General features: G+C 71.1%; 48 protein-coding genes (1 of these 48 running past the window's edge). 30 read left to right on the forward strand and 18 right to left on the reverse strand.

From position 1 onward, the window contains the following. Positions 1 to 83: 83 nt before the first annotated feature. Together ACFXMF_RS18085 and cofC are read right to left on the reverse strand one after the other, a co-directional pair. Positions 84 to 296, reverse strand: a complete 213-nt coding sequence (locus tag ACFXMF_RS18085; protein ID WP_360310697.1) for a hypothetical protein — start codon at positions 294 to 296, stop codon at positions 84 to 86. A gap of 47 nt (positions 297 to 343) precedes the next feature. Beyond that, the gene (gene cofC, locus ACFXMF_RS18090; RefSeq protein ID WP_360310695.1) at positions 344 to 1,063 is read right to left on the reverse strand and encodes a 2-phospho-L-lactate guanylyltransferase; all 720 of its coding nucleotides are present in this window, start codon (positions 1,061 to 1,063) and stop codon (positions 344 to 346) included. A 253-nt stretch (positions 1,064 to 1,316) separates the two neighbouring features. Here cofC and ACFXMF_RS18095 point away from each other — a divergent pair, with 253 nt between their 5' ends. The 3 genes from ACFXMF_RS18095 (at position 1,317) to ACFXMF_RS18105 (ending at position 4,642) form a co-directional block, all read left to right on the forward strand. Continuing rightward, entirely contained in the window at positions 1,317 to 2,237 is a 921-nt protein-coding gene (locus ACFXMF_RS18095) for a lysophospholipid acyltransferase family protein (protein WP_360310693.1), read from the forward strand. Further along, positions 2,234 to 3,229, forward strand: coding sequence for an NAD(P)H-dependent glycerol-3-phosphate dehydrogenase (locus ACFXMF_RS18100; RefSeq protein WP_360310691.1), 996 nt, complete (start codon positions 2,234 to 2,236; stop codon positions 3,227 to 3,229). Before ACFXMF_RS18095 ends, ACFXMF_RS18100 begins: the two co-directional genes overlap by 4 nt. 270 nt (positions 3,230 to 3,499) lie before the next feature. Then, positions 3,500 to 4,642 (forward strand): D-alanine--D-alanine ligase family protein, encoded by a 1,143-nt coding sequence (locus ACFXMF_RS18105; RefSeq protein ID WP_360310689.1) that lies wholly within the window; start codon positions 3,500 to 3,502, stop codon positions 4,640 to 4,642. A 497-nt stretch (positions 4,643 to 5,139) separates the two neighbouring features. On the opposite strand, the gene ACFXMF_RS18110 is transcribed toward ACFXMF_RS18105, so the two are convergent. After that, positions 5,140 to 5,649 (reverse strand): DUF3515 family protein, encoded by a 510-nt coding sequence (locus ACFXMF_RS18110; protein WP_360310687.1) that lies wholly within the window; start codon positions 5,647 to 5,649, stop codon positions 5,140 to 5,142. A 44-nt stretch (positions 5,650 to 5,693) separates the two neighbouring features. Then, positions 5,694 to 5,930: an Lrp/AsnC ligand binding domain-containing protein gene (locus ACFXMF_RS18115; RefSeq protein ID WP_360310685.1), complete on the reverse strand. Its 237-nt coding sequence runs from the start codon at positions 5,928 to 5,930 to the stop codon at positions 5,694 to 5,696. 180 nt (positions 5,931 to 6,110) lie between these two features. Between ACFXMF_RS18115 and ACFXMF_RS18120 the strand changes: the two genes are divergently transcribed. Both ACFXMF_RS18120 and thiD read left to right on the forward strand, forming a co-directional pair. Then, positions 6,111 to 7,061, forward strand: coding sequence for a thiamine-phosphate kinase (locus ACFXMF_RS18120; protein WP_360310683.1), 951 nt, complete (start codon positions 6,111 to 6,113; stop codon positions 7,059 to 7,061). A gap of 46 nt (positions 7,062 to 7,107) precedes the next feature. Further along, complete coding sequence (gene thiD / locus ACFXMF_RS18125) at positions 7,108 to 7,908, forward strand: bifunctional hydroxymethylpyrimidine kinase/phosphomethylpyrimidine kinase (RefSeq protein WP_360310681.1); 801 nt, start codon at positions 7,108 to 7,110, stop codon at positions 7,906 to 7,908. 124 nt (positions 7,909 to 8,032) lie between these two features. On the opposite strand, the gene rpmB is transcribed toward thiD, so the two are convergent. Beyond that, entirely contained in the window at positions 8,033 to 8,218 is a 186-nt protein-coding gene (gene rpmB / locus ACFXMF_RS18130; RefSeq protein ID WP_079026714.1) for a 50S ribosomal protein L28, read from the reverse strand. Between the two features lie 245 nt (positions 8,219 to 8,463). On the opposite strand from rpmB, the gene ACFXMF_RS18135 reads away from it, so the two are divergent. The 12 genes from ACFXMF_RS18135 (at position 8,464) to ACFXMF_RS18190 (ending at position 19,440) form a co-directional block, all read left to right on the forward strand. Continuing rightward, complete coding sequence (locus ACFXMF_RS18135) at positions 8,464 to 10,128, forward strand: DAK2 domain-containing protein (protein WP_379989189.1); 1,665 nt, start codon at positions 8,464 to 8,466, stop codon at positions 10,126 to 10,128. Between the two features lie 58 nt (positions 10,129 to 10,186). Further along, positions 10,187 to 12,448 (forward strand): ATP-dependent DNA helicase RecG, encoded by a 2,262-nt coding sequence (gene recG / locus ACFXMF_RS18140; RefSeq protein WP_379989190.1) that lies wholly within the window; start codon positions 10,187 to 10,189, stop codon positions 12,446 to 12,448. Positions 12,449 to 12,533: 85 nt separating this feature from the next. Further along, complete coding sequence (locus ACFXMF_RS18145) at positions 12,534 to 13,085, forward strand: RNA polymerase sigma factor (protein ID WP_360310675.1); 552 nt, start codon at positions 12,534 to 12,536, stop codon at positions 13,083 to 13,085. Then, positions 13,082 to 13,663 carry a hypothetical protein gene (locus ACFXMF_RS18150; protein ID WP_360310673.1) on the forward strand — a complete coding sequence of 194 codons (582 nt, stop codon included), beginning with the start codon at positions 13,082 to 13,084 and terminating at the stop codon, positions 13,661 to 13,663. Before ACFXMF_RS18145 ends, ACFXMF_RS18150 begins: the two co-directional genes overlap by 4 nt. Before the next feature lie 224 nt (positions 13,664 to 13,887). Next, positions 13,888 to 14,457 (forward strand): 16S rRNA (guanine(966)-N(2))-methyltransferase RsmD, encoded by a 570-nt coding sequence (rsmD, locus tag ACFXMF_RS18155; RefSeq protein ID WP_360310671.1) that lies wholly within the window; start codon positions 13,888 to 13,890, stop codon positions 14,455 to 14,457. A gap of 60 nt (positions 14,458 to 14,517) precedes the next feature. Then, positions 14,518 to 15,000, forward strand: coding sequence for a pantetheine-phosphate adenylyltransferase (gene coaD / locus ACFXMF_RS18160; RefSeq protein ID WP_360310669.1), 483 nt, complete (start codon positions 14,518 to 14,520; stop codon positions 14,998 to 15,000). Positions 15,001 to 15,108: 108 nt separating this feature from the next. Then, the gene (locus ACFXMF_RS18165; protein ID WP_360310668.1) at positions 15,109 to 16,038 is read left to right on the forward strand and encodes a cell division initiation protein; all 930 of its coding nucleotides are present in this window, start codon (positions 15,109 to 15,111) and stop codon (positions 16,036 to 16,038) included. Between the two features lie 264 nt (positions 16,039 to 16,302). Further along, complete coding sequence (locus tag ACFXMF_RS18170; protein ID WP_360310666.1) at positions 16,303 to 16,818, forward strand: YceD family protein; 516 nt, start codon at positions 16,303 to 16,305, stop codon at positions 16,816 to 16,818. 2 nt (positions 16,819 to 16,820) lie between these two features. Next, the gene (gene rpmF, locus ACFXMF_RS18175) at positions 16,821 to 16,994 is read left to right on the forward strand and encodes a 50S ribosomal protein L32 (RefSeq protein ID WP_026218805.1); all 174 of its coding nucleotides are present in this window, start codon (positions 16,821 to 16,823) and stop codon (positions 16,992 to 16,994) included. A gap of 8 nt (positions 16,995 to 17,002) precedes the next feature. Continuing rightward, positions 17,003 to 17,743, forward strand: a complete 741-nt coding sequence (gene rnc / locus ACFXMF_RS18180) for a ribonuclease III (RefSeq protein ID WP_379989192.1) — start codon at positions 17,003 to 17,005, stop codon at positions 17,741 to 17,743. A 192-nt stretch (positions 17,744 to 17,935) separates the two neighbouring features. Next, a complete protein-coding gene (gene mutM / locus ACFXMF_RS18185; protein ID WP_360310663.1) occupies positions 17,936 to 18,814 on the forward strand; it encodes a bifunctional DNA-formamidopyrimidine glycosylase/DNA-(apurinic or apyrimidinic site) lyase in 879 nt (292 codons plus the stop codon). Positions 18,815 to 18,840: 26 nt separating this feature from the next. Then, positions 18,841 to 19,440: a hypothetical protein gene (locus tag ACFXMF_RS18190; protein WP_360310661.1), complete on the forward strand. Its 600-nt coding sequence runs from the start codon at positions 18,841 to 18,843 to the stop codon at positions 19,438 to 19,440. Between the two features lie 37 nt (positions 19,441 to 19,477). Here ACFXMF_RS18190 and ACFXMF_RS18195 read toward each other — a convergent pair whose 3' ends face one another. Further along, positions 19,478 to 20,299 (reverse strand): CAP domain-containing protein, encoded by an 822-nt coding sequence (locus ACFXMF_RS18195; protein WP_360310659.1) that lies wholly within the window; start codon positions 20,297 to 20,299, stop codon positions 19,478 to 19,480. A 352-nt stretch (positions 20,300 to 20,651) separates the two neighbouring features. On the opposite strand from ACFXMF_RS18195, the gene ACFXMF_RS18200 reads away from it, so the two are divergent. Then, positions 20,652 to 20,858: a hypothetical protein gene (locus ACFXMF_RS18200; RefSeq protein ID WP_078975259.1), complete on the forward strand. Its 207-nt coding sequence runs from the start codon at positions 20,652 to 20,654 to the stop codon at positions 20,856 to 20,858. Between the two features lie 366 nt (positions 20,859 to 21,224). Further along, complete coding sequence (smc, locus tag ACFXMF_RS18205) at positions 21,225 to 24,896, forward strand: chromosome segregation protein SMC (RefSeq protein WP_379989193.1); 3,672 nt, start codon at positions 21,225 to 21,227, stop codon at positions 24,894 to 24,896. A gap of 82 nt (positions 24,897 to 24,978) precedes the next feature. Here the strand turns inward: smc and ACFXMF_RS18210 are convergent, their stop codons facing one another. Then, positions 24,979 to 25,974: an LLM class flavin-dependent oxidoreductase gene (locus ACFXMF_RS18210; protein WP_360310655.1), complete on the reverse strand. Its 996-nt coding sequence runs from the start codon at positions 25,972 to 25,974 to the stop codon at positions 24,979 to 24,981. Positions 25,975 to 26,175: 201 nt separating this feature from the next. Here ACFXMF_RS18210 and ftsY point away from each other — a divergent pair, with 201 nt between their 5' ends. Beyond that, positions 26,176 to 27,360, forward strand: a complete 1,185-nt coding sequence (gene ftsY / locus ACFXMF_RS18215; RefSeq protein WP_360310653.1) for a signal recognition particle-docking protein FtsY — start codon at positions 26,176 to 26,178, stop codon at positions 27,358 to 27,360. Positions 27,361 to 27,453: 93 nt separating this feature from the next. Here ftsY and ACFXMF_RS18220 read toward each other — a convergent pair whose 3' ends face one another. Continuing rightward, positions 27,454 to 28,146, reverse strand: coding sequence for a bifunctional DNA primase/polymerase (locus tag ACFXMF_RS18220; protein ID WP_379989195.1), 693 nt, complete (start codon positions 28,144 to 28,146; stop codon positions 27,454 to 27,456). 287 nt (positions 28,147 to 28,433) lie between these two features. On the opposite strand from ACFXMF_RS18220, the gene ACFXMF_RS18225 reads away from it, so the two are divergent. Beyond that, positions 28,434 to 29,951, forward strand: coding sequence for a hypothetical protein (locus ACFXMF_RS18225; protein ID WP_379989196.1), 1,518 nt, complete (start codon positions 28,434 to 28,436; stop codon positions 29,949 to 29,951). Between the two features lie 58 nt (positions 29,952 to 30,009). Here ACFXMF_RS18225 and ACFXMF_RS18230 read toward each other — a convergent pair whose 3' ends face one another. The 9 genes from ACFXMF_RS18230 to ACFXMF_RS18270 all read right to left on the reverse strand — a co-directional run bounded on the left by ACFXMF_RS18230 (position 30,010) and on the right by ACFXMF_RS18270 (position 43,609). Beyond that, entirely contained in the window at positions 30,010 to 31,554 is a 1,545-nt protein-coding gene (locus tag ACFXMF_RS18230; RefSeq protein ID WP_379989197.1) for an ABC transporter substrate-binding protein, read from the reverse strand. Positions 31,555 to 31,903: 349 nt separating this feature from the next. Next, positions 31,904 to 33,490: an ABC transporter substrate-binding protein gene (locus ACFXMF_RS18235; protein WP_379989198.1), complete on the reverse strand. Its 1,587-nt coding sequence runs from the start codon at positions 33,488 to 33,490 to the stop codon at positions 31,904 to 31,906. A gap of 148 nt (positions 33,491 to 33,638) precedes the next feature. Further along, positions 33,639 to 35,249, reverse strand: coding sequence for an ABC transporter substrate-binding protein (locus tag ACFXMF_RS18240; RefSeq protein ID WP_360310643.1), 1,611 nt, complete (start codon positions 35,247 to 35,249; stop codon positions 33,639 to 33,641). A 208-nt stretch (positions 35,250 to 35,457) separates the two neighbouring features. Beyond that, entirely contained in the window at positions 35,458 to 37,080 is a 1,623-nt protein-coding gene (locus ACFXMF_RS18245) for an ABC transporter substrate-binding protein (protein ID WP_360310641.1), read from the reverse strand. Positions 37,081 to 37,410: 330 nt separating this feature from the next. Further along, positions 37,411 to 39,012 carry an ABC transporter substrate-binding protein gene (locus ACFXMF_RS18250; protein ID WP_379989201.1) on the reverse strand — a complete coding sequence of 534 codons (1,602 nt, stop codon included), beginning with the start codon at positions 39,010 to 39,012 and terminating at the stop codon, positions 37,411 to 37,413. A gap of 210 nt (positions 39,013 to 39,222) precedes the next feature. Then, positions 39,223 to 40,539, reverse strand: coding sequence for an oligopeptide/dipeptide ABC transporter ATP-binding protein (locus ACFXMF_RS18255; RefSeq protein WP_379990722.1), 1,317 nt, complete (start codon positions 40,537 to 40,539; stop codon positions 39,223 to 39,225). After that, entirely contained in the window at positions 40,536 to 41,603 is a 1,068-nt protein-coding gene (locus ACFXMF_RS18260; protein WP_360310635.1) for an ABC transporter ATP-binding protein, read from the reverse strand. Before ACFXMF_RS18260 ends, ACFXMF_RS18255 begins: the two co-directional genes overlap by 4 nt. A gap of 132 nt (positions 41,604 to 41,735) precedes the next feature. Further along, positions 41,736 to 42,662, reverse strand: coding sequence for an ABC transporter permease (locus ACFXMF_RS18265; protein WP_360310633.1), 927 nt, complete (start codon positions 42,660 to 42,662; stop codon positions 41,736 to 41,738). Beyond that, positions 42,659 to 43,609, reverse strand: coding sequence for an ABC transporter permease (locus ACFXMF_RS18270; RefSeq protein WP_360310631.1), 951 nt, complete (start codon positions 43,607 to 43,609; stop codon positions 42,659 to 42,661). Before ACFXMF_RS18270 ends, ACFXMF_RS18265 begins: the two co-directional genes overlap by 4 nt. A gap of 595 nt (positions 43,610 to 44,204) precedes the next feature. Between ACFXMF_RS18270 and ACFXMF_RS18275 the strand changes: the two genes are divergently transcribed. From ACFXMF_RS18275 to ACFXMF_RS18305, 7 genes are all read left to right on the forward strand, one after another. Continuing rightward, a complete protein-coding gene (locus ACFXMF_RS18275) occupies positions 44,205 to 45,518 on the forward strand; it encodes an ammonium transporter (RefSeq protein WP_360310629.1) in 1,314 nt (437 codons plus the stop codon). Then, positions 45,515 to 45,853 (forward strand): P-II family nitrogen regulator, encoded by a 339-nt coding sequence (locus tag ACFXMF_RS18280; protein WP_360310627.1) that lies wholly within the window; start codon positions 45,515 to 45,517, stop codon positions 45,851 to 45,853. Before ACFXMF_RS18275 ends, ACFXMF_RS18280 begins: the two co-directional genes overlap by 4 nt. A gap of 130 nt (positions 45,854 to 45,983) precedes the next feature. After that, positions 45,984 to 48,314: a [protein-PII] uridylyltransferase gene (locus ACFXMF_RS18285; protein WP_379990724.1), complete on the forward strand. Its 2,331-nt coding sequence runs from the start codon at positions 45,984 to 45,986 to the stop codon at positions 48,312 to 48,314. A 163-nt stretch (positions 48,315 to 48,477) separates the two neighbouring features. Beyond that, a complete protein-coding gene (gene ffh, locus ACFXMF_RS18290) occupies positions 48,478 to 50,043 on the forward strand; it encodes a signal recognition particle protein (RefSeq protein ID WP_360310623.1) in 1,566 nt (521 codons plus the stop codon). Positions 50,044 to 50,122: 79 nt separating this feature from the next. Continuing rightward, positions 50,123 to 50,686, forward strand: a complete 564-nt coding sequence (locus ACFXMF_RS18295) for a GNAT family protein (RefSeq protein ID WP_360310621.1) — start codon at positions 50,123 to 50,125, stop codon at positions 50,684 to 50,686. Between the two features lie 26 nt (positions 50,687 to 50,712). Further along, positions 50,713 to 52,431 carry an alkyl sulfatase dimerization domain-containing protein gene (locus ACFXMF_RS18300; RefSeq protein ID WP_379990725.1) on the forward strand — a complete coding sequence of 573 codons (1,719 nt, stop codon included), beginning with the start codon at positions 50,713 to 50,715 and terminating at the stop codon, positions 52,429 to 52,431. Positions 52,432 to 52,637: 206 nt separating this feature from the next. Next, on the forward strand, positions 52,638 to 54,845 hold the full coding sequence (locus ACFXMF_RS18305) for a substrate-binding domain-containing protein (RefSeq protein WP_379990726.1): 2,208 nt from the start codon (positions 52,638 to 52,640) through the stop codon (positions 54,843 to 54,845). A 178-nt stretch (positions 54,846 to 55,023) separates the two neighbouring features. On the opposite strand, the gene ACFXMF_RS18310 is transcribed toward ACFXMF_RS18305, so the two are convergent. Further along, a complete protein-coding gene (locus ACFXMF_RS18310) occupies positions 55,024 to 56,730 on the reverse strand; it encodes a proline--tRNA ligase (protein WP_360310615.1) in 1,707 nt (568 codons plus the stop codon). 256 nt (positions 56,731 to 56,986) lie between these two features. Between ACFXMF_RS18310 and rpsP the strand changes: the two genes are divergently transcribed. Continuing rightward, positions 56,987 to 57,454 (forward strand): 30S ribosomal protein S16, encoded by a 468-nt coding sequence (gene rpsP, locus ACFXMF_RS18315; protein WP_360310613.1) that lies wholly within the window; start codon positions 56,987 to 56,989, stop codon positions 57,452 to 57,454. 2 nt (positions 57,455 to 57,456) lie between these two features. After that, a protein-coding gene (locus ACFXMF_RS18320; RefSeq protein WP_020553237.1) for an RNA-binding protein crosses the window boundary here: on the forward strand, positions 57,457 to 57,671 show its 5' portion. Its footprint extends 25 nt past the window's final position; the window shows 215 of its 240 coding nt (coding positions 1–215); the start codon lies at positions 57,457 to 57,459; its stop codon lies beyond the right edge, outside the window.

Here is a 57,671-nt window from a genome sequence, read left to right on the forward strand (position 1 = left end):
GCCGGAACCCACACGCGTGGGTTCCGGCCCGTCGCCGTGTCCCGATCACGGGTCGGTGCGGTCGCCGGGCGCCGGCGTCGAACTCAGCGCAGCGGATCAGGCAACGTGTACAGCGTCACCAGCACCACTCGATCACCCGTCGCGTCCATGGTCATCCGCACCCGTTGGCCGGGCCGCAGGAAGCGCATTCCGCCGGCGTCGAACGCCGCCGCGTCGAAGGGCACGGGAGAGCCGTCGTCGAGCAGCACGACGCCCTCTCGCGAATCGGTCTCGAAGGTATACACGGTGCCCTGCATGCCCTCATTGTGACGGCTGCCGCGCCGCCCGCCGATCCGACGCGGCGTCAGGAAGCGGCGGCCCGAGGCGAAAACGGCACGGACGGGAGCACCGCGGCGGTGGCCGTGCCGACGCCGAGCGCGATCGCGGCCCGCAGATCCTCGCCGGTATCCACGTCCCGGCGCACCGAATCCACGTCGTAGGGCGTGAGTTCGACCGCTCCCGAGGCCAGGTGCCGAGCCCGAGAGCGACCCTCGAAGCCGGGCGCCAACGACACTCCCGGCGCGGCGGTCAGCAACGTGGTGCCCACCCCCGCCGCGTCCGCCAGGAAGGCCCGCCGCGCGAACGTCGCGGCGGCCAACACCCGATCCAACTCCTCGGCCCGCAAAGCCGGAAGGTCGGCGGACAGCGCGGCCACCCCGGTCCGCGGTCGTGCCGCGCCGGCCGACCGGGCCCCGTGCGCGAGCGCGGCGTTCAGGCCGCCGCCGACGTCGGCCAGTACGTCCGCGCCGAGCGCCCGGATCGCGCCGGCGACCCGGACGTCGTCGGTGACCACGAGCACACCGTGCACGCGCGGGCAGGTCAGCGCCGCCCGCACGGTGTCGAGCGCGAAGGCGAGGGCGAGTTCGGGGCGATGGCCGGGACCGATCGTGCCGGCGAGGCGGCTCTTGGCGATCGACAACGGCTTCACCGGCACCACGAGCCGCCACGCGCGCGTGCCGGAGGGTGCGGTGCGACCGTTTCCGGCGGGCCGGCGCCGATCGGTGGAATCCGTGGCGGGGGACATCGGCAAGATCCTCGCATCCGTACCGTAAGCCCATATCCTCGTCGGTCGACGAGGACGTTTCTCGACAATGCGGAAGGCCCGGGGGAAACTATGGGGTCCGCGTGTACAGAATCGATGTTCCGTCAGAATCGATGTTCCGCGCTTCTCGCGGGGAACGTCGATTGTGTGAGGAGCGACACGGCAGCGGAACTCCACAGCGGGACTTCCGCGTCGACACGCACAGATCTGAAACACATGAACGGGAGGAACGCCGGTGGCCCGCCGAAGGATCGGTTTCTGGTACCGCCTGGCGGTCGTGGTGATCAAGCCCCTGTTGTTGCTGTTCACCAAGCGTGACTGGCGGGGCACCGAGAACATCCCGACGTCGGGCGGGTTCGTCACGGCGGTGAACCACATCTCCTATGTCGACCCGCTGACCTACGCGCACTATCAGTACGACAGCGGCCGGGTGCCGCGCTTCCTGGCGAAATCCGGCCTGTTCAAGATTCCCTTCGTCGGCCGGGTGCTGGCCGGCGCCGGCCAGATCCCGGTCTATCGGGACTCCGCCGATGCCGCGCTCGCGTTCCGCGCGGCGGTGGAGGCGGTCGAGAAGGGCGAGTGCGTCGCGGTCTACCCGGAGGGCACCATCACCCGGGACAAGGACCTGTGGCCGATGCCGGGCAAGACCGGCGCGGCCCGGATCGCGCTGAGCACCGGCGCCCCGGTCATCCCGATCGCCCAGTGGGGCGCACACGAGCTGTTGCCGCCGTACGGCAAGCGCCCGCGCCTGCTGCCGCGCAAGACCATGCACATACTGGCCGGCCCGCCGGTGGACCTGGACGAGTTCCGCGGCCGTGAACTGACCTCCGACGTGTTGCGCGGGGCGACCGATCGCATCATGGAGGCGGTGACCGAATTGTTGGCCGAGCTGCGCGACGAGCCCGCCCCGCCGGACGCCGGCGTGCGTCGGGTGTCCGGCCGCCGGTCGGAGGCCGGGATCGAGCCGGTCGAGCCGGACCCGGTCGAGCACGACCTGATCAAGACGGGCTCGGTCGAGAAGAGCCTGGTCGAGCAGGTCGCCCGGCCGGAGCCGAGCCACGCCGAGCCCGCGCGCAAGGACACCGCGAAGGTCGAGACCGAGCACCCGGTGGGCGAGCGCGCCGGGACCGAGCACACCGAGGATGGCCGCGCATGACGCGCTGCGCGGTATTCGGCATGGGTTCCTGGGGCACCGCCTTCTCGATCGTGCTCGCCGAGGCGGGTTGCGACGTGGTGATGTGGGGCCGGCGCCAGGAGATGGCCGACGCGATCAACGTGCGGCACGAGAACGACGAGTACCTGCCCGGGATCGCGCTGCCGGTCGGGATCCAGGCCACCACGGACGCGGCGAAGGCGGCCGAGGGCGCGGAGTTCGTGGTGCTCTCGGTGCCGTCGCAGACGTTGCGCGGCAACCTCACCACGTGGGCGCCGTTGCTCTCCGACGAGGCGATCCTGGTCAGCCTGATGAAGGGCGTCGAACTGGGCACCGCCAACCGGATGAGCGAGGTGATCCGCGAGGTCACCGGCGTGCCCGAGGGCCGGATCGCGGTGGTCAGCGGGCCCAACCTGGCGCCCGAGATCGCCCAGCGCCAGCCCGCCGCGAGCGTGGTGGCGTGCGTCGACGAAGAGGTCGCCCGGCGACTCCAGGCGGCCTGCCACACGTCCTACTTCCGCCCGTACACCAACACCGACGTGGTCGGCGCCGAACTCGGCGGGGCGGTCAAGAACGTGATCGCGCTCGCCGTCGGGATGGCCGACGGCATGGGCATGGGCGACAACACCAAGGCCACGCTGATCACCCGAGGGCTGGCCGAGACCGCCCGACTGGGCGCGGCGATGGGTGCCGACGCGCACACCTTCGCGGGCCTGGCCGGCCTCGGCGACCTGGTGGCCACGTGCACCTCGCCGCTGTCGCGCAACCGCACGTTCGGCGAGAAGATCGGCCGCGGCATGCCGATCGAGGAGGCCGTACGGGACAGCCGACAGATCGCCGAGGGCTTCAAGTCCTGCGAATCCGTGCAACTGCTCGCGCGGCGGTACGGGGTGGAGATGCCGATCACCGACGTGGTCGTCTCGATCATGCACGGCGGGAAGCCGCCGTCGGTCGGCATGGCGCTGCTTTCCCGCTCGGCGAAGCCGGAGCGTTAGGGCGCTGCGCGCGGTGGTGGCCGTGCCGCCGGTGGCCTCCGGCCGTTCTCCTCGCGGGTTCGTCGATCATCGGTCGACGATCGAGTCCGCGGGCGCCGACGCGCCGGGGGAGCGGCCGGGGGCGTCGCGGTGTCCGGCTCGGTCGGTGGTTCGTTCGGTCGCGGCGCGGTCGGATCGGGGCCGAGTGCCGTGTGGGTTCGGTGACTTCGATGCCTGTGCCGGGCGGGCCTCGGCGCATTCGAACAGCAGGAGGGATAGGGTCGTCCGACCATGAACGACGTTTCCGCCACCCCCCACCCCAGTTCGCGCCCCCGCGTCGCGGTCGTCTTCGGCGGCCGCAGCTCCGAGCACGCGATCTCCTGCGTCACCGCAGGGAGCGTGTTGGCCGCGATCGACCGCTCCAAGTACGACGTGCTGCCGATCGGCATCGGCACCGACGGGCGTTGGCTGCTCGTCGGTGACGATCCCGAACGGCTGGCGATCCGCGGCGACCGGCTGCCCGCGGTGGCCGATGTCGCGGACTCGTCCGCGGCCGTCATGCTTGCCGCCGACCCCACGTCGCGCGAGATCACCGTGCTCGAACCCGGCGCCTTGCCCAAGCTGCTCGGCGAGATCGACGTGGTCTTCCCGCTCCTGCACGGCCCCTACGGCGAGGACGGTACGTTCCAGGGCTTCCTGGAACTTGCCCAGGTCCCGTACGTCGGGTCCGGCGTGCTCGCCAGCGCGGCGAGCATGGACAAGGAGTACATGAAGGCCCTGTTCAGCGGGTTCGGCCTGCCGTCGGGCCCGTACGCCACGGTGCGCCCGCGGGAATGGGAGCGCGACCCGGCCGCCGTGCGCGAGGCGGTCTCCTCGCTCGGCTTCCCGGTGTTCGTCAAACCGGCCCGCGCCGGCTCCAGCATGGGCATCACCAAGGTGCACCGGATCGAGGACCTGGACGCGGCGATCGAGGAGGCCCGCCGACACGATCCCAAGGTGATCGTCGAAGGCATGCTGGTCGGGCGAGAGATCGAGTGCGGCGTCCTGGAGTTCGAGGACGGGCCGCGCGCGAGCCTGCCGGCCGAGGTCCGGGTCGGCGGGGAGCACGAGTTCTACGACTTCGCCGCGAAGTACCTGCCGGACAACGGCACCCAGTTGGACGTGCCGGCGTCGCTGACCAAGGAGGAGACCGCCGAGGTGCAGCGGCTCGCGGTCGCCGCCTTCGAGGCGCTGTCCTGCGAGGGGCTGGCCCGGGTCGACTTCTTCCTGCTGGAGAACGGCCACTTCGTGATCAACGAGGTCAACACGATGCCGGGCTTCACCCCGGTATCGATGTTCCCGAGCATGTGGCAGGCGACGGGCGTGGACTATGCCGAGCTGGTTGACCGCCTGATTCAGGCAGCGTTGCGACGGCCCAACGCTTTGCTGCGTTAGTTGGGCGGGTTGGTTGGTAGGTAGGTAGGGGTGGGTCGGGGTTTGGTGAGGCCGGCCCACCTGGGGTTTGAGTGGCTGGGTCGTTGGGCGGGGGCGGTGTTCGGAGCTGGGTCGTGAGTGGAGCGAGGTGGGAAGCCCACGACGCGGGCTCAACTCCCTGACCGGGCCGGGGTCGTGAGCGGAGCGGGCGGGGTGGGCGGCTTTCGGCGATGCGGCGTTGCTCTTTATTGGGCGCCTTCGGCGCCGGCTCGCGAGGCACCACTTTTTGCTCCCCCGCTGACGCTCCTCCGCAAAAAGTGGCCCCTCGCTCGTGACTTCGTGTCCCTGCGCTTCGCTCCGGGCCACGAAGTCTTTGTTTTGCGGCTCCGCCGCTCTCCGCGCTGCGCGCGTCGATCGCGCGGCTTGCCTGTCTCGGGGGCGCTGACGCGCCCGGGGTGTGGTGGGTGGGCGGGGCCTACGAGGTCTTGGCTGGGGTGGGGGCGCTGACGTGGTGGGGGTCAGTCGGGTTCGGTCAGGTTCAGGGTGGTGGGGACGGCGTGGGTTACCGCTTCGGCGATGTCGGTGAGGGGGGCGGCCGGTTCGGCGAATTTTTTGGGGACGGTCATTTCGACGTTGGCTTCGCGGTAGACCGTGGTGAAGCGGACGCCGTCGGCGTACTTCGCGAAGTTCCAGATCACGCCGTTGACGGTGACCGAGTCGCGGGGTTCGGAGCCGACCTTGTCGGGGTCCACCACGCGCAGCGAGGCGGGCAGACCCACGCCGCAGCGGAGCACGATCGCCGGGTTTCCCCAGGCGGCGGTCAGGGTGGACTTCGGCGAGGTCTTGCGGGCCTCGGCGTCCATCACCTTCGCGGGGAGTGCGTCGTGCAGGGCGCGACACGCGTCGGTCGCGGCGCCCGGTGGCGGAGTCGGCGCCGCGACCTCGATGTTGCCCGAACCGCTGTCGCACGCCACGGCCAGCGACAGTGTGACCGGGAGTAGTCCGGCGAGGATTCGAGAGGAACGCACGGGCTCGATCCTAGATGTCCCGTGCGTCGGACCACGTTCGCGGGTCAGCCCAGGTTGACCACCGGACAGGTCAGGGTGCGGGTGATGCCGTCGATGCGTTGCACCTCGGCGACCACCATGCGACCCAACTGGTCGACATCGGGGGCTTCGGCCCGCACGATCACGTCGTAGGGGCCGGTGACGTCGTCCGCTCTGGTCACCCCCGGCAACTCGGCGATCGCTCTGGCCACCGCAGCCGAACGGCCGACCTCGGTCTGGATCAGGATGTATGCCTGTACCACCACGGCCTCCCGGCGCGCAGGATGATGGGATCTTGACGTGATCCCCGCTGCTGCGACCATTGTCGGCCCGGTGGGGCTTCGGCGACCACAGCGGAAGTCGATGGATCACGGGTGACGGATCACAGCTCAACACGGGCGACGAGGCGGATCAAGGCTGATGGGCATGGCAGGAGAGCGGCGATGAGCGGGACGCTGGGCGATCTCGGCGAATTCGGCCTGATCGGGGCACTGGTCGCCCGCGTGCCGACGGGGCCGCACGTGTCCCTGGGGCCGGGCGACGACGCCGCCGTGATCGCCGCCGCCGACGGGCGGGTGGTGGCCACCATGGACCTGCTCGTCGAGGGGCGACACTTCCGGCGGGACTGGTCCACCGCGTACGACGTCGGCCGCAAGGCCGCCGCACAGAATCTGGCCGACGTGGCGGCGATGGGCGCCGTGCCCACCGCGCTGCTGATCGGTCTGTGCGGCCCGCGCGACCTGCCCACCGGGTGGGCGCTGGAGCTGTACGACGGCCTGCGCGACGAATGCGCGGTGGTCGGCGCGGGCGTCGCCGGCGGCGACGTCGTGGGCAGCGACACCGTCACCGTCGCGGTGACCGCGCTGGGCGACCTCCAGGGCCGGGCGCCGGTGGTCCGCTCCGGGGCCCGTCCCGGCGACGTGCTCGCGGTCGCGGGCTGGTTGGGCTGGTCGGCGGCGGGGCTGGCGATCCTGGGCCACGGGCACCGCGCGCCGCGCGCGTTCGTGGAGGCACACCGCCGGCCCGAGCCGCCCTACGACGCCGGTCCCGGTGCGGCGATGCTCGGCGCGACCTCGATGATCGACATCAGCGACGGCCTGCTCGCCGACATGGGCCACGTCTCGCGCGCCTCCGACGTGCGGATCGACATCCTCACCGCCCGGCTGGACGTGCCCGCCCAGATGCGCGATGTGGCCCGGGCGCTGGGCGCCGACCCGCTGAACTGGGTGCTCACCGGCGGCGAGGACCACGCCCTGGTCGCCACCTTCCCGGCGGGCACCGCGTTGCCCGCGCGCTGGCGGGTGATCGGCCGCGTACACGCCGGCACCGGCGTCACCGTGGACGGTCGGGACCCGGGCCTGGCGGGCGGATGGGACCACTTCGACCGGGGCTGAGGGGCGCGCACGCCGAGGGTGCGGGCGGCGTGGATAGGCTGCCGGGATGGTGCAGACTCCTCCGCGCGTGCTCACGGTGGCCGGCTCCGACTCCGGCGGTGGCGCCGGGATCCAGGCCGACCTCAAGACGATGCTGGCCCACGGCGTACACGGGATGAGCGTGATCGCGGCGGTGACCGCGCAGAACTCGCTCGGTGTGCAGGGCTACTGGGAACTGCCCGCGGAGGCGGTGCGGGCGCAGTTCCGCAGTGTCGTGGACGACATCGGTGTACAGGCGATCAAGACCGGGATGCTGGCCTCGCCGAACCTGGTGGCGGTGGTCGCCGCGCTGCTGGCCGAGGTGTCCGCGCCCGTGGTGGTCGATCCGGTGGCCTCCTCCAAGCACGGCGACACGTTGCTGGCGAACGACGCGCTGGAGACCCTGCGCAGCAGGCTGCTCCCGGTCGCCACGATCGTCACGCCCAACCTGTACGAGGTCGAGCTGCTGACCGGGCACAAGGTGCGCGAGCGGGCCGACATGCGCGGCGCGGCCGAGGCGGTGCGGGCGTTCGGTGCGCGCTGGGTCCTGGTCAAGGGTGGTCATCTCGAAGGAGAGGCCGCCGACCTGCTGTTCGACGGGACGCGTGAGTACTGGTTCACCAGCCCGCGCTATGACAACCGGCACACCCACGGCACCGGCTGCACGTTGGCGAGCGCGATCGCCTCGCGGCTGGCCCTGGGCGACACGGTGCCGGACGCGGTCGCCGCGGCCAAGGAATACGTCACCGGCGCGATCCGGGCCGGCTTCCCGCTGGGCGAGGGGATCGGGCCGGTCGATCACGCGTGGCGGTGGCGGGAAGGGTTCTGACCCGGAGGGGGCCGGGACTCGTCGCCTCGGGCGACGGGTCCCGGTTCACTCGACGGGCGGGCACGCCGGACAAGCCGAAGGGCCGGTCCACCGTGAGGTGGACCGGCCCTTCGAAGTCGAGCAACTAGCGGGAAACCTTGCCCGCCTTGATGCAAGAGGTGCAGACATTGAGGCGCTTCGGCGTGGCACCGACCATCGCGCGCACCGTCTGGATGTTGGGGTTCCAGCGACGGGGCGTCCGGCGGTGAGAGTGCGAAATGCTGTTGCCGAAGCCCGGCCCCTTGCCGCAGACGTCGCAGTTGGCAGCCACGGGAACACTCCAAAGACGAATGGGAATTGCGTACGAACACGTGCCGGCCGAATGCCGGACAACCGCAGAAGAGTAACCGACGAACCATGCGATGCGCGAACCCGGGATGATCCGGGCATACGCAATCAGCCGATCTCGTCATGCTTCCCGCCAAGCCTAACCCATCCGGGTGGGCCGCTTCACCGCTCCCCGTCTCGATAACGTGACCGGCGGACGGGACGCGCAGAGACGGATTCGTACAGGAGGTGGGCGTGCAGGGCCTGCTGGGAGAGCTGGACGGTCCGGCGGTACGCCGCTGGGGTCGCGTCGCCTTGGAACTGATGGGGCGAGCGCGCGAGGAAATCGACGCCCTCAACGTGTATCCCGTCCCCGACGGCGACACCGGCACCAACCTGTTCCTGACCCTGGAGTCGGGAACGGCCGAGGTCGACGCGCTGTTCGTTCGCGACCTGCCCGAGCCCGACCTGCCGACCGCCTTCCGGGCGCTGGCGCACGGCGCGTTGATGGGCGCGCGCGGCAACTCCGGGGTGATCCTCAGCCAACTCCTGCGCGGCATGGCGGAGCGCCTGGAGGCCGAACAGGTCGCCGCGCTCGAAAGCGGCCGCGCGGTGCCCGCCGGGCTCGCCCTGGCGCACGCGCTGTGCACCGCCGCCGACGCCGCCTACGCCGCGGTGGCCCGGCCGGTCGAGGGCACCATGCTCACCGTGGCCCGGGCCGCCGCCGACGCCGCGGCCGGCGCGGGCGAGGAGCTTCGGCCGGTGGTCCGGGCCGCGGCGACCGCGGCGCGCGGCGCCCTGGCCCGCACCCCCGAGCAACTGGACGTGCTGCGCCGGGCGGGCGTGGTGGACGCGGGCGGGCGTGGCCTGACCGTGCTCCTGGACGCGCTGCTCGCGGTGGTGACCGGCGAGCGCTCGGCGTACCGGATCCACCCGCACCAGGTGCAGACCCCGGTGCCGGTCCCGTTCGCCGCACCGGACGGGCCGGACACCTCGACCGAGGGCCCGGGCTTCGAGGTGATCTACCTGCTGGACGCGCCCGACCACGCGCTGCCGGCACTGCGCGAGCGGCTCGGCGCGCTCGGCGACTCGCTCGTGGTGGTCGGCGGCGAGGGATTGTGGAACGTGCACGTGCACGTGGACGACGCGGGCGCGGCGGTCGAGGCGGGCATCGAGGCGGGCCGGCCGTACCGGATCCGGATCACCCACCTGGAGCGCACCCTCGCCGGCCTCACCGCGCCCGAGCCCACCCCCACGCGCGGGATCGTCGCGGTCGCCCAGGGCGGCGGCCTGGCCACGCTGTTCGCCGAGAACGGCGCGCACGTCGTACAGGCCGGACCCGGCCGGCGGCCCTCCACCGGGGTCCTGGTCGACGCGATCCGGCGCACCGAGGCGCGCGAGGTGGTGCTGCTGCCCAACGACGCCGACTGCCACGCGGTGGCCGGGGTGGCCGCCCAGCAGGCCCAGGCGCACGGCATCCGGGTCCAGGTGATCCCGACCAAGGCGGCCGTACAGGGCTTGGCCGCGCTCGCCGTGCACGAACCCGGCCGGCGCTTCGACCAGGACATCGTCGGGATGACCTCGGCCGCCGGCGCCACCCGCTACGGCGCGCTCACCGTCGCCGTGCGCGAGTCCTGGACGATGGCCGGCGTCTGCCAGGCGGGCGACGTGCTCGGCGTGATCGAGGGCGACATCGCGGTGATCGGCCACGACCAACGCGAGACCGGCACCGTGCTGGTGGACCGCATGCTCGCGGGCGGCGGCGAACTGGTCACCCTGGTCACCGGCAGCGCCTGCCCGCCGGGCCTGGCCGCCGCGATCGAGCGCCACCTGCGGGCCACCCGGCTCGGCGTGGACGTGATGGTCTACGAGGGCGGCCAGGAGGTGTATCCGCTGCTCATCGGGGTCGAGTAGCGGCGACTCGGCGCTTGGGCGGCCTCGATGACAGCGTCGACCAGTACCGTTGGGCGGCATGTCGCGCCTTGACGAACCGCTGAAGAAACTCGTCGGCGACCGCACGGCGACGGTGCTGGCCAAATCCCTCAAGCTGGACACCGTCGGAGATCTGCTGCGCCACTACCCCCGGCGCTACGCGGAGCGCGGGCGCCTGACCGACCTCTCCCGCCTGGAGCCCGAGGAACACGTCACCGTGATGGCGGAGATCGCCAAGGTGACCAAGCGGCAGTTCCGCAATCGGCGCGGCAACCTGCTCGAGGTCGAGGTCACCGACGGGCGCGGCAAGCTCACCCTGATCTTCTTCAACCAGGCGTGGCGCGAGGAGGAACTGCGCCCGGGCCGGCGCGGCCTGTTCGCGGGCAAGGTGGGCCGGTTCAACAACGTGATCCAGCTCAGCCAGCCCGACTATCAACTGGTCGGCGAGGACGATCAGGACGGTGTGGCGAACCTGTTCGCCGGCGCGCTGATCCCGGTCTATCCGGCCGCCGCCAACATGCCGTCCTGGAAGATCGCGCAGTGTGTGGGCATGGCGCTGGACACGCTGGGCGCGGTCGGCGACCCGCTGCCCGCCGAGATGCGCGAGCGGCGCGGCATGCCGGGACTGGCCGAGGCGCTCGTCCAGGTGCACCGGCCGGCCTCGTGGGACGACGTCACCGCGGCCAAGGACCGGCTCAAGTGGGACGAGGCGTTCGTCCTGCAGATCGCCCTGGCCCGCCGCCGTCGGGACGCGCGGGCGCTGTCCGCGGTCGCCCGCCCGCGCCGCGCGAACGGCATCCTGGACGCCTTCGACGCCCGCCTCCCGTTCGAACTCACCGACGGGCAAAAGGAGGTCTGCGCCGAGATCGAGGCCGACCTGGCCACCGAACATCCGATGCACCGCCTGCTCCAGGGGGAGGTCGGGGCCGGCAAGACGCTCGTCGCGCTGCGGGGCATGTTGACCGTGGTCGACGCCGGCGGACAGACCGCGTTGTTGGCGCCGACCGAGGTGCTCGCGCAGCAGCACTATCGGTCGATCGTGGAGATGCTCGGACCGCTGGCCGAGGGCGCCGGGATGCTCGGCGGGTCGGAGATCGGCACCAAGGTCACCCTGCTCACCGGCTCGATGGGGGTGCCCGCGCGCCGTGCCGCGCTGCTGGACCTGGTCACCGGTGAGGCCGGGATCGCGATCGGCACGCATGCGCTGATCGAGGACAAGGTGGGGTTCCACGACCTGGGCTTGGTCGTGGTCGACGAGCAGCACCGCTTCGGCGTCGAACAGCGCGACGCGCTGCGCGGCAAGGGCAAACGTCCGCCGCACCTGCTGGTGATGACCGCCACGCCGATCCCGCGCACGGTGGCGATGACCGTGTTCGGCGACCTGGAGACCTCGATCCTGGCCCAGCTCCCGTCCGGCCGATCGCCGATCGCCACGCACGTGGTCCCGGCCAAGGAGAAGCCGCACTTCCTCGACCGCGCGTGGCAGCGGGTGCGCGAGGAGGTGGAGAACGGCCACCAGGCCTACGTGGTGTGCCCGCGGATCGGCGACGAGGAGGACGACCCGAAGGCGAAGAAGAAGGCCAAGAAGAAGGCCAAGGCCGCGAAACCGGCCGAGGACCTGCCCGCCGAGGCGTACCTGGACGACCCCGAGGACATCGGCGCGGACGCCGCGGACGGCGAGGAGCGGCGACCGCCGCTGGCCGTACTCGATGTCGCCGCGGCGCTGACCGCCGGTCCGCTGGCCGGGCTGCGGATCGCGGTGCTGCACGGCCGGATGGCGCCGGACGACAAGGACGACGTGATGCGCCGCTTCACCGCCGGCGAACTGGACGTGCTGGTGGCCACCACGGTGATCGAGGTCGGCGTCAACGTGCCCAACGCGACCGCGATGGTGATCATGGACGCCGACCGGTTCGGCGTCTCCCAACTGCACCAGCTCCGCGGCCGAGTCGGCCGCGGCAGCGCTCCCGGCCTGACCCTGCTGGTCAGCGAGATGCCCGGCGGCACCTCCGCGCGCGAACGCCTGGACGCGGTCGCGGCGACCCTGGACGGATTCGAGCTGTCCCGGATCGACCTCGAACAACGCCGCGAGGGCGATGTGCTCGGCGACGCGCAGTCCGGCTCGCGCTCGTCGCTGCGCATGCTCGAGGTCGTCCGGGACGAGGAACTGATCGTGGCCGCTCGCGAGGAGGCGAGCACGATCGTGGCGAACGATCCGGACCTGGTCGAGCACCACGACCTGCGCAGCGCGCTGGCCAGCATCCTGGACGACGAGCGCGCGGAGTACCTCGACAAGGGCTGACCGCCCTCGTTCCGCTCCCGCGCGCCCCCACGGCTCACCCGTTCGGAGCACGCGGAACAGCTCGTCGGTTGGTTACCAATGGGCCATGGACGCACGTACGGGGGACCAGGGCTTCGACGCGCTCTTTTGCGGGTTGCTCCCTCGGTTGTATCGACGGGCCGTGTTGCTCGCCGGCGAGGGCAGCGCCGAGGACGCGGTGCACGAGACGTACCTCAAGCTGGCCCGCAGACCCGACCGGCTGCTCGGCCATCCCGAGCCCTACGCCTACGCCTTCCGGGCCCTGGTCAGCGTCACCCGCGACATGTGGCGCGTCCGCAGCCGCCAGGTGTTGCTGCCCGAACCGCCCGAGCCCGCGGAGCGGGCCCGGTCCGGCGCCGGCGACGACGCGATCGCCCGGCGCGAGGCCGAGTGGGAGGCGGTACGGATGCTCGGCTCGCTGCCCGCCAAACAGGCCGCCGCGGTGCTCCTGGTCGACCTGGACGGATACACGATCGATCAGGCCGCCGAGATCCTCGGCGTGCACCGGGGGACGGTGTCCCGCTCACGCGAGCGTGCCCTGACCCGGCTGCGGGTCGGTCTGGGCGGCCCCACCGGACGGTTCCGCCGCCGGGATCGACACGAAGGAGTCTCCCGGTGAACCCGTTGCCCCCCGATGTCGACGACCCCGACGTCGCGGTCGCCGAACTGCGAACCCGGCTGCGCGACGCGGACGCCGCGTGTGTCGAACCGCCCGGCCTGGCGCTGCGGGTGCTGCGCCGGCCCGCACCGCGCCCGGTGTGGCGCGGCGCGTTCGCGGTGGTGCTCGCCGCGGTGCTGGTGGTCGCCGTGGTCGGCCTGGGTGCCTTCCTGGCCGGCCGGCACGACCCGGTCGACCGGCCGACCCCCAGGCCGCCCGCCGCGCGTGCGGTCAGCGTGCAGAGCGAGGTCTTCAACTCCGAGGTGCCGTGCCGCGAGCTGCGCACGATCGAGTGTTCGCTCGGCGTCTTCAAGGAGGCGAGGTTGTCGTCGCGGACGGCCGATCTGGCCGATCGGGTCTGGCACGGCGACCGGCTGCTCCTGGTCTGCCTGCGCGCGGACGGTCCGCGGGTGACCGACGAGACCGGCGTCGGGTCCAAGCACTGGTATCGGGTGGTGGTCCTGGGCACCGGTGCCGAGGGCTGGCTGCCCGGCGTGCGCACCCGCAACGAGGCCGAGGTACCGGACTGTTCCTTCTGAACGCGGCGGGCGAACGCAAGTCGCCCGTGCCGTTGCCGTCGACGTGACGGTTCGCTGCGGGCGACCTGCCGGTGTCTTTGGGTGAACGAGGCGTCGCGCACCGTACCTCGGCCCGGATTTCGTCGGCCGCGACCAGTCGATAGCGTTGACCCCATGCCGGATACGTACGCCGGGCCCGCCCGCAGCGCCGCCCACGAGCCCGCCCACCGCCCGCGAGCACGCGCATGACCCGGGTGATCGCCGGGGCGGCGGGCGGCCGACGCCTGACCACCCCGCCCGGCGAGAACACCCGGCCGACCTCGGACCGGGCCCGCGAGGGACTGTTCTCCACCCTTCGCTCGTTGCGCGGCAACCTGCACGGCGCCCGAGTGCTCGACCTGTTCGCGGGCTCCGGCGCGGTCGGCCTGGAGGCGCTGTCCCGCGGCGCGACGCGGGCGCTGCTGGTCGAGTCCGACCCCCGGGCGGCGAACACGATCCGCACGAACATCCGCCTCGTCGCATTGCCCGGCGCGGAGCTGCGGTCGGCCCGCGCGGAGAAGACGGCCGCGATCCCCTGCGTCGAGGAGCCGTACGACGTCGTCTTCCTCGATCCGCCGTACGCGGTCACCGACGGTGACGTGCGCGCGCTGCTCGAAGCACTGGCCGAACACGGCTGGTTGGCGCCCGAGGCGCTGATCGTGGTCGAACGGGCCACTCGTGGTGGGCCATTCGCGTGGCCCGCCGATTTCGCCGAGATCAGATCCCGTCGCTACGGCGAGGGAACGCTCTGGTACGGTCGCGCCGCGCAAGCCTGACCAGGCGGGCGGGCCATCGGGCCCGGACCCGTCGGCACCCGATTTCGAGGGGAACCTCCGTTGCGTCGAGTCGTCTGCCCCGGTTCGTTCGACCCGGTCACCAACGGCCATCTGGACATCATCGGACGGGCGTCGAGCCTGTACGACGAGGTCTACGTGGCGATCGGTTTCAATCGTGCCAAGCGCTCGGGTCTGTTCACCATCGAGGAACGCATCGAGATGCTCCACGAGGTGGTCGAGCAGTACCGGAACGTCAAGGTCGAGGCCTTCGAGGGGTTGCTGGTCAACTTCTGCAGGGAACGCGGGATCCCGGCCATCATCAAGGGTCTGCGGGCCGTCACCGACTTCGACTACGAGTTGCAGATGGCGCAGATGAACTACGGTCTTACCGAAGTGGAGACGTTGTTCGTCGCGACGAACCCCCTCTACAGCTTTCTGTCGTCGAGTCTCATCAAAGAGGTCGCGACGTACGGAGGCGACGTGTCCGGCCTGGTGCCGGAGACGGTGCTACGTCGGCTCACCGAGCGGCTCGCGCAGGGCTGACGCGGCACGTGCCTCGTTGTCGGGCCGACCGCCCGCGGCGAGTCGGTCCGTCACGCGATGCCGGCGAACACGACGGCTACCGTCGGTTTGAGGAGAGAGAGCAAGCCCGTGGACGTGCAGCCCAAGCTCGATGAACTGATCGCTCTGGTCGAGAACGCGCGCTCGATGCCGATGTCGGCGTCGTGCGTGGTCAACCGTGCGGACGTGGTGGCCCGGCTCGAGGAACTCAAGAACCTGCTGCCCGCCGAGTTCGACCACGCCCGCCGAGTGCTCGGCGACCGCGAGTCGGTCATCGAGGAGGGGCGCCGCGAGGCCGAGCGGGTGCTGGCCAACGCGCGCGAGGAGCGCGGCTCGCTGATCGCCGACACCGAGGTGGCCCGCGAGGCGTACGGCGAGGCCGACCGGATCCTGTCCGAGGCCCGGCGCGAGGCCCAGCGCATCCGCGAGGAAGCCGACGACTACGTCGACCAGAAGCTGGCCAACTTCGAGGTCGTGCTGACCAAGACGCTCGGCGCGATCGGCCGGGGCCGGGACAAGATGCGCGGTCGCCGCCCGTCCGACGAGCTCGGCGAGTACATGCAGGCGCAGGAGCTGGCCGACGCCCAGGCCAAGGGCCGTCCGGGCAGCCTCCAGGCCCAGCTCGACGGCCACGAGGAGACCTTCGCCGCGCCGCCCGCCCCGGAGTACCCGGCCGCGCCGCCCACCGCGCCGACCGTGCCCGCGCAGGCCGGCCCGTACGGCCAGGACACCTATGCGCAGCCCGGCTACGGACAGCCCGCCTACGCGCAGGGCACCGGCCCGGACAACGGCTACGCCGGTGGCTACGAGGGTCAGTACGACATGCAGCAGTACGATCAGCACGGGCAGCCGCAGTACCCGGCGCAGCACAACCCGGCCCAGCACACTCCGGCGAGCACCGGGCAGCAGCCCGCCTACGACCCGCAGGCCCAGTACGCGCAGTCGCTGGACGAGACCAGCTTCTTCGACACGAGTCTGATCGACGTCCGCCAGTTCCAGCAGGACGGCGGTCGGCAGTAGCCCGCTCGCGCGAGCGGGCCCGGCGATCGAAACGTGCCGCTCGAATGGCCCCGTTTGGGGCCTGGCGCGCCGGCTGCGATACTCTTACGGACCGACCCTGCCCGAGGCGTGTTTTCCGCGTGCCCCGAGGGTCGGCACCCTGACCATCGAAGCCCCCCGCGACCCGGGGGGTGGCACTGCATGAGGTAGGACATCCTGGACCGCTTGGATCACCGCAAGCCGCTCGTCGTCGATACACGCGAGCTGGGGCGTCGGCCTGGATCCATGCTGAAGGTGTCCCGCTCCGTGCCGGCCCCGGTGGACATGGGCGTGGCAGACGTGATCGGCGCTCCCGAAGGTGCCCCCATCCAGCTCGGTGTCCGACTGGAAGCGGTCATGGAGGGTGTGCTGGTCACCGGCGTCGCACAGGTGCCGCTGACCGGTGAGTGCGTCCGGTGCCTGGAACCGCTCGAGCGCGAGCTCACGGTGCGTTTCCAGGAGCTGTACGTCTACCCGGACGCGGACGCCGACGAGGACGCCTTCCGGCTCACGGACGACTTGTTCGACCTGGAGCCGGTGCTGCGGGACGCGACGGTGCTCGCACTGCCGCTCTCGCCGCTGTGCCGGGAGGACTGCCCGGGTCTGTGCTCCGAATGCGGAGCACTGCTCGCGGAGGACCCCGACCACAGTCACGAGCTCGCCGATCCCCGGTGGGCGAAGTTGACCAACATCTTCGACGGACCTTCCGCCGAAGCCGACGTTGACGGCGCGTCCAGCGCCGACGAGAACCAGGAGAAGTAGCCGTGGCTGTTCCGAAGCGGAAGATGTCGCGCAGCAACACCCGGCACCGCCGGAGCCAGTGGAAGGCCACTGCCGCCAACCTGGTGACCTGCGAGCGCTGCCGTGAGCCGAAGCTGTCGCACATCGCGTGCCCGAGCTGCGGCACCTACAACCGCCGCCAGGTCCTCGACGTCTGATCAGGCCGGTGGTCGTTCCGGTGACGGAATCACTCGCGCAATACGCGGATCTGGAAGGGCGGCTGGGCTGGTCGCTCGATGCCGCCCTTCTGGAACGCGCCCTCACCCATCGCTCGTACGCGTACGAGCACGGCGGGCTCCCGACCAACGAGCGCCTGGAATTCCTGGGCGACTCGGTGCTCGGTCTCGTCGTCACCGACACGCTGTACCGCAGGCACCCCGACCTGCCCGAGGGTCAGCTCGCGAAACTGCGGGCCGCCGTCGTCAACTCGCGCGCCCTGGCGGGCGTCAGTCGGCGACTCGACCTGGGCGCCTTCATCCGGCTCGGCCGAGGTGAAGTGGGCACGGGTGGGCGAGACAAGTCCTCGATCCTCGCGGACACCCTCGAAGCCATCCTCGGTGCGGTGTACCTGGACCAGGGTCTCGACGCGGCGACCGAACTGATCCACCGGTTGTTCGATCCACTGATCGAGCAGTCGGCGAATCTCGGCGCGGGCCTGGACTGGAAGACCAGTCTCCAGGAGCAGACCGCCGCGGCGGGAATCGGAGTGCCCGAATACGTGGTCTCCGAGACCGGTCCCGACCACGAGAAGACCTTCACCGCCCTCGCCCGGGTCGCGGGTGTCGATTACGGCACCGGTGTCGGGCGGAGCAAGAAGGAGGCGGAGCAGCAGGCCGCCGAAAGCGCTTGGCACTCGATCCGGGCCAAGTACGGAGACGGTTCCGGCACGCAGCCGGCCACCGCGTAGTCTCCGAGCCAATGCCTGCCGATAGGTAAGTTCGAACCGGTCACCGACCTCACGGTCGCCCGGCACGACCTCACCTACCGGCAGGCATTTTCGCATTCCCGGTACCGGCCCGCCGACGTTTCTCGCGTCGCGGGTCGAGGCCGTCTCCCGTCGTGTCGTCTCCGGTTGTGCCGTCCCCAGGGGGAGTGCAAGGTGCCCGAACTGCCCGAGGTCGAGGTCGTCCGTCGCGGACTGGAGAAGTGGGTGGTGGGTCGCACCATCGCGCACGTCGAGGTCACCCACGAGCGTGCCGTGCGGCGCCATTCGGCGGGCCTGGTGGACTTCGCCGACGTGCTGGTCGGCGCCCGGGTGCACGCCGCCCGACGGCGCGGGAAGTATCTGTGGTTGCCGCTGGTGGCGCCCGAGGCCGAGGACCCCGAGGACGCGCTGCTCGCGCACCTGGGCATGAGCGGCCAACTGCTGGTGCAACCGCCCGAGGCGCCCCGGGAGAAGCACCTGCACGTGCGGTTCACCTTCACCGACGGCGGGCGCGAGCTGCGCTTCGTCGACCAACGCACGTTCGGCGGGCTCGCGGTCGAGCGCGGCGGCGCCGAACTGCCGCCCTCGATGGCGCACATCGCCCGCGATCCGTTGGACCCGCTGTTCGACGACGCGCTCTTCCACGCGGCGCTGCGCCGGCGCAACACCGAGATCAAACGGGCCCTGTTGGACCAGTCCCTGGTCAGCGGGATCGGCAACATCTACGCCGACGAGGCGCTGTGGCGGGCCCGGCTGCACGGTGCCCGGCAGACCGGCAACCTCACCCTCGCGCAGACCACGTTGCTGCTCGCGTCCGCGCGGGACGTGATGACCGACGCGCTGGCCGCGGGCGGCACCTCCTTCGACAGCCTGTACGTCAACGTGAACGGCGAGAGCGGCTACTTCTCCCGCGCCCTGGACGCCTACGGCCGCGAGGGTGAGCCGTGCAACCGGTGCGCGACGCCGATCCGACGGATCTCGTTCATGAATCGCAGCAGTTACTTCTGTCCGGTCTGTCAGCGCACGCCACGCAAGCCGACGGCCGGGGCGTAGGCACCGCAATCCAGGGAGCGCGTGTCATGGGATTCAACGGGGACATCGTCGTCGTGCGCGGGGCGCGGCCGTTGTCCGAATACGCGCCGCACGTGGACACGGCGGCGCACCCGGCCCGGACGATGTGGGAGTCGCCGGACGGCTGGACCACGACGCATGTGCGGCACGGGGACGACCCGTTCGCGTTCGAGCGGCCGTGGCTGGAGGCGCTGGCCGCGAAGGCGGACTCGCCGGTGCTGGTGTGCTGGGTCTTCGAGACGCACGTCGCGCACGTCCAGGGGGTGAGCGAGGAGGGCGCCTGGGAGGCGTGGCTCAATCCCGGGGAGGCGGCGGCGCACCTGGCGATGGGCCGGCTCGAACTGGAGGCGGCGCGCACCGGGACGGAGGTCTTCGACGGCGGCGAGCTGCGGCGACCGGAACGCTACGCCCAACTGCGCGACGAGGTGGGCGAGGTGCTGGACCGGGCCCGGCCGAAGGTGGTCGACGCGGCGGTGCGCTGGGCACGGGCGGCGGGTCGCACGGCGGCGGCGGAGGCGGTCGACCTGGTGCTGGCCCGCAACCAGGGCGAATCCGGGCTGTACGTGTTCGGTCTGCTGGCGGATCGGCTCGGCGTCGGGCCGCGCTGAGGAACGGGCCCGCGCCGTCTGCCGGAAACGCCCGGGGTCAGCGGCCGAACTCCTGGGTCCACCAAGGGCCGTTGCCGCCCTCCTTGATGCCGACGCCGATCTTGGTCAGGCTGCAGTCGAGGATGTTGCGGCGGTGGCCGGGGCTGTTCATCCAGGCCCGCATCACCGCGTCGGCGGTCTTTTGGCCGCGGGCGATGTTCTCCGCGCCCAGGTAGGTCACGCCGGCCTTCTCGGCGCGGTCCCACGGGGTCAGGCCCTCGGGGGTGTTGTGGTCGAAGTAGTCGCGGGCGGCCATGTCCGCGCTGTGTGCGCGGGCCAGGGCGACCAGCTTGGCGTCGTTCTTGACCGGGCCGCAGCCGGCGGTCGCGCGCTCCTCGTTGACCACCGCGAGCACCCTGTCCTCGGGGCCGCTCGGCGGGTTCGACGCGCTCGTGCTCGGGGTGCCGGCGGGCTTGCTCGGCGTCGCGGTCCGGCTCGGGACGCCGGTCGCGCCGGTGGTCGGCGCACCGGGCGTCGTGCTCGTGGTGGGCGCGGTGCTCCCCGTGGGCAGCGCGGTCCGGCCGCTGGTCGCCGCGCCCGGGAGCAGACTGCGGGACGCCTCGTCGCCGGTGCGGTCGGCGCCGACGGCGCCCGGTGCGGCGGAACCGTCGAGGGCATGCCCCGGAAGGGGTCCTTCGGCGCCCGCCACCCGATTGGCGGAGGACTCGCCCGCCCGGTTCGAGACGACCAGGCCGGCCACTGTGCCACCGACCGCGAGCAGGGCCAACAGGGCGATCAACGGAGCCAGACGGCGGCGGCGCGACTTCGCGCGTCGTCGATGCGGGTGGGCCGAGGCCGAGGTACGACTGTGCCGAGCCATGGAGGGTTGCGTCACCTTCCGGCAGGGGATATTCACTCACCCGAACGGGTGACATGCCGGAGTGACTCTAGGGCACAGCCGACCAGAGTTGACGGACAACCGGAATCTTCTTGACTGGGGAGGTCGAAAGATGATCTCGTACACCCAGCACGACAGCCGTCACCCCAGTCCGCGGTCGAACCGCGTTTGATCGGGTGAAGGTCTCGTTATCGTGCCGTTATGATATTGACCTCCTGCGATTTTGGTGCGACGCTGGAAGCCCGCGCACCCTATCAGGAGCCTTGCGGCCGGGTGCCACATTTAGACCCGCGAATCTGCGTGGTCATTCATTTTCAGCGTGGAGGACCCTCTCATGGCGAAGGCGCTTCTCGGTTACGTCGGCGGCCCCGATCCCCGACTGCTCGCCGAGAATCGACGGCTCCAGCAGCGTGTTCGTGACCTGGAAACGGAACTTGTCCGTGCCCAGGAGCGTAACGACGCGCTCAACGCCGCCGCTTCGGACGAGCTGCTTGCCGGCTTCGACGTCTCCGCGGCAGAACCCGCGCTTTCGCGAGCGTAGGTCCGCGCAAGCGATAACCAGGGACGCCTTCAGGCGTCCCTTTGTCGTTTCCGGCCACGGTCGTGTTCCGCCCGTTACCCGGGATGTCATCCGGTTGGTGGCCGGGTGTTGCTCCCGGCTGGTCTCCGGCTCCTGCGTCCGGCTCCGTGGTTGCGACCCGTGGTCCCGATCCCGCGCGACCCGTGTGGCGCGCGCCGTGATCCGCGCACCCGGTACTTCGATTCCCCTGCTGCCGTCCCCGCCCTGCCCCCTTGTGCCCACCCGCTCGCTTCCAGCGGTTGATACCCCCATCCGTGGCGCTCGACACGCCCTCGGACGGACCGAGCGGGCGAATCGTCCGGGTCGTGCCGACTACCCTTTCGTCGCGTGCACCTGAAGAGTCTGACCCTGCGTGGCTTCAAGTCCTTCGCGTCGGCGACGACGCTGCGCTTCGAGCCGGGAATCACCTGTGTGGTCGGACCCAACGGCTCCGGCAAGTCGAACGTGGTCGACGCGCTGTCGTGGGTGATGGGCGAGCAGGGTGCCAAGACACTGCGCGGCGGCAAGATGGAGGACGTCATCTTCGCCGGCACCTCGGGCCGACCGCCGCTCGGGCGCGCCGAGGTCAGCCTGACCATCGACAACACCGACGGCGCGCTGCCCATCGACTACTCCGAAGTCACCATCGCCCGGCGGATGTTCCGCAACGGCGGCTCCGAGTACGAGATCAACGGCAGCACCTGCCGGCTGCTGGACATCCAGGAACTGCTCTCCGACTCCGGCATCGGTCGGGAGATGCACGTGATCGTCGGCCAGGGGCGACTCGACTCGGTGTTGCAGGCCGATCCCGCCGGTCGACGCGCGTTCATCGAGGAGGCCGCGGGTGTCCTCAAGCACCGCAAGCGCAAGGAGAAGGCGCTGCGGAAGCTGGACGCGATGCAGGCCAACGTGACCCGGGTGCAGGACCTGACCAACGAATTGCGCCGGCAGCTCAAGCCGCTCGGGCGTCAGGCCCAGGTGGCCCGCCGGGCGGCGGCGATCCAGGCCGACCTGCGGGACGCGCGGCTGCGGTTGCTCGCCGACGACCTGGTACGGCTGCGGTGCGCGCTGGCCGAGGAGGTCGCGGACGAGGCCGCGCTGCGCGAGCGGCGCACCGCGGTGGAGCGCGAACTCGCGGTGGTCCAGGCGCGGGAGGCGCAACTGGAGGCCCAGGTGCGGGCGATGGCGCCGCGGCTGGCCCGGGCGCAGGAGACCTGGTACGCGCTGTCCGCGCAGGCCGAACGGGTGCGCGGCACGGCGGGGCTGGCCCGGCAGCGGGTCCGGCACGCGAGCTCGCCGCCCGCCGACGAGCGGCGCGGACGCGACCCGCAGGAGATGGAGCGCGAGGCGGAGCGGATCCGCGAGCAGGAGGCCGAACTCGCCGCCGCACTCGAATCGGCGCAGGTCGAACTGGCCGAGACGGTGGAGCGGCGGGCCGAACTCGAAGGTGCCCTGGTCGAGGAGGAACGCCGGCTCAGGGAGGTCGCCCGGGCGTTGGCGGATCGCCGCGAGGGATTGGCCCGGCTGGTCGGCGGGGTCGGCGCCGCGCGCAGTCGGGTGGCCGCGGCGGAGGCCGAGATCGGTCGCCTGGTCGGCGCGCGGGACGAGGCGGTGCAACGGGCGGTCGCCGCGCAGGAGGAGTACGAGCAGCTTCGGCTGGGTGTCGAGGGCGGGCCGCCCGAGGACGGCACGGCCCCGGACGGCGGCGGGGGACTCGCCGCGATCGAGGCCCGGTTGGCCGCGGCCCGGGAGGTGCTGGCCGAGGCCGAGGAGGCGCTCGTGCTCGCCCGCGACGCGGAGCAGGAGGCCGAGCGGGAGCGGTCGGCGGTGCTCGCGCGCAAGGAGGCGCTGGAGCCGGCGCTCCGGCGCAAGGACGGCACCGGCGCGCTGCTGGCCGCGGGGGATCGGCTGTCCGGCGTGCTGGGCACGGTGGCCGCGCTGCTCACCGTCGAGCACGGGGCCGAGCAGGCGATCGCGGCGGCGCTGGGCGCGGCCTCGGACGCGGTCGCGGTGACCGGTGTGCGGCCGGCCGTGGACGCGTTGCGGCTGTTGCGCGAGGACGACGCGGGTCGCGCCGCGCTGCTGCTCGGCGGGGTCGAGGCGGACGGGCCGACGGCCGGTGGGCCGGCGGCGTGGCCGGAGTTGCCGGCGGGCGCGGTCTACGCGACGCGCCTGGTGTCCGTACCGCCCCGGTTGCGCGGCGCGGTGGATCCGCTGCTCGATCGGGTCGCGGTGGTCGAGGATCTGGCCGCCGCCGCCGAGTTGGTCCAGGCGTTGCCCGGGGTGCGCGCGGTCACCCGGGACGGCGATCTGGTCGGCGAGGGCTTCGCGCACGGCGGGTCGGCGAGTGCGCCGAGTCTGCTGGAGGTGCAGGCGGCGGTGGACGAGGCGACCGAGCGGGCGAAGGTTTTGGGCGAGCGGTGCGCGCGGTCGGCCGAGGCGCTGGCCGGTGCGCTGGCGACCCGGCGGGAGGCGGCGGCCGAGGTCGAGCGGATCACCGCGCGGCGGCGCGAGGCGGAGCACCAGGCGGCCGCGGCGGCTCGGCAGTTGGGCCGGCTCGGCGGGCAGGCCCGGGCGGCGGCGGGCGAGGCCGAGCGGTTGGCGGGCGCGGTGGCCGCGGCCGAGGCGGCGCGCGCTCAGGAGGAGCTCAAGGCCGAGGAACTCGACGCCCGGTTGGCGGCGGCGCGGGAGTACAACGCGGCCGAGGGCGACGAGGAGCCGGACACCGCCGAGCGGGACCGGCTCGCGGGCGCCGCGAGTGCCGCCCGGCAGGCCGAGATGGAGGCGCGCCTGGCGGTGCGTACGCACGAGGAGCGGGTCCGGTCGCTGGTCGGTCGGGCCGACGCGCTCGACCGGGGTGCGCGGGTCGAGCGCGAGGCGCGGGCGAGCGCGGCCCGGCGACGCGAGCGGATGGCGGTGGAGGCGCGGATCGCGGGCGCGGTGCTCGCGGGCACCGAGGTGCTGCTGCGCTTCGTCGAGGCGTCGTCGGTCCGGGCCGGGGCCGAACGCGATGCGGCGGAGGGAGCCCGGGCCGCACACGAGGCCGAACTGGCCCGTGAGCGCGGCCGGTCCCGCGGCTTCGCCGCGGAGTTGGAGAAGTTGACCGACTCGGTGCACCGGGACGAGATGTTGCGCGCGGAAAAGCGACTGCGGGTCGAGCAGTTGGAGGCCAAGTCCCTGGAGGAACACGGGATCGAGGCCGAGGGCCTGCTGGCCGAGTACGGCCCGGACCAACTTGTCCCGCCGTCGCCGCCGGCCGAGGGCGAGGAGCGTGCCCCGGATGCGCCCGAGGCGCTGCCGCGGCCCTACGTCCGGGCCGAGCAGGAGAAGCGGCTGCGCGCGGCGGAGAAGGCGCACGTGCAACTGGGCAAGGTGAATCCGCTGGCGTTGGAGGAGTTCGCCGCCTTGGAGGAGCGGCACAACTTCCTCACCGAGCAGTTGGAGGACCTGAAGAACACCCGCCGGGATCTGATGACCGTGGTCAAGGAGGTGGACGCGCGGGTCGAACAGGTCTTCACGGCGGCCTTCCACGACACCGCGCGCGAGTTCGTGGGCGTGTTCGCACGGCTGTTCCCGGGCGGCGAGGGTCGGCTGATCCTGACCGACCCGGACGACATGCTCACCACCGGCATCGAGGTGGAGGCCCGGCCGCCGGGCAAGAAGGTCAAGCGGCTGTCGCTGCTCTCCGGCGGCGAGCGCTCGCTGACCGCGGTGGCCCTGCTGGTGGCGATCTTCAAGGCCCGACCCAGTCCGTTCTACGTGATGGACGAGGTCGAGGCGGCGCTGGACGACATGAACCTCCAGCGGCTGATCGGGATCTTCGCGGAACTGCGGGAGAGCTCGCAGCTCATCGTGATCACCCACCAAAAGCGCACGATGGAGGTGGCCGACGCGCTGTACGGCGTCTCGATGCGCGGCGACGGGGTCACCACGGTGATCAGTCAGCGGCTGCGTCAGGAGGATCGGCGGGTCGCGTCCGAGCACGCCGAGCCGATGAGCGGGGTGGCCGCGGGCGGGTGAACGCGAACGGCGGCCACACCCCGGTCGAGTCGAGGGTGTGACCGCCGCTGCTCGCGGGCCGTGCGTCAGCGGGCCGGCCGGGTCACTCGGCCGGCACGTTGCGCGGCATGACCTTGTCGTTGAACAACTGCAGGCTGGCCCAGCCCGCGTCGATCGGCAGGCCGCCGACCAGCGGGTGCAGGATCAGCGCGTCGGTCAGGCCGCCCGCCTGGCCGATCTCGACGCACTCGTCGGGGGTGAGGCAGCAGTAGATGCCCTCCTCGCGCAGCGCGTCGACCGTGGTGGCCGCGGACTCGACCACCGACGCGATGTCGGGGGTCTGCCAGCCCGCGTACGTGGTGGCCTCGTGCAGGAAGTACTCGCCGTACTCGGCCCACGCCTTGTCCGGGTCCTCGGTGCAGAAGATCATCCGGGTGGTGACCGGCGGCAGGATCGCGAAGCCGCCCTCGAAGCCTTCCTCGGCCGCGAGCTCGTAGTAGTACTGCTCCAGCTCCGGGATCGGCGCCGCGGCGTAGAACGGCAGTCGCAGGCGCACCGCGCGGCGTACGGACGCCTTGGCGGTGCCGCCGACCATGACCATCGGGTGCGGGTCGCTGAACGGCTTCGGGGTGACCCGGACGGTGCTGCCGCGGTACTCGAACGGCTCGCCGGTCCACGCCTTGAGCAGCGTCTCCAGCACCTCGTCCTGGATCTTCCCGCGCCGCTTCCAGTCCTTGCCGAGGGCCGCGTACTCCTCGGGCCGGTAGCCCAGGCCCGCGACGATGGACAGTCGGCCGCCGCTGATGTTGTCCAGGACGGCGAGGTCCTCGGCGAGCCGGATCGGGTCGTACAGGGGGGCGAGCAGCGCGCAGACGATCACGCCGATGCGCTCGGTGGCGCCGAAGATCGCGCCTGCGGTGCTCAGCGGGGAGGGGCTCCACGCGTTGTCCGCGCCGTGGTGCTCCTCCAGGCTGATCATGTCGAACCCGTTCTTGTCCGCGAAGGCCGCCATCTCGACGGTGGCCCGGTAGCGCGCGGACATCTCCTGCCGGTCGAGACCGGGGAGGACCTGGTTGAACCGCAGATTCGTGACAGCCATGGAGCGTGAACACCTTCCGGGTCGAGCCGAAGCCGTCTCGGTCACGTGTCGTCCGCCGGACGGTGCTTGGCAAGGGCAAGCTATCTGACGCAGTGTCAGGATTCAACGGTCTCCCGGTCGGGGGCGTGCGGCCGGCCCCGGACCCGCCGGGAACGGCCGGTCGCGGGCGGTCGCCGAACCGTCTGGGAGACTGGAGGTCCTATGGAGACTGTGATCCTGATCGTCGTCATTGCCCTCGTTGTCCTCGGCGCCGCCGGCTGGTTCGTGGTCGGCTCGCGCCGCAAGGGCGTGCCGCCGGCGCCGCCGCGCACACCGGTCGAGCCGGGTGTCGGCGACGAGGCCGCCCCGACCGTCGAAGCGCCCCGGCGCACCATCGACACGGTCGATCTGCCGGAAACCTCGGTCGTCGTGCCGGCCGAGCCGGAACCCGCCCTGTTGGAGGTTCCCGAGCCCACGGCCGGGCGGCTGGTCCGGCTGCGCGCCCGGCTGGCCCGCTCGCAGACCACGTTCGGCAAGGGCCTGTTGGCACTGCTCGCGCGCGAGCACCTGGACGAGGACACCTGGGAGGAGATCGAGGACACCCTGCTGACCGCCGACGTCGGCGTCGCGCCCACCCAGGAACTGGTCGACCGCCTGCGGACCCGGGTCAAGGTGCTGGGCACCCGCACTCCCGCCGATCTGCGCGCGTTGCTGCACGAGGAACTGCTCACCCTGCTCGGCCCCGACCTGGACCGCACGCTCAAGACCGCCCGGCACACCGGCGGCGAGGCCGGCGATCGGCCGGCCGTGGTGCTCGTGGTCGGCGTCAACGGCACCGGCAAGACCACCACGACCGGCAAACTCGCCCGGGTGCTGGTCGCCGACGGCCGCAGCGTGGTGCTGGGCGCGGCGGACACCTTCCGCGCCGCCGCCGCCGACCAGTTGCAGACGTGGGGCGAGCGGGTCGGCGCCCGCACGGTGCGCGGCCCGGAGGCGGGCGACCCGGCCAGTGTGGCGTTCGACGCGGTCAAGGAGGGCATCGCCGAGGGCGTGGACACGGTGCTCGTGGACACCGCCGGCCGACTGCACACCAAGACCGGCCTGATGGACGAGCTGGGCAAGGTCAAGCGGGTGGTGGAGAAGCACGGCCCGGTCGACGAGGTGCTGCTGGTGCTCGACGCCACCACCGGTCAGAACGGCCTGGTCCAGGCCCGGGTGTTCGCCGAGGTGGTGGACATCACCGGCATCGTGCTGACCAAGCTCGACGGCACCGCCAAGGGCGGCATCGTGGTCTCGGTGCAGCGCGAGCTGGGCGTGCCGGTCAAGCTGATCGGCCTCGGCGAGGGTCCGGACGACCTGGCGCCGTTCGAGCCGTCCGCGTTCGTGGACGCGCTGATCGGGGACTGACCGGGTGGCACACGAACGCCGGACGGGCCGAGTCGGCCCGTCCGGCGTTGTGCTGCTCGCGGTCGTTTCGTCGATCGTGCTCTTCGCGCCCGCTCAGGAGGCCAGCCACAGCCCCCGGCCACTGGGCGAGGCGTCCCTGCGGTGGCACGCGTAGGCCAGGGTGCCCAGGAGCAGGCGGGCCTCCGGGAGCGCCGGGTCGCCGTTGTCGGGCGGGCGGATCCACTCCACCGGGCCGAGCACGCCCATCGGCGACGGCGGCGCGAACACGTAGTCGCCCTCGCCGTGGCAGCGCAGGTCCAACTCGGCGTCGTCCCAGCCCATCTGGTAGAGCAGGTGCGGCAGTTCGGCCGCCGCGCCGGGGGCGACCAGGAACGCGACCCGCCCGGTCGGCGTGGCCAGTACCGGCCCCAGCGGCGTGCCCATCCGCTCCAGCCGGACCAGCGCCCGGGTGCCCGCCTGCCGCGGCACGCTGATCGCGTCGAAGACTCGACCGGTGGGCACCACGACGGTGCTGTCCGGCCATTGCGACCACAGGTAGCGCACCGCGGCCGGCGACGCGGTGGCCCGCTCCGACCAGCGTGGGTCCGCCGGGTGCATGCCCGGCGCGGCACACGTGACATGGCCGCACGAGCAGTGGGTGCCGCGTCCGTCGCGTACCAGGTGCGCGCCCTGGGCCACGGGCCAGCCGCGTTCCTCCGCGAACTCGGCCACCGCCTGCCACAGTGCGGCCCGCGTACGCCGGCGCGATCCGAGCATGATGTCCATGTCCTCCCCAACGGCACTCATTACTTTTGGTTACGCTGTGACCGCATCGGGTCATCTCGACGGGTGCGGGGTTCGCACGATATGAACGGGACCGGCAGCCGTCGTCGGCACTGTGTCGCCGATCAGTCAAACGCGGCCTCCCCCGTAGCGCGTCCCGGGCGCGTGGGGTGGCGAAGCCTGGCGTTTGCCGCATCGACCGATGCCTGCGGGTGAGTCGGAATACGTTCGGCGAACGGGCCTGCGCGTACGGTTCCCATCGGGGCCCGACGCCTGACCGGCCGGACCGCTGAGGGCATGGGGGCGATGCGGTGGCGACGACGCGAGCGCGGGACGGCGGCTCCGCGGACGAGCACGAGCCGGAGCACGGGCGACAGCCCAACGACCGGCTGTCCGCGTGGTTCGCGCGCAGCGGCTGGTCCAAGGGCGAGTTGGCCCGGCAGGTGAACCGGCACGCACGGGCGATGTCGGCCCCGCATGTGAGCACCGACACCTCCCGGGTGCGCCGCTGGCTGGACGGTGAGCAGCCGCGCGAGCCGATACCGCAGATCCTGGCCGAGTTGTTCACCCGACGGTTCGGTCGGGTGGTCAGCATCGACGAACTGGGCCTGCGCGAACCGGACGAGCCGCACGGCGACTTCGGCGTGGACCTGCCCTGGACGTTCGAGACGGTGGTCGAGATCCTCGGCGAATACACCCGGGGTGATCTGCTGCTCGGCCGACAGGAGTTCGTCGGGCCGTCGCTGCGGCTGGCGGCGGGCCGCGACCTGGTCGAGCCGCTCCAGCGCTGGTCCGCGGCGTTGCCCGCGACGCCGGCCCCGCCGCCCGCGTCGGTCGTACCGGGTGCCGGCGCGGGTGCCGTTGCCGACTCCGGCATGCGCCGGCCGCGGTTGCCGGCGTCCGCGACCGAGCATCTGCGCGAGTCGGTCCGGCTGTTCCGGCGCTGGGACATGCAGGGCGGTGGCGGGCTGCGGCGCAAGGCGGTGATCGGGCAACTCAACGCGCTCACCGACCTGTTGCGCGACGAGCACCCACCCGCCGTGCGGGCCCGACTGCTCGGGCTGACCGCCGAACTGGCGCTGCTGGCCGGGTGGATGTCCTACGACACCGGCCTGCAACCGGGCGCGCAGAAGTACATGGTGCTCGCCCTGCACGCGGCGAAGGAGTGCGACGACGCGCCGTTCGGAGCCAATGTGCTCGGGGTGATGTCCCGGCAGATGATCCACTACGAGTTGGGCGAGGACGCGCTGGAGTTGATCCACCTGGCCCAGTACGGCAGCCGGGACACCGGTGGGGCCGGGCTCCAGGCGATGTTGTACGCGCTGGAGGGCCGTGCCTACGCCGCGCTGGGCGACGCGGAGCGATGTCGACGCGCACTGGGACTGGCCGAACAGGCGTTGGCGGACAGTCGGCCGCAGGCCGAACCGGATTGGATCCGCTATTTCAATCGGGCCGAGCTGCTCTCCGAGAGCGGCCACGCCTATCGCGATCTCGCCTATACCCGACCGGCGTTCGTGGCGCCGGCGAAGGAGCGACTGGGCGAGACCGTGCGATTGTTGCTGGGCACCGGCGAGTTCGTGCGCAGCCTCGCGCTCGCGCAGGTGGGCCTGGCCACGGTGTACCTGATCGAGCACGACGCGGCGGGTGCGGTGGAACAGGCCACGGCGGCCCTGGAGATCGCCTTCCGGGTGCGTTCGGAGCGGCTGATCGTGCGACTGCGGCGCACCGTGGAGGCGTTGGCCGGGCGGTTCCCGGCCGATCCGGCGGTGGCCGAACTGGCCGCCCGGGTGGCCCGGGAGCTGCCCGAGGCGCCGTTCCCGACCGCGTGACGCGCGTCGGCCCCCGCCCGCGCGTGGCGGACGGGGGCCGAACGGTGTTGCCGGTGGGCTACTTCAGCCCGATCCGGTCCATGAAGAACACGCCGGTGTTGTACTGCACGACGCCGGTGACCTTCTTGTTGAATATCACGCCGATCGAGGATTCGGCGTACGTCCACAGCGGCAGCTCGGCGACCATCGCCTTCTGCAGGTCCGAGTAGGCCTTCTTGCGGGCCGCCGGGTCGGTCGAGCTGCGGCCGGCCACCAGCGCGCCGTCCACGGCCGGGTTGATCCAGCCGACGAAGTTGGTCGGGCTCTTGGAGAACCAGTTGTTGAAGGCCAGCGGCTCGGGGTCGACCAGCCACTGCTGGAAGAGCATCGCCTGGAAGTCCTTGCGCAGCGCGTACTTCTCGATGTACGCCCCGATCTCCAGCGGCTCCAGCTTCATCGAGACGTTCTTGTACTCGGCGAGCTGGGTCTGCATCCACTCGGCGACCTTGACCGAGGAGGGGTTCTGCGGCAGGAGGTAGGTGAACTCGACCTTCTTGCCCTCGCGCTCCAGCTCGTCGAAGAGCTGCTTGGCCTTGGCCTTGTCCGGGTTCGCCTGCACGTTGGCCGGGTCGAAGAACGGCGACTTCTGGGCGAAGTAGCCCTTCGCGGGCACGTAGCCGTTGGACAGCGTCTTGGGGATGCCGGCCGGGTCCAGGGCCAGGGTGACCGCCTGGCGCGCCCGCAGGTCGTCGAACGGCGGCTTGGTCATGTTGAACTGGATCATCTGGCCGCCGTCGACCGAGCGCTGGACGACGCCGACCTCCTTCTCCGCCTGCGCGAGGGTCGCGTTGTCGGAGCTCAGGAAGACGTCCGCGCCACCGCTGTTGACGGTGTTGTACTGCTGCTTGACGTCCGGCACGTTCTTGATCGTCAGCTTGTCCAGCTTGGGCAGACCCTTGTCCTTCTGCCAGTAGTTCTCGTTCTTGACGAAGACCTGCTGGCTGCCGCGGGTCCAGCTCTCCAGCTTGAACGGTCCCGCGCCCACCGGCTTGTTGCGGTACTCGTCGGGACCCTTGGCCAGCGACGCGGGCGAGGCGATGTAGGTCAGGTCGATGGCGATCGCGCGGTCCAGTTGGGCGTTCGGCATGCCCAGCGGGGTGATCTCCAGCGTGGTCGGGTCGACGACCTTGCTGGTCAGCGCCGCGGCTATCTGGCGGTGCTGGGACTGGGTCTCCGCCTTGGCGTGCATGTCCCAGTTGAGCTTGACCGCCGCCGCGTCGAGCGGCGTGCCGTCGGAGAACTTGACCCCCGGGCGCAGCTTGAGCTGCCAGGTCTTGCCGTTGTCCGCGGTGGTCAGCGCCTCACCCAGGTGTGCCTTGACCGAGTTGTCCGCCGCGTCGATATAAAAGAGCGGGTCGTACAGCGCGGCCAGCCGCGGTTCGTCGGCCACCGCGACGGAGGCGGCCTTGAACGGGTCGAGGGAGGCGGAGTCCTGTACGGCCAGCATGGTCATGCTGCCGCCGGCCTTGGCCTCGCCCTGGACGGTCGACTGTTTGCCGCCCGATGAGTCGGAGTCGTCCGAACCGCCACACGCGGTGGCGGTGATGCCGAGAACCACCATCATCGAGACGATGGTCGTGCGACGTGCGGTCGTGCGTCGTGCAGACAACGTTCTTGCCACCTCCGCCGGGGAACAACACATGTGGTGCCGGGAGCCATGAGCGTGGAGCGGGAACAGCCGAATCGGTACCGCGTGCGGCACACCGTAGGACCAAGGGGCGTAAGTTGCACGCCCTGTGAGCCGATCTGTTACATCGTTACAGAGGGTCGTTGAATCGTGTCGGAACGCGGGTGCGTCCCGGCTGCCCGGGAGCGGGCCGGGAAGCCCGTCCGCACACGGCGAACGAGCCTCCCGGACACCGATGGTGACGGTGCGTCGGATCAGCCGGGGATGATCCGGACCCGGTGTCGAACTACTTCAGGCCGACCCGGTCCATCAGCATGCCGCCGTCCTGGACGCCGACGACACCCACGGCCCGCGGGCCGGAGATGATGTTGGTGACCGCCTCCTGGTAGGCGAGCATCGGCAGGTCCTTGACGAGCACCTTCTGCAGGTCCGAGTAGGCGGCCTTGCGGGCGGCCTCGTCGGTGGTGGAACGGCCCTTGATCAGCGCCGCGTCCGCCTCCGGGCTCTTGTAGCCGGTGAAGTTCAACGGGGTCTGCGAGAACAGGCTGTTGAACAGGATCGGCTCGGGGTCGCTGGACCAGATCTGGTACAGCGCGGCGGTGAAGTTCTTCTGCACCGTCAGTCGCAGGTAGTAGCTGGCGACCTCGGCCTTGTCGAGCTTGACCTCGACGTTCTTGAACGCGTTGAGCGCGGTCATGGTGTACTCGGAGGTCGCGTTGGAGGTCGGGTTCTCCGGGACCAGGTAGCTGAACTTCACCGGCTTGCCCTCGGCCGCGAGCTCGTCGAAGAGCTTCTGTGCCTCGACCTTGTTCGGGCTCGGCTGTGCGGCGGTGGGGTCGGTGAACGGCTTGCCGCTGTGGAAGATGCTCTTGGCCGGGGTCGCCGTGCCCGCGTACATCTTCTGGTTCAGGTCGGCCGGGTCGAGCGCGAGCGCGACCGCACGACGGGCGCGCGGGTCGTCGAACGGCGCCGTCGAGGTGTTGAAGACGATCATCTGGCCGCCGTCGAGGGTGAACGGCGTGACGCCCAGGCCCGCTTCCTGCGCGGCCTTGGTCTTCTGCGGGTCGATCGTGAAGGTGATGTCGGCGCCGCCGGCCTTGATCGTGTCGACCTGCTGCTTGACGTCGTTGACCACCTTGATGGTCAGGGTGTCCAGGTACGGCTTGTCCGCGCCCTGCCAGTAGTTCGGGTTCTTCTCGAACACCATCTGGCTGTCGCGGGTCCAGGTCTTGAGCACGAACGGCCCGGCGCCGACCGGCTTTTCGCCCTTCGGGTCGGCCGCGTACTGCTTGGGCGACTCGATGTAGGACAACTCCGAGGCCACCGTGCGGTCGAAGTTCGCGTTCAGCATCGGCAGGGTGATCTTCAGCGTCAGCGGGTCGACCACCTCCAGCCCGAGACCGCTCGCGGCCGGGCGGTGCTGGCTGAGCACCTCCGGCTTGGCGTGCATCTCCCAGTTGAACTTGACCGCGGCGGCGTCCAGCGCAGTGGCGTCGCTGAACTTGACGTTCGGCTTGACCTTGAGCAGCCAGGTCTTGCCGCCGTCGTCGCTCTTGAGGCTCTCGCCGATCTGCGGCACGACCTTGTTCTGCGTGTTGTCCACGTAGAACAGCGCGTCGTAGACCGCGAGCATGCGGTTGAGGTCGGTGACCGCCGCGTAGGACGCGTTGAACGGCGTCATGCTGCGGGCGTCGGACACCGTCAAAAGGGTGAGGTTGCCACCTTTCTTGGCGCCCGCCGACGCGTTCGGATCGGCCTTGCCGCCGGCGCCGTCGTCCCCGCCGCCGCAGGCGGCCAGGACCAGGCCCAGTGCCGATGCGCCGGCGACGGCCGCCGCGCGCTTTCGTGCGTTGTTGCCGAGGTGCTTGCTCATGTGACTCCTCCGTTGTCACAAGGCACACCCGGTCCCCGTTCGGACCGAATGTGATGGTGCGGTGGTGCACGGTCGGGTGGTGTGCGCGGCATGACGATCTCGGCGCCGCGCACGCCACCCGGCCGGGTCTGTGGGGGTCAGCCGCTCATCAGCGCCGCCCGATGGCGTCGAAGTGGATCAGCCCGTCGTTGTAGAGCTGGATCCCGACCAGATCGGTCCGGTGCACGGCACCGATCACCGCCGACGAGTAGACCCAGAACGGCAGATCGCGGTTGACCTGGTTCTGCAGCCGGGTATAGGCGTCGCGCCGCGAGCCGGCGTCGGTGGAGCGCCGACCGTCCTCCAGGGCGGTGTCCACGACGTCGTTGGCATAGCCGGTGATGTTGCTCAACCCGGCCTTGCTGTACAGGAATTGGTAGATCGTCGGCTCCACGTCGTCGGCCCAGAGCTGACAGACGGTGGCGTCGAAGTCGTTGCCCGCCAAGCGGGTCACCAGCGAGGCCATGTCGGTGACCTCGACGATCACGGTCACGCCCGGATAACCCTCCAGGGTCTGCCGGATGTAGTCGGCGGTGGCGCGCATCTTGGCGCTGTCGGGCACCAGGTAGCGGAAGACGAACGGTTTCTTCCCGTTGTTGGTGACCTGCGCGAACAGTGCACGAGCCTCGTCGGGCCGGTTCTCCGGCGCGGCCAGGTTGACGTTGGCGAGCGGGGAGGTGCTGTCGAAGATGCCGCGCGCCGATTCGCCCCGCCCGCCGTAGAACCGCCGGCTGATCTCGGTGCTGCTCAGCGCCAGTGCGGTCGCCCGGCGGGCGTTCGGGTCCTGGAACGGTCCCTTGCGCACGTTGAAGGCGACCATCAACCCGCCGTTGAGCCGGGCGTCCTCGGCGACCAGCCCGTCCGCGCGGGCCTGCGCGATGCTCTGCGGGTCCGTGGTCAGGGTGAGGTCGGCCCGCTTGGCCTGGATCGCCTTGTTGCCGCCCTCGACGTCCTTGTCCACTCGGAAGACCACCTCGTCGAGGTAGGGCCGATTCCGTTGCCAGTACTGCGGGTTGCGCTCCAGCCGAACTTCCTTGCCCGGTTCCCAGCTCTTCACCTTGAACGGGCCCGCGCCCACCGGCGCGTGCTTGAGCTCGAAGCGACCCTCGGGCGTGGAGACCAGTCGTCGGGGTGCGACGAAGGAGAGGTTGCGCGCGATGGTGTGGTCGAAGTTGGCGTTGGAGGAGGGCAGTTCGATGCGGAGCTGGAGCGGGCCCTGCTCGGTCAGGGTCACCCCGCGCAGCGGACCGCCGACCAGCGATCGCACCGTGGGGTCGCGATGCGCGTCCCAGTTGGCCCGGACGGTGCCCGCGTCGAGCAGGCTGCCGTCGCTGAAGTGCACGTCGGGACGCAGGGTCAGGGTCCAGATCCGCGCGCTCTGGTCGGAGACCAACGACTCGGCCAGTTTGGGGCGCACCCCACCGGTGGTCGGATCGGTCCAGACCAGGACGTCGTACAGGGCGGACAACCGGTTCGAGTCGGCCACGCTGGAGTACGAGGCGGTGAACGGATCGAGCCCGCGCTCCTCGCCGGGCATCAGGATGGTCACCGAACCGCCGTGCTCGGGCTCGCCGCTCGCACCGCCGGAGTCGGACGAGTCCAGGCCGCAGCCGGCCGTGGCCAACACCGTGGCCGCGGCGAGCGCGAGGGCGAGGGAGAGTCGGCGGCGCAGGCCGCGACACGGTGGTCGTCTCGGGGGTTTCTTCGGGTGGGGTACCACTGCCGGCCTACCTACCTATCACTGTGGGGTTCGAACGTGCCTCGTGCTTCGGTGCATTCGTGCAGTCGTTCCGGAAGTGCGGTAGAGCTGTGGTGCGATGGCTCGCGCGCGGAGTGCGGCGGGAGCCGAATGCGTTGGTGCGCCGGCCCCGGGTACGGCGGGGTGTCCCGCCCGGGAACACGGAGCCCGGGCGGGACGAGTCGCTCGACTAGCCGGTGGTGCCGATCCGATCCCACAGGACGACACCGTCGTTGGCCAGTTGGATGCCGGTGATCCTGGGGTTGTAGACCGCGGCGGTGACCGCTTCCTGGTAGACCCAGAACGGCATGTCCTTGTTCACCTGGAGCTGTACACGCGTGTACGCGTCACGTCGCTGCGCAGGGTCGGTCGTCCTGCGGGCGTCCTCCAACGCGGCGTCGACCGCCGCGTTCTCGTAACTGCTGTTGTTCGGCATGCTCTTGCTGTGCAGCAGATCGTAGATGCCCGGCTCCGGGTCGTCGATCCATTGCTGGCCCAGAGCCGCCGCCCATTCGGTGGTGCCGCCTCGGACGGTGCGGACATAGGTCGCGATGTCGACGACCTTGACCTCCATCTGGACCCCGGGGTAGGTGTTGAGTACCTGCTTCATGTACTCCGCGACCCGGATCGAGGCGGGGGCCTGGGGAACCCAGTAGGTGAACTTGAGCGGCTTGGTGCCGCCCGCCGTCACGTCCTCGAACAACTCCTTGGCTCGCTTGGGGTCGTTCTCCGACGCCGCGAGCTGGATGTTGGCCACCGGGGACGAGGCGGCGAAGATGCCCTTGGCGGGGGTGCCCTTGCCGCCGAAGAACTTCTGGTTGATGTCGATGCCGTTGAAGGCGTAGACGAACGCCCGGCGTGCCCGCAGGTCCTTGAACGGCGCGACGTTCAGGTTGAACACGACCATCTGGCCGCCGTTGAGGCCGATCCGCGTCACGCCCAGCTTCTTCTCCTCGGCCTGCGCCGTGGCGAGCGGGTCCACCGCGACGGTGAGGTCGGTCTTGCCCTCGTCGACCGCGGATACCGAGTGGTTGACGTCGGTGTCCACCGTGATGGTCAGGTTGTCCAGGTGCGGCAGACCCTTTTCCAACTGCCAGTAGTCGGGATTGCGGGTGAAGCTCTGCTTGACCCCGCGCTCCCACTTCACCAGCTTGTACGGGCCGGCGCCGACCGGCTTGTCGCCGATCCCGGTGGGACTGGCCCGCAGCGCGGTGGGTGAGGCGATGTAGGCGAGGTTGCGGGTCACCAGGTGGTCGAAGTTCGCGTTCTCGCTGACCAGCTTGATGTCCAGGGTGAGCGGGTCGCTGACGGTGAGCGAGAGGATGACGCTCGCCGCACCCCGCTGGAAGGAACCGACCTTGGGGTCCTTGTGTCGGTCCCAGTTGAACCGGACGGCCTCGGCGTCGAAGACCGTGCCGTCGCTGAACTTCACGTTCGGACGGATCTTGAGTCGCCACGTGTCGGCTTTGGGGCCGTTGATCGCCAGCGACTCGGCGATCTGCGGGCGAATGCTGCCGGTGCTGGGGTCCGCCCACACCAGCGAGTCGTAGAGCGCCGACATGCGACTGCCGTCGGCGACGTTGACATACGACGTGGAGAAGGGGTCCAGGCTGGTGGAGTCGCCCGGGAGGCTCATCGTGAGCGAGCCGCCCTGCTTGGGCGTGCCCGCGGCCGACGGTTTGCTCTTGTCGTCGTCCCCGCAACCGGCGAGGGCGGTGGCCGCCAACGCGGTCGCGACGACCAGTACGGCTATTCGGCGCCGGGGACGGGGATGGCGCGTGGATCGAAGGGACAACAGGGAAGTACGAGTCACTGCAGGGCCAACCTTCACCTGACGGACCGTCCGGGCTGCTGTGGCCGGGCGGCGGACGTGCTTGGTGCCGGGTACGTCGGCCGACTCGGGGGGAGAGGGCGACGGCGCCCCGGGTGGAGCATGGTGGTGCGTCCGTGCGGCTGTGCTGTCGTGCGGTGGTGCGTGCTGCTCGACTGTCTGCAACCCTCGGGCGAGACACGTGAAGGCCGGGAATCACCAAGGTGATTCCCGGCCTCCACGAACCGACTGGTAAGGGTGCCGTCCCTTTCTACTGCCTTCCGGCGATCTGGTCCATCAAGATCGGGTCACTGTTGTACTTCTGATGACCAGTCAGCCCTTTTTGCCGATGCGATCGAAGAGGAAGATGCCGTCGTTGGACAACTGCACACCGGTCACCCCGGAGTGGAACACGCCCGCCACGACCGCCTCCTGATAGACCCACAGCGGCATGTCCCGGTCCAACTGGAGCTGGAGCTGCGTGTAGGCGGCCCGGCGCCGGGCCGGGTCGGTGGTGTTGCGGGCGTCGTCGAGCGCCTTGTCCACCACGTCGTCGCCGTAGAAGCAGCAGTTGCTCGGGCTGCCCTTGTGCAGGTACTGGTAGACCGCCGGCTCGGGGTCGTCGGCGAGCAACTGGCTGACCTTGACGTCGAACGCCTCGGCCAGGTTGGAGCGCTTGACGAACTCGGACAGGTCGGCGGTCTCCACGTCGACCCCGACTCCGGGGTACTTCTCCAGCGTTTCCTTCATGTACCGGCCGAGTTCGTCGATCGCGTTGCTCTTGGGCGCGATGAACTTGATCCGCATCGACTTGGCGCCGTTGTCGGTCACCTTGGCGAACAGTTCCGCGGCCTGCTTCGGCTTGTTCTCCGGTGCGGACAACTGCGGGTTGGCCAGCGCGGTGGCCTGGTTGAAGATGCCGCGCGCCGGGGTGCCCGCACCGCCGAAGACGCGCCGGTTGATCTCCTCGCTGCTCAGCGCCAGCACGATCGCGCGACGCACCTCGGGATTGGCGGTGGGACCGCCGGAGGTGTCGAAGCTGAGCAACTGGCCGCCGGAGAGCGCGAGCGACTCGATGCCGATGCCCGCGTCGCGGGCGGCCTTGAGGGTGAACGCGTCGCTGACGTTGGCGACGTCGGCCTTGCCCTTCTTGACCCGGTCGACCGCCGCACTGCCGCTGGACTCGTAGCGGAAGGTGAGGCTGTCCAGGTACGGCTTGTCCGGGCCCTGCCAGTAGGTCGGGTTCTTCACCAGGGTCAGGTGGTCACCCTTGACCCAGCCGCCCTCGCGCAGCATGAACGGACCCGCGCCCACCGGGTGTTCGGCCAGCTTGTCGACGCCCTCGGCGATCGCCTTGGGAGAGGCGATGAAGGACAGGCTGCGCGCGACCAGGCGGTCGAAGTTGCCGTTCGGCTTGTCCAGGATGATCCGCAACTCCAGCGCGTCGGCGCCGATCTGGCTCTTCATGCCGACCGTCGCGTCGCGCTGGCGCGACTTGGTGGTGGGCACCGCGTGCGTGTCCCAGTTGATCTTGACCGCCGCGGCGTCGAAGACCGTGCCGTCGGTGAACCTGAGGTTGGGTCGAAGCCGCAGGCTCCAGATCTTGTTGCCACTGCCCTCCACCGGCGCCAGGCTCTCGGCCAACTGCGGCTGTACGGAGCCGGTGACGGGGTTCGTCCAGAGCAGGCTGTCGTACAGGGCCGCCATCCGGTTTCCATCCGCCTGGGCGGCGTAGGAAGGCAGGAAGGGGTCGAGGCTGCGGGCGTCGGAGGTGGCCAGGATGTCCAGCGAGCCGCCGGCGCGGGGGGTGCCCACCGCGCTGGGGGCCTCACCGGACTCGGAACCGCAGCCGGCTGCGGCCAGCAGGCCGATTGCCGCGATGACGGCGGCGGTGCGACGGCGTGCCCGAAGGGCGAAAGGTCGTGCGTGTGCCACAGAAAACGTCCTCAAGCATGGAGCAGGTCGGCCGGTGGCCGGATGCCGCGCGATGAGCGCGGTCAGCGCCGTGAGGCTACAACTCGACACGTGTCGCATCGTCGACGGGATGCCCGATTCGACCCCCGGGCGGCCGACCGGGACACGTGCGTGTACGCACAGCGACGCGGTACGGCCGGGCTCGGCCGTACCGCGTCGGGTGTTCGGCGGTCAGTCCCGCTCGGCCGCCTTGGGTGCGGCTTCGGGGGCGGACTTCGGGTCGGGCTCGGGCTCGGCTTCGGCCTTCGGCTCGGCGTCGGAATCGGCGTCGATCTCGACCTCGGGCGCGGCCTTGGGCTCGGGCTCGACCGCGGCTTCGGGCGTGGCTTTGGACTCGGGCTCGACCGCGGCCTCGGCTTCGGGCGTGGCCTCGGCCGCCGCCTCGGGCACGACCTCGACCTCGGCCGCCGGCTCCGGCGCGGCTTCCGCCTCGACCGCAGCGGTGCTCGACGCGAACACCGCTGCCTCGCCCACCAACGGGAAGTGGCACGCGACCCGATGCCCCGGCGCGATCTCGCGCAACGTCGGCACGTGGGCCGCGCACTCCTCGCGCGCGATCGGGCAGCGGGTGCGGAACCGGCAACCGCTGGGCGGGTTCATCGGCGAGGGGATCTCGCCCTTGAGCGAGGGCCCGGCCGGCGCCGCCTCGGGGTCGGGCGCGGGCACCGCGTCGAGCAGGGCCCGGGTATAGGGGTGCGCGGGCGTGTCGTAGATGGCCGCGGTGTCGCCGGTTTCGGCGATGGTGCCCAGGTACATCACCGCGACGTCGTCGCTGATGTTGCGCACCACCGCGAGGTCGTGCGCGACGAAGATCATCGACACGCCGGTGCGGTTCTTCATCTCGTCGAGCAGGTCGAGCACCTGCGCCTGCACCGACACGTCCAGGGACGCCACCGGCTCGTCGCAGATCAGCAGGTCGGGATCGACCACCATGGCCCGGGCGATCGCGATCCGCTGGCATTGGCCGCCGGAGAACTGGTGCGGACGCCGGTCGGAGACCAACTCCGGGTCCAGGCCCACCTGACGCAGCACCGCCTCCACCCGCGGGCGGATCTCCTCGGCGGACATGCCGGAGATGACCAGACCCTCGGCGACGATGTCGAAGATCTTCCGGCGCGGGTTCAGCGCCGAGATGGGGTCCTGGAACACCATCTGGATCCGCCGACGCATCGTGCGCAGACCGGCCTTGGGCAGCGTGGTCAGTTCCTGACCGTCGAACCGGACCGAGCCCTCGGACGGCTTGGTCAACTGCAGGATGGCCCGGGCCAGCGTGGACTTGCCGCAGCCGGATTCGCCGACCAGGCCCAGCGTGCGCCCGCGCCCGAGCTCGAAGCTCACCCCCGCGACCGCGTTCATCATCCCGCCGGGCACCCGGAAACGCTGGACCAGGTCGGTGACCGTGAGCAGCGGGTCGGTGCCGGTCGAGGTCTCGGCGGCGGGCTTGTCGTCCAGGGCGAGCGCGCCCGGCGTGGTGCCGTCGGCAGTCATGCGGAGGCCTCCTTCATCAGGGACGGCTGCCCGCTGTCGGCACCCGCGACGGCGGCGACGTCCTCGCCGACGGGGTGGTGGCAGGCGAACCGGTGTGCGCCGAGCTCGTCGCCCAGCTCGGGCCGCTCCTCGCGGCACAGGTCGTCCGCCGCCGTGCAGCGGGCCGCGAACGCGCAGCCGGACTTGAGCGTGATCAGGTCCGGCGGCGTGCCCGGGATCGCCCGCGGGCGCTGGTCGCGTGGCACGTCCAGGCGGGGTACGGCGCCCAGCAGGGCCTCGGTGTAGCGATGCCGACGGTGGGCGAACAGGTCCGTGGTGGGGGAGTGTTCGACCATGCGACCGGCGTACATCACGGCGATCTGATCGGTCCGCCCGGCCACCACGCCCAGGTCGTGGCTGACCAGGATCATGCCCATGCCGCGTTCGGCCTGGATCTCCTGGAGCAGGTCGAGGATCTGCCGCTGCACGGTCACGTCCAGCGCGGTGGTCGCCTCGTCCGCGATCAGTACGTCGGGGTCGCAGGCGAGTGCCATCGCGATGGTCACCCGCTGGCGCATGCCGCCGGAGAGCTGGTGCGGGTACTGCCGGGCGCGCTTGGCCGGTTCGGGGATGCCGACCAGCGTGAGCAGTTCGATCGCGCGCTCGCCGGCCTCCTTCTTGCCCAGGCCCAGATGCAGGCGCATCGACTCGGTGAGTTGTCGGTCGATCCGCAGTACCGGGTTGAGCGAGGTCATCGGGTCCTGGAAGACCATCGCGATCCGGTTGCCCCAGATCTTGCGGGCCTCCTTGCGTGGTACGCCGACCAGTTCGCGGCCGTCCAGGCGCACGCTGCCGTGGATGTCGGCGATCGAGGGGCAGATGCCCATCAGCGAGCGCACCAGCATCGACTTGCCCGAGCCGGACTCGCCGACCAGGCCGAGCGTCTCGCCGCGTTCGATGCTGAAGGAGACCCCGTCCACCGCCTTGAGCACCCCGCGCGGGGTGTCCAGGTGCACCCGCAGGTCGGTGGCCCGCAGCAGTGGTTCGTCCGGCGTGGGCGAGCCGGTCGTCTTCGGCTCCGCCATGGTCACCACGCCACCTTCGCGCCGCGCGGCTGTTGGATCCCGTCCATGTGAGCGGTCCCGTCTGTGTGAGGGGGTCGAAGAACGGGGCCGACGGCGGTCCTGTGGGAGGCAGGACCGCCGTCGAGCCCTCGGCTACAGCTTGGTGTCGCGGACGTCGAACCTGGCACGCAGCCGGTCGCCGATGACGTTGAGCGAGAAGACCGTCAGGAACAGCACCCCGCAGGGTACGAACACCTGGGCCGGATACAGCGACAGATCGTCCCGGGCGGCGTTGATCATGCCGCCCCAACTGGGCATCGGCGGCGGGATGCTCAGGCCGAGGAAGGACAACGAGCCCTCCGCGACGATCAGCACGGCCATCACGATCACCGAGTACGACATCACCGCGGGGAACGTGTTGGGCAACAGTTCCTTGAAGATGATCCGGCCCGGACCCGCGCCCATCGCCTTGGCCACCGTGACGTATTCGCGGTTGGACTGGGCGATCGCGCTCGCCTTGGTCAGCCGGGTGAAGCCGGGGATGGTGAGCACGGCCAGACCCGCGGTGATGCTGGTCTGCGAGGGCTCGTACACCGAGGACAGCGCGAGCAGCAGGATCAGCGGCGGGAAGGCCAGCAGCGCGTCGGAGAACAGGTCGATGATCATCTCGGTGACGCCGCGGAAATAGGCCGCGACCAGGCCGAGCAGACCACCGATGAGGACGCCGACCACGACCGACACCAACGCGACGATCATCGACACGCGCGCGCCGAAGGCGAGCCGGGTCAGGTGGCTGCGACCGAGGCCGTCGGTGCCCAGGAACTCGGGCCAGGCGGCGAACGGCTTCTGCTTCGCCTCGCCGAACGCCTGCCCGTACTCGTGCGGGAAGACGCCCGGTGCGATCAGGCTCAGCACCGCGCCGAGCAGCACGATGCTCATCCAGGCGATCGCGAACCACAGCAGCACGCTGGGCCGCTTGCGGGCCTTGCCGCTCTTGGCCCGCTTGACCTGCGAGGGTCGCAGGCCCGTCGGTTCGGCCGCGCCGAGAGCCGGCTCCGGGGCGGTTTCGAGTGTGCTCATCGGGCCCTCACTCTCGGGTCGATGAGTGAGTAGCCGATGTCCACGAGCGTGTTGAGCAGCACGTAGACGATCGCGATCACCACGACCGTGCCCTGGACGACCGGGATGTCCTTGCCGTTGATCGCCTGGTACATGCCCTGTCCCAGACCCGGGATGGAGAAGTACGACTCGACGATGACGGTGCCGCCGATCAGCCGGCCCAGGGTCAGCCCGGAGACGGTCAGCAGCGAGAACGACGAGGGCCGCAGCGCGTGTCGGAACAGCACGTACGACGTCGACAGGCCCTTGGACCGCGCGGTCAGGATGAAGTCCTCCTGGAGCGTGGCGAGCATGTCGCTGCGCAGGAGGCGTTGGAACTGGGGGATCTCCGCCAGCGCGAGCGCGAGCGCGGGCAGGAACGCGAACTCGATGTTCTTGGCGAAGTCGATCGAGATGTACTCCCATCCCGTCGGCTTGAACGCCGCGATCATCTCCCGGTTCGCGAAGAAGTAGACGAGCAGGAACACGCTGACGAAGGTGGGGATCGACAGCAGTGCCGAGGACACGCCGCCCACGACGCGGTCGACGCGTCCGCCCGCCTTCGCTGCCGTCCACACGCCCAGCGGCACGGCCACGATCAGGGCCATGAGGAGGGCGAAGACGGCGAGTTCCAAGGTCACCGGGAATCGCTCGGTGATCCCGTCCATGACGGGGGTTCGAGTCTTCAGCGACTCCCCGAGGTCGCCGGTGAGCGCATGGCCCACCCAGGTCACGTATCGGACGGGCAGCGACTTGTCGTACCCGAACTCGTGCTCCAGGTCCTTGAGATCCTGAGGCGTGGAGCCGGGGCCGAGCATCTGGGCGACCGGTGAGCCGTCCACCAGGTCGGGCAGGGCCGTGGTCGCGAACGTGACCAGGAACAGCACCGGAATCAGGGCCAGCAACTTGCGACCGAGCAGGCGCAACACGACGGTGTCACCCCCTCTCGCTGGTCTGGTCGGTTGACGAGGTCTGTTGACGTTCCGTGCGGTCTTGCGGTGGTGCGCTCGCGCGAAACCGCCGAATCCCGGACAGGGCCGATCACCTGTGGTGACACGTGCCTTGACGGGTCGTCAGTTAAGCGCGGTGATTAATTACGGCAGTGGGCGCGATCAATGTCAATGGATTCATCGCAACCGTTAGCGGGTCGAAAACGTCCGGCCCGAAGCGGAGCGCCGGCCCCCGGCGGCACGTGTCGACCTGCGGGAATAAGGTGCGGACGGCAACTAACTGACGGTGCGTCAGATGTGGTCGACGGGCTGTGTGTGCGTTGCCTGCCGCTCACCTGCGGGACGCCCGATCGCGCCTCGCGCGCGAGCCCTCGGTGGCTTCGCCGCGGTTGCGGGGACCGGCGCGATCCGGCCGGCCACGTGCGTGAGCGGACGTTCATCCGCCGGAAACACATGTGCGGCAAGCGTCACGTCGGCGAAACACGTCGCGCCACGGCGCGAAACCTCACGCCTCGAAGCTCCTTTCCATGAGCTCCCGGAGGTCGGCCGGGGCCACGGAGAAGAGAGGCAGAGTATGGACACGGGTAACACCGCATTCGTACTCCTGAGCGCCGCACTGGTCATGCTCATGACGCCCGGGCTGGCGTTCTTCTACGGCGGCATGGTCCGCGTGAAGAGCGTCCTCAACATGCTGATGATGAGCTTCATCTGCCTGGCTGTCGTGACGGTGCTGTGGGTGCTCTACGGGTTTTCGATGACGTTCAGCACGGACGCGTTCGGCGGCCTGGTGGGCAACTTCGACTGGTACGGCATGCGCGACATCGGGGTCGCGGAGTTGTGGGACGGCTACACGATCCCGGTGACGGTGTTCGCGGCCTTCCAGTTGATGTTCGCCATCATCACCCCGGCGCTGATCAGCGGCGCCGTCGCGGATCGCACCAAGTTCACCGCCTGGGCCGTGTTCGTGGCGTTCTGGGTCACCCTGGTCTACTTCCCCGTCGCGCACTGGGTCTGGGCCGCGGACGGCTGGTTGTTCGAGAAGGGCGTGATCGACTTCGCCGGCGGTACGGCGGTGCACATCAACGCCGGTATCGCGGCGCTGGCCCTGGTCCTGGTGATCGGCAAGCGGGTCGGCTTCAAGCGTGACCCGATGCGCCCGCACAACCTGCCGCTGGTGATGATCGGCGCCGGTCTGCTGTGGTTCGGCTGGTTCGGCTTCAACGCCGGTTCCTGGCTCGCCGCGGACGGCGTCACCGGCCGAGCCCTGATCAACACCCAGATCGCCACCGCCGCGGCCATGCTCGGCTGGCTGTTCCTGGAGAAGATCCGCGACGGACACCTGACCACCCTGGGCGCCGCGTCCGGCGCGGTGGCCGGCCTGGTCGCGATCACCCCGGCGTGCGGTGCGCTCAGCCCGCTCGGCTCGATCGCCCTGGGCCTGGTCGCCGGCGCGGTGTGCGCCTGGGCGGTGGGCCTGAAATACAAGCTCGGCTACGACGACTCGCTCGACGTGGTCGGGGTGCACCTGGTCGGCGGCATCATCGGATCGCTCGCCCCCGGGTTCCTGGCCACCGGTCACGTCCAGAGCGACGCCAAGGGCTTGTTCTACGGTGGGGGCTTCGATCAGCTCGGCAAGCAGTTGATCGGAGTCGGTGCCGTCCTGGCCTACTCCTTCGTCGTCACCTTCATCCTGGGCACGGTCATTCACAAGACCATCGGCTTCCGGGTGACCGAGGACGACGAGGTGGCCGGCATCGACCAGGTCGAGCACGCCGAGACCGGGTACGACTTCGCCACACTCGGCGGTTCCACCCGACCGTCGGCGGGCATCGGCACCTCTACGGGCGCGGGCGCCGCGGCGCCCGCCGACACGAAGGTGGATGCGTGAAGCTCATCACGGCGGTGATCAAGCCGCACCGGCTCGACGACGTGAAGAACGCCCTCCAGGCGTTCGGCGTCCACGGCCTCACCGTGACCGAGGCGAGCGGCTACGGCCGGCAGCGCGGCCACACCGAGGTCTACCGGGGCGCCGAGTACCAGGTCGACCTGGTGCCCAAGGTCCGCATCGAGGTCGTCGCGGACGACGAGGACGCGGAGGAACTGCTCGACGTCCTGGTCAAGGCCGCGCGTACCGGCAAGATCGGCGACGGCAAGGCGTGGATCGTTCCGGTGGACAGCGTGGTGCGGGTGCGCACCGGCGAGCGCGGCCCGGAAGCCCTGTAACACCTCCGATGGCCGGTCCCGCTCCGAAGACGCTCTTCGGGGACGGGTCCGGCCATCGGCCTTTGTGTCGACCGCTCGCGGTGCTCGGCGGCCGGCGCCGCCGGCGCGTGTGAACGAGGGAGCAGGCCCCATGGAACCGACCGCCACCTCGCGGTACACCCGAGCCAGGGACGACCTCCTGGCCGACCCCGCCGGACCCACCGGTGCGACCCGTCGACAGGCCCTCGGCACCCTGTCGGACCGCTGGCTGACCGAGTTGTTCGTCGGCGCGGGCGCGCCGACCGAGGGCGTGTGTCTGGTCGCGGTCGGCGGCTACGGCCGACGCGAACTGTCCCCCGGCAGCGACCTGGACCTGGTGCTGCTGCATCAAGACCACGACGGGATCACCGAACTCGCCGACGCGATCTGGTACCCGGTGTGGGACGCGGGCATCGCCCTGGACCACTCGGTGCGCACCCCCGACGAGGCCCGCCGGGCCGCCGCCGAGGACCTGCGGGTGCAGACCGGCCTGCTCGACATCCGACACATCGCCGGCGACCCCGAGTTGACCGCCGCGCTGCGCACCTCGATGTTCGGCGCGTGGCGAGCCGCCGCCGTCAAGCGGCTGCCCGAACTGCACGAGTCCTGCCGCGAGCGCGCGCAGCGGCACGGCGAGGTCGCCTTCCTGCTCGAACCCGACCTCAAGGAGGCCCGCGGCGGCCTGCGCGACGCGACCGCGCTGCGGGCGATCTCGGCCTCGTGGATCGCGGACGCGCCGCACGAGGAGGTGAACACCGCCCGGGCCACCCTGCTCGACGTGCGCGACGCGCTGCACTTGGTCACCGGGCGCGGCTCGGACCGACTGCTGCTCCAGGAACAGGACGCGGTCGCCCGGCGGCTGGGCCTGCTGGACGCGGACACGTTGCTGCGCCGGGTCTCCGAGGCGGCCCGGGCGCTGGCCTACGCCTGCGACGTGACCTGGCGCGAGGTCTCCCGGGTGCTCGCGGCGCGCGACGCGGGCGCGGGGGTGCGCCGGCTGCGCCGGGGCCGGCATGCCGTGCCCGCCCGCACGCCGCTGGCCGAGGGCGTGGTCGAGTACGCCGGCGAGGCGGTACTCGCCCAGGCCGCGCAGCCGGCCCGGGACCCGGTGTTGTTGCTGCGCGCCGCCGCGGCCGCCGCACAGGCCGGCCTGCCGCTGTCCCGTCACACCGTGGACCGCCTGGCGATCGAGTGCCCGCCCCTGGCCGATCCGTGGCCGTCGGCCGCCCGCGAGGCGTTCGTGTCGCTGCTGGGCGCCGGGCGGGACGTGTTGCCGGTGTGGGAGGCGTTGGAGTCCAAGCGGCTGATCACCAAGCTGTTGCCGGACTGGGAGCGGGTGCACTGTCGGCCGCAGCGCAACGCGGTACATCGCTTCACCGTCGACCGGCACCTGATCGAGACCGCGATCGAGGCCGCCGCGCACACCCGCCGGGTGGCCCGGCCGGACCTGCTCCTGGTGGCCGCGCTGCTGCACGACATCGGCAAGGGCTGGCCGGGCGATCACAGCGTCAGCGGCGAGGTGATCGCGCGCGAGGCCGCCGTGCGGATGGGCTTCGCCAAGGACGACGTGGACGTGCTCGGCACGCTGGTGCGGTGGCACCTGCTGCTGGTGGACACCGCGACCCGGCGGGACCTGGACGATCCGACCACCGTGGCGGCGTTCGCAGAGGCGGTGGGCAGCGTGGAAACCCTCGAACTGCTCCACGCACTCACCGAGGCCGACGCCGCCGCCACCGGACCCGCGGCGTGGAGCGAGTGGCGGGACGCCCTGGTCCGGGACCTCGTGGCCCGGACCAGGGCGGTGTTCGCCGGCCGGCCCACCCCGGCGGTGTCCGAGCGCATCGTCACCGCCGACGTGTCGGGGGAACTCCCGGTGGTCCGGCTGGAACCGCTGCCCTTCGGCGCCGAGGTGACCATCGCGGCGCCGGACCGGGTCGGCCTGATGGCGCTCTCCGCGGGCGTCCTGGCGCTGCATCGCCTCACCGTGCGCTCGGCCGCGATCGACGTGGTCGAGGACCTGGGTGTCACGGTGTGGACGGTGGAGACCGAGTTCGGCCGACTGCCCGACCCGGCCGCGCTGCGCGAGGACGTGCGCAAGGCCCTGGCCGGCGGCCTGGACGTGGCCGCCCGGCTGGCCAAGCGCGAGGCGGCCTACCCGCCCCGGCGCGGCACCACCCCGGCGCCCGCACGGGTGGAGGTGATCGCGGACGCGTCGCGGAGCGCGACCGTGCTGGAGGTGCGGGCGCACGACAGCCCCGGCCTGCTGCACCGGATCGGCAAGGCGCTCGCCGACGCCCGGGTGAGCGTGCGTCAGGCCCGGGTCGGCACCCACGGCGCGGACGCGGTGGACGCCTTCTACGTGGTCGCCCCGAACGGACACCCGCTGACCGCCGCCGACGCCCGGGGCCTGGCCCGCACCCTGGAGCGGGCGCTGGCGCCGTGATCCCGGGCGTACGCCGCCTTCCGGGGTGCACGAGTCACCATTGCCGCAGCGCCCACATGTGCCTGGCAGGCGGATCCGGGACACGTGCCCCCGCCACGACCGCTCGGCGGGCGGTTAGGCTGGGCCCGACACCACCCGTATCTGACGAAGGACCTCTGCCGACGTGTTCGACACTCTCTCCGACCGCCTCGCAGCGACCTTCAAGAACCTTCGCGGCAAGGGGCGGCTCTCCGAAGCCGACATCGACGCCACCGCACGCGAGATCCGCGTCGCCCTCCTGGAGGCCGACGTGGCCCTCCCGGTGGTCCGCGAGTTCATCGCCCGGGTCAAGGAGCGCGCCCGAAGCGCCGAGGTGTCGGGGGCGCTGAACCCGGCCCAGCAGATCGTCAAGATCGTCAACGAGGAGCTCGTCGGGATCCTCGGCGGCGAGACCCGCCGGCTGCGCTTCGCCAAGACCGGCCCCACCGTGATCATGCTCGCCGGCCTCCAGGGCGCGGGCAAGACCACCCTGGCGGGCAAGCTGGGCAAGTGGCTCAAGGAGCAGAAGCACGAGCCGCTCCTGGTGGCCTGTGACCTCCAGCGCCCGAACGCGGTCAACCAGCTCTCCGTGGTCGCCCAGCGGGCCGGCGTGGCGGTCTACGCCCCCGAGCCCGGCAACGGCGTCGGCGACCCGGTCAAGGTCGCCCGCGACTCGATCGAGTTCGCCAAGACCAAGCAGTACGACGTGGTCGTGGTGGACACCGCCGGCCGTCTGGGCATCGACGCCGAGATGATGCAGCAGGCCGCGGACATCCGGGACGCGGTCAAGCCGGACGAGATCCTGTTCGTCGTCGACGCGATGATCGGTCAGGACGCGGTGGTCACCGCGCAGGCGTTCCTCGACGGCGTCGGCTTCGACGGCGTGGTGCTCTCCAAGCTCGACGGCGACGCGCGTGGTGGCGCGGCCCTGTCGGTCGCGTCGGTGACCGGCCGCCAGATCATGTTCGCCTCCAGCGGCGAGAAGCTCGACGAGTTCGACGCCTTCCACCCGGACCGGATGGCCTCGCGCATCCTGGGCATGGGCGACATGCTCAGCCTGATCGAGATGGCCGAGGCCAAGTACGACCAGGACCTCGCGCTCAAGGCCGCCGAGAAGCTGCACGGCGGCGGCAACAACTTCACCCTGGAGGACTTCCTCCAGCAGATGGAGCAGGTCAAGAAGCTCGGCTCGATCTCGAAGCTGCTCGGCATGTTGCCCGGCATGGGCGCGATGAAGGAGCAGATCGACAACATCGACGACCGCGACCTGGACCGGGTCGCGGCGATCATCAAGTCGATGACGCCGGCCGAGCGCGCGGACGTGAAGATCCTCAACGGCTCGCGCCGGGCCCGGATCGCCAAGGGCGCCGGCACCGAGGTCAGCGCGGTCAACAACCTGATCGAGCGGTTCGTCGAGGCCCGCAAGATGATGGGCCAGATGGCCAAGGGCGGTGGCATGCCGGGCATGCCGGGGATGCCGGGCATGGGCGGCGCCGGCAAGAAGAAGGGCAAGGCGCCCAAGCAGGCCAAGGGCAAGCGCCAGTCGGGCAACCCGATGAAGCGCAAGCAGGAGGCGGCGGCCGAGGCGGCGCGGCGCGAGGAGCGCGCGGCGAACCCGTTCGGTCTGCCGGCCGGCGGCGGTGCGGGCGGCGCGGCCGACTTCGAACTGCCCGAGGAGTTCAAGAACTTCCTGCCGCCGGGCCAGAAGTAGGCTCGACGCGACGCGGGACGACCGCACCCGGGCGAACCCCCGGGTGCGGTCGGCGCACACGACGAGGGGACGCAGGCAGATGACCAAGGCCGTCGACCTTTACACCGTGGCCGGTGCCCGGGTGGGCATTCGCGCACCGCGCCCGGCGGACACGGCGGCGTCCGCCGCGGCGATCCGCCGCTCGGACCACATCGCGCGGTGGAACCCGTCCGACCCGGACGACCTGCCGGACCTGATCCGCCGCCAAAGCGACACCTTCCGCACCTTCCTGGTGGTGGACCTCGCCGACGCGGGCCTGGCCGGCCGGATCAACGTCTCGAACATCGTGCGCTCCCGGTTCTGCAACGCCTCGCTCGGCTACGACGCGTACAAGCCGTACGCGGGCACCGGGCGGATGACCGAGGCGCTCGCCCTGGTGATCGACCGGGTGTTCGCCGCGGACGGTCTCGGCCTGCACCGGCTGGAGATCAACGTGCAGCCGGGGAACGAGGGTTCGATCGCGCTCGCGCGGCGGATGGGCTTTCGGCACGAGGGCTTCACACCGCGGATGTTGTTCATCAACGACGACTGGCGCGACCACGAGCGCTTCGCGCTGACCGCGGAGGAATGGCCCGGGGCGGAGAAGACCATTCTTCCCTCGTAGGGCCGGACGTGGCAGGCTGCCCGGCCATGACGTACGAGGTCGAGCCTGCCGTTCATCCCGAACTCGCCGCCCACACCGCGCACTTCACCAAGCGCGTGTACACCGTGGCCGAGCATGTACACGTCGCCGTGGGCTGGTCCTCGGCCAACGCGACGGTGATCGAGGGTCCCGGTGGTCTGGTGGTGGTGGACACCGGCAGCGGCGCGGATCTGGCCGCGGTGATCGAGGCGGAGGTACGCCCGCACCTGGACGACCCGCGGGCGCCGGTCCGGGCCGTGGTCGTCACCCACCATCACCCCGACCACGTGAACGGGTTGAGCCACTGGGCCGCGACGCCGGATGTGGACGTGTACGCGCACCGCACGTTCCTGGCGAGCCTGACCGACCAGTCCGGTCCCGCGCTGCACATCATGGGCCTGCGCTCGGTGTACTCGCTGGGCAACCTGCTCGGGCCCTCGGACACCGAGGGCGTCAACGACGCGGTCGGCCCGCACGCCGGGGTCGGCACCCCCTCGTTCGTGATGCCCACGGTGCTGGTGGGCGACGAGTTGGAGACCGAGGTCGCGGGGGTGCGGCTGCGGCTGTTCCACAACCCCGGCGAGACCGACGACGCGATCAGCGTGTATCTCCCGGACAGCGACGTGCTCCTGTGCGGCGACACCATCCAGGGCCCGACCCTGCCCAACATCCACACCCTGCGCGGTTGTCGCTACCGCGACCCGATGCAGTGGGTGCGCAGCATCGACGCGCTGCGCGCGCATCGGGCCGCGCACCTGATCCCCAGTCACGGGCAGCCGGTGTCGGGCGCCGCCAAGGTGGCCGAGGTGCTGGCCGTGGAGCGGGACTGCATCCAGTACATCCACGACCAGACGGTGCGCCGGATGAACGAGGGGCTGACCCCGGACGAACTGGCCGAGACCGTCGAACTGCCCGAACACCTGGCCTCGTACGCGCCGTACGCACGGGAGTACTACGGCACGGTCAAGCACACCGTGCGGCAGATCTTCTTCGGCTACCTGGGCTGGTTCGGCGGCGACCCGGTCGACCTGGACCCGCTGCCCCGGGCCGAATACGCGCGCCGGACGGTGGAGTTGATGGGTGGCCGGGAACGGGTGCTGGACGCGGCGAGGCAGGCGTACGCGAGCGGCGAATACCAATGGGCGGCCGAGTTGGCCACGCACCTGACCCGGATCGACCGCGCGGACGCGGACGCGCGCTCGCTCAAGGCCGCCGCGTTTCGCCGGTTGGGCTACGCCCAACTCAACATCAACTGGCGGAACTGGTACCTGACCAGCGCGGACGAGCTGGAGGACCGGATACAGCCGATCCTGCCGCTGATCAACTTCGCCGCGATCTTCGCGCCGCCGGACCTGGTCGCCCGGATCCCGGCGGCCTGGCTGATCGAGCTGTACACGACCCGGCTGCGCGCCGAGGAGGCGCTGGAGGTGGACGCCGTGCTGGGCTGGCGGGTGTCGGGGGGTGTGCACGGCGAGGAGGAGGTCGCGCTGCACATCCACCGCGGCGTCGCCCGGTTCCTGCGCGAGATCCCCTCGGACGCCGAGGTGATCCTCGAACTCCCGCGTGAAACGGTGGAATCGCTGCACCTGGGCCGCACCGACCTGCGCGGCGCCCTGGCCGGCGAGGACGCCCGGACCTCTCGGGGCACCGCCGAACGGGCGGTGACCCTGCTGGACCTCTTCGACCCGGCCCAACCGAAGAAGCCCACCGAACTCACGCTGCGCTGAGATCTCCGACCACCGGTACGCGGCACCCGGGTTCCGGGTGCCGCCGTGTGGCTGCGGCGCGGGGTCGGATTCGGCGACGATTGGGCCCGGCAGTGCACGCGGTCCGGGCATGCGGCCCGACCCGGCCCTCGCCCGGGTGGGATCGGCGGCCGGAGTCGACGACGGGGGAACCAGTGGACGCATTGCGGGCCGACGATCCGCGTCGCGTGGGGCCGTTCCGATTGCTCGGCCGGCTCGGTGCCGGTGGCATGGGACAGGTCTACCTCGGCCGCGGGCCCGAGGGGCGCACCGTGGCGGTCAAGCGGGTCCGGGTCGAACTCCTGGACGACGAGGACACGTTCCGGCCGCGGTTCGCCCGCGAGGTGGAGGCCGCGCGTCGGGTGCGAGGCCCGTTCACCGCACCGGTCGTGGCCGCCGACGCGTATGCCGAGGTGCCCTGGCTGGCCACCGCGTACATCCCCGGGATGGCGCTCGGCGAAGCGGTCGGCGCGTTCGGTCCGCTGCCCCCGCACACGCTGGGCGCGGTGGCCTCGGGCCTGGCCGACGCGCTGGTGGCCATGCACGCGGTGGGCCTGGTGCACCGGGACCTGAAGCCGGCCAACGTGCTGCTCGCGGTCGACGGCCCGATCGTGATCGACTTCGGCATCGCGCTGTTGGACGGGGCGACCGCACTGACCCGCCCCGGGCACACCCTGGGCACGCTCGGGTTCATGTCGCCCGAGCAGTTCGAGCGGGCCGACGTCGGGCCGGCCAGCGACGTGTTCTCCTACGGGGCGGTGCTCGCCTACGCGGCCACGGGACGACTGCCGTTCGGCAGTGGGCCCTGGCCGGTCCTGTTGGCCAACCTGACCGGCCGCGATCCGGATCTGGCCGGTGCCCCGGAGGCTTTCCTGCCGTTGTTGCGGGCATGCCTGGACAAGGATCCGGACCGCCGGCCGACGCCGACCCTGGCCCGTGCGCTGGTACCGAGCGGAACGGGCGAGGACCTGCCGGGCGGCTGGTTGCCGGCGCCGCTCGCGCACGAGCTGTTACGGATCGCGGGGCGTGCGCTGGACGCCGAGGGCGTGCCGGATCCGCCGGGCGAGGCGGGGCCGGCCGACCAGGGCGGCGACGGCCCGCCGATCGCCTGCGCGGTGGTCGAGGACACCGCCGACTCGGTCGGGTTCGGGCCGACCCGGGTCGGCGCCGAGCCCGCCGGGGACGCGCTGCCGGGCGACCCGCCGGCCGACCTCCCGGCCGGCGCGTCGAGCCCGATGCCGCGCGCCGCCCCCGCCGTGCGTGGCCCGACCCCGGGGCGCGGCGGGAGCCATCGGCTGCCGTCGACCCGCTCCCGTTTCACGGTGGTGATCACGGTGGCCGTCGCGGCGGCGCTGACGGCCGGCCTGCTGGTGTGGCGCGGGTTCGGGGACGGCGCGTCGAACACCGCCCACTCGCGCGGCGCCTTCCGGGTCGGCCTGCTGCTGCCCGACGATCGGGCCGAGCGCACGGTGCGACCCGCGTTCGAGGCCCGGATCCGCCGGCTGTGTCCCGGCTGCTCGGTGCGTTTCGCGCAGGCCGGCCGGCAGCCGGACGTACAGCACCGGCAGATCGACACGATGATCTCGGCCGGCGTCCGGGTGCTGGTGCTGGGCCCGGTGGACCCCAGGGACTCGGCGGCGGCCGTGACCAGGGCCCGGGAGCGCGACATCCCGGTGGTGTCCTTCGACAAGCTGGCCGCCGGTCCGGTGGCCGGGCACGTCTCGTTCGATTTCCGGGCGGTGGGCCGGCTGCAGGCCCAGGCGCTGCTCGACGCGGTGCGCGCGGCGGGCGGACCACAGCGCGGCTCGATCGTGATGCTCAACGGCCGCGCGGGGGACCGGGCCGGAAACGAGATCAAGCGCGGCGCCCACGGCGTGCTCGACGGCGAGGTGACGATCGCCCGCGAGTACGACGTCGACGACGCCGGTGGACCCAAGGCCCAGCAGGTGATCGCGGACGCGCTCACCGCGCTCGGCGGGCCGCGGCAGTTGATCGGGGTCTACGCGGCGGACGACACCCTGGCCGCGGGCGCGTTGCGCGGCCTGACCGCCGCCGGGGTCGGCCCACCCGTGCCGCTGACCGGACAGGATCCGGACCCGGCCGCGCTGCGCCGAATCATCGCCGGCACCCAGACCGTGTCGGTGCTCAAGCCCGGCGGGCCGGAGGCCGAGGCCGCCGCCGAGATGGCGATCACGCTGGGCCGGGGCGAGGAGCTGTCGCGGGTCGACGTCACCCGCGACAACGGCACGACCCAGGTGCCGACTGTGGCGCTCGCACCGGTCGCGCTGACCAGGGGCAACGTCAAGGAACTGCTGCCCACGCTCACCGGCCTGGACGTGCGCGAGGTGTGCACGGCCGAACTCGCCTCCGAATGCGCCCGGCTCGGGCTCGGCTGACCGGCCGCCAACGCGCCTTCGGTGGGGCGTGGGCCCGGGGACGACAACGGCGGCGAGGGTCGATCGGGGCATCACCCACGATGCCCGGCGAATCGTCGGCCGGCCCGGACCGGCACGCGAGCGCCCCCGTCGATCGATGCGACGGGGGCGCTCGTGGAGTGGTCGTCGGGAGCGGGGGTCAGCTCGCGTCGAGGACCAGCTTGCGCACGTACTCGACCGCCTCGGCGACCGGGACCAGGGCCTTGTCGCCGCTCGCCCGGGAGACGATCTCCACGTTGCCCTCGGCCAGGCTGCGGGCGCCGACGGTGACCCGGAACGGGATGCCGACCAGCTCGATGTCCTTGAACTTCACACCGGGACGCTCGGCCCGGTCGTCCAGGATCGTGTCCACCCGCTGCCGCAGCAGTTCGGTGTAGATCTCCTCGGCCGTGCCACGCGACTTCTCGTCGTCCACGTCCAACAGCGCGACCGCGACCTCGAACGGCGCGACCGCGATCGGCCAGACGATGCCGTTCTTGTCGTGGTGCGTCTCCACGACCGCGGCCATCGCGCGCTCGACGCCGATGCCGTAGCTGCCCATGATCGGGGTGACCCGCTCGCCGTCCGCGCCCAGCACGTTCACGCCCAGGGCCTCGGTGTACTTGTAGCCGAGCTTGAAGATGTGGCCGATCTCCACCGTCTGCTCGACCTCCAGGCCGGTCCCGCAGGCGGGGCACGGCTCGCCGGCCACCACCTCGCGCAGGTCGGCCCAGGTGCCCACGGCGATGTCCCGCTCGATGTCCACGCCGCGCACGTGCACCTTGTCGATGTTGGCGCCGGTCACCATGTCCCGACGACCACGCAGCGCCTGGTCGGCCAGGATCGGTAGGTCGCTCACGCCGACCCCGCCCAGGCTGCCCGGGTAGGCGCCGAGCGCGGCCTTGATCTCGTCCGGGGTGGCCGGGCGCACGTCGGTGGAGCCGGTGGTGTCGATCAGCTTCTGCTCGACCAGCGCGTGGTCACCGCGCAGCAGGGCCAGGGTGAGCTGCCCGCCGACCATGTAGACCAGCGTCTTGATCTGCCGGTCGGCCGGCACGCCGTGCGCCTTGGTCAGGTTCTCGATGGTCTTGATGCCGGGGGTGTCGAACCGTTCCGGCGCGTCGAGCCCGGCGCCGTCCTCGATCTCCGCGAGCCGGGAGACGGCCTTCTCGACGTTGGCCGCGTAGTCGCAGTTCGGACAGTGCACGACGAGGTCCTCGCCGGCCGCGGAGGGGCACATGAACTCGGTCGAGCCGCTGCCGCCCATGGTGCCGCTGGACGCCTGCACGGCGATCGCCGGGATGCCCAGCCGCTGGAAGATCCGCACGTACGCCTGCCGGTGCGCCTCGAACGAACGATCCAGCCCCTCGGCGTCCAGGTCGAAGCTGTACGAGTCCTTCATGGTGAACTCGCGCACCCGGATCAGACCGCTCTTGGGCCGCGGCTCGTCGCGGAACTTGGTCTGGAACTGGTACCAGGTCTGCGGCAGGTCGCGGTAGGAGCTGAGTTCGTGCGCGAGGGTGGTGAAGATCTCCTCGTGCGTCATGCCCAGCGCCAGGTCCGAACCCTTGCGGTCCTTGAGCCGGAACATCTCGTCGCCCATGACCTCCCAGCGACCGCTCCTCTGCCAGATCTCGGCCGGGTGCATGGTCGGCAGGATCATCTCCTGAGAGCCGATCCGGTTCATCTCCTCGCGGATGATGGCGACCACCTTGGCCCGCACCCGCACCGCGAGCGGCAGCAGCGAGTAGTGACCGGCCATGAGCTGGCGGATGTATCCCGCGCGCACGAGCAGACGGTGGCTGACCGCGTCGGCGTCGGCGGGGTCCTGGCGGAGGGTGGGTACGTACAGATCGGACCAACGCATGAGACCGTGGCGTCCTGACGGCTAGAGGGGAAGGGCGAGCGACCTGCATTCTAAAAGCCGCGCGAGGCTCGGTCGGCCGAGTTTGCGCCCGGCTTTGGTCGGGGCCGGGATGTCTGGCAGAATGGCGAGCTGAGTACCCGGGGCATTGCCGGACCCTCTCTCCGCATGCTTACCGTGTCCACGATCAGCCGAGCCTCATGTCCCCACGTGAATGCCGGCTGTTCACCCACGTCAAGATGCAGGAGACACCACTCTCGTGGCAGTCAAGATCAAGCTGAAGCGCCTGGGCAAGATCCGTTCGCCCCACTACCGCATCGTCGTCGCCGACGCCCGCACCAAGCGTGACGGTCGGGCGATCGAGGAGATCGGTATCTACCACCCGATGGAGAACCCCTCGCGCATCGAGGTCGACTCCGAGCGGGCGCTCTACTGGCTGGGTGTCGGCGCGCAGCCGACCGAGCCGGTCGCGCACATCCTCAAGCTCACCGGCGACTGGCAGAAGCACAAGGGTCTGCCGGCCCCGGCCCCGCTGCTCGTCGCCGCGGAGAAGGCCGACAAGAAGTCGCTCTTCGAGGCCGCCGCCCGTGAGGCGATGGACGAGCCCAAGGACGGCGCCACCACGCCGAAGGCCAAGAAGGAGAAGAAGGTCGAGGCTGCCGCCGAGACCGAGACTCCGGCCGCCGAGGGCGAAGCCGCCGCCGAGACCGCCGCTGACGAGGGCTGACCATGCTCGAGGAAGCCCTCGAACATTTGGTCAAGGGCATCGTCGAGCATCCGGACGAGGTCAAGGTACGGGCGCGTAATCTCCGCCGCGGCCGCATTCTCGAGGTTCGGGTCCATCCCGAAGACCTCGGGAAGGTCATCGGTCGAGGTGGGCGCACCGCGCGTGCGCTGCGCACCGTCGTGACCGCGCTCGGCGGCCGAGGAGTCCGCGTCGACCT

The sequence above is a fragment of the Embleya sp. NPDC059213 genome (assembly GCF_042754445.1).
Taxonomy (GTDB): Bacteria; Actinomycetota; Actinomycetes; order Streptomycetales; family Streptomycetaceae; genus Embleya.

Excerpts from the sequence above, each read along its gene's own strand:
- ACFXMF_RS18295 (WP_360310621.1), top strand. The coding sequence starts at position 50,123 with ATGACCAAGGCCGTCGACCTTTACACCGTGGCCGGTGCCCGGGTGGGC.
- ACFXMF_RS18170 (WP_360310666.1), top strand. The coding sequence starts at position 16,303 with ATGCTGAAGGTGTCCCGCTCCGTGCCGGCCCCGGTGGACATGGGCGTG.
- ACFXMF_RS18310 (WP_360310615.1), bottom strand. The coding sequence starts at position 56,730 with ATGCGTTGGTCCGATCTGTACGTACCCACCCTCCGCCAGGACCCCGCC.
- ACFXMF_RS18220 (WP_379989195.1), bottom strand. The coding sequence starts at position 28,146 with ATGAGTGCCGTTGGGGAGGACATGGACATCATGCTCGGATCGCGCCGG.
- rsmD (WP_360310671.1), top strand. The coding sequence starts at position 13,888 with ATGACCCGGGTGATCGCCGGGGCGGCGGGCGGCCGACGCCTGACCACC.
- ACFXMF_RS18300 (WP_379990725.1), top strand. The coding sequence starts at position 50,713 with ATGACGTACGAGGTCGAGCCTGCCGTTCATCCCGAACTCGCCGCCCAC.
- ACFXMF_RS18255 (WP_379990722.1), bottom strand. The coding sequence starts at position 40,539 with ATGACTGCCGACGGCACCACGCCGGGCGCGCTCGCCCTGGACGACAAG.
- ACFXMF_RS18100 (WP_360310691.1), top strand. The coding sequence starts at position 2,234 with ATGACGCGCTGCGCGGTATTCGGCATGGGTTCCTGGGGCACCGCCTTC.
- recG (WP_379989190.1), top strand. The coding sequence starts at position 10,187 with ATGTCGCGCCTTGACGAACCGCTGAAGAAACTCGTCGGCGACCGCACG.
- ACFXMF_RS18285 (WP_379990724.1), top strand. The coding sequence starts at position 45,984 with ATGGAACCGACCGCCACCTCGCGGTACACCCGAGCCAGGGACGACCTC.
- ACFXMF_RS18085 (WP_360310697.1), bottom strand. The coding sequence starts at position 296 with ATGCAGGGCACCGTGTATACCTTCGAGACCGATTCGCGAGAGGGCGTC.
- thiD (WP_360310681.1), top strand. The coding sequence starts at position 7,108 with ATGGTGCAGACTCCTCCGCGCGTGCTCACGGTGGCCGGCTCCGACTCC.
- ACFXMF_RS18210 (WP_360310655.1), bottom strand. The coding sequence starts at position 25,974 with ATGGCTGTCACGAATCTGCGGTTCAACCAGGTCCTCCCCGGTCTCGAC.
- ftsY (WP_360310653.1), top strand. The coding sequence starts at position 26,176 with ATGGAGACTGTGATCCTGATCGTCGTCATTGCCCTCGTTGTCCTCGGC.
- ACFXMF_RS18265 (WP_360310633.1), bottom strand. The coding sequence starts at position 42,662 with ATGAGCACACTCGAAACCGCCCCGGAGCCGGCTCTCGGCGCGGCCGAA.
- ACFXMF_RS18200 (WP_078975259.1), top strand. The coding sequence starts at position 20,652 with ATGGCGAAGGCGCTTCTCGGTTACGTCGGCGGCCCCGATCCCCGACTG.
- ACFXMF_RS18230 (WP_379989197.1), bottom strand. The coding sequence starts at position 31,554 with ATGATGGTGGTTCTCGGCATCACCGCCACCGCGTGTGGCGGTTCGGAC.
- ACFXMF_RS18275 (WP_360310629.1), top strand. The coding sequence starts at position 44,205 with ATGGACACGGGTAACACCGCATTCGTACTCCTGAGCGCCGCACTGGTC.
- ACFXMF_RS18120 (WP_360310683.1), top strand. The coding sequence starts at position 6,111 with ATGAGCGGGACGCTGGGCGATCTCGGCGAATTCGGCCTGATCGGGGCA.
- ACFXMF_RS18260 (WP_360310635.1), bottom strand. The coding sequence starts at position 41,603 with ATGGCGGAGCCGAAGACGACCGGCTCGCCCACGCCGGACGAACCACTG.
- ACFXMF_RS18145 (WP_360310675.1), top strand. The coding sequence starts at position 12,534 with ATGGACGCACGTACGGGGGACCAGGGCTTCGACGCGCTCTTTTGCGGG.
- cofC (WP_360310695.1), bottom strand. The coding sequence starts at position 1,063 with ATGTCCCCCGCCACGGATTCCACCGATCGGCGCCGGCCCGCCGGAAAC.
- ACFXMF_RS18105 (WP_360310689.1), top strand. The coding sequence starts at position 3,500 with ATGAACGACGTTTCCGCCACCCCCCACCCCAGTTCGCGCCCCCGCGTC.
- ACFXMF_RS18195 (WP_360310659.1), bottom strand. The coding sequence starts at position 20,299 with ATGGCTCGGCACAGTCGTACCTCGGCCTCGGCCCACCCGCATCGACGA.
- ACFXMF_RS18235 (WP_379989198.1), bottom strand. The coding sequence starts at position 33,490 with ATGAGCAAGCACCTCGGCAACAACGCACGAAAGCGCGCGGCGGCCGTC.
- ACFXMF_RS18190 (WP_360310661.1), top strand. The coding sequence starts at position 18,841 with ATGGGATTCAACGGGGACATCGTCGTCGTGCGCGGGGCGCGGCCGTTG.